Source organism: Paenibacillus sp. J45TS6 (assembly GCF_018403285.1).
Lineage (GTDB): Bacteria > Bacillota > Bacilli > Paenibacillales > Paenibacillaceae > Paenibacillus.
Map to the genome: position 1 here is coordinate 230,686 of NZ_BOSJ01000006.1, position 46,386 is coordinate 277,071.

General features: G+C 41.6%; 38 protein-coding genes (1 of these 38 only partly in view). 35 read left to right on the forward strand and 3 right to left on the reverse strand.

The window, feature by feature from the left end; genetic code table 11:
* Positions 1-609: the 3' portion of an NAD(P)/FAD-dependent oxidoreductase gene (locus KJS58_RS11735; protein WP_213532685.1), read on the forward strand. It extends 291 nt beyond the left edge of the window; 609 of the gene's 900 nt are visible here — the last part of the coding sequence; its start codon lies off the left edge, out of view; the stop codon is at positions 607-609.
* A gap of 58 nt (positions 610-667) precedes the next feature.
* Here KJS58_RS11735 and KJS58_RS11740 read toward each other — a convergent pair whose 3' ends face one another.
* Entirely contained in the window at positions 668-811 is a 144-nt protein-coding gene (locus KJS58_RS11740; RefSeq protein ID WP_213532686.1) for a sporulation protein YjcZ, read from the reverse strand.
* A gap of 308 nt (positions 812-1,119) precedes the next feature.
* Here KJS58_RS11740 and KJS58_RS11745 point away from each other — a divergent pair, with 308 nt between their 5' ends.
* Positions 1,120-2,385 (forward strand): MFS transporter, encoded by a 1,266-nt coding sequence (locus KJS58_RS11745; protein WP_213532687.1) that lies wholly within the window; start codon positions 1,120-1,122, stop codon positions 2,383-2,385.
* Here KJS58_RS11745 and KJS58_RS11750 read toward each other — a convergent pair.
* Complete coding sequence (locus KJS58_RS11750; protein WP_213532688.1) at positions 2,362-3,258, reverse strand: LysR family transcriptional regulator; 897 nt, start codon at positions 3,256-3,258, stop codon at positions 2,362-2,364. The genes KJS58_RS11745 and KJS58_RS11750 overlap by 24 nt on opposite strands.
* Positions 3,259-3,419: 161 nt before the next feature.
* Between KJS58_RS11750 and KJS58_RS11755 the strand changes: the two genes are divergently transcribed.
* The 18 genes from KJS58_RS11755 (at position 3,420) to KJS58_RS11840 (ending at position 28,207) form a co-directional block, all read left to right on the forward strand.
* A complete protein-coding gene (locus KJS58_RS11755) occupies positions 3,420-4,349 on the forward strand; it encodes a DMT family transporter (RefSeq protein WP_249717205.1) in 930 nt (309 codons plus the stop codon).
* Positions 4,350-4,461: 112 nt separating this feature from the next.
* A complete protein-coding gene (locus KJS58_RS11760) occupies positions 4,462-5,562 on the forward strand; it encodes an amidohydrolase/deacetylase family metallohydrolase (protein WP_213532690.1) in 1,101 nt (366 codons plus the stop codon).
* A 40-nt stretch (positions 5,563-5,602) separates the two neighbouring features.
* Positions 5,603-6,646: a DgaE family pyridoxal phosphate-dependent ammonia lyase gene (locus KJS58_RS11765; protein WP_249717223.1), complete on the forward strand. Its 1,044-nt coding sequence runs from the start codon at positions 5,603-5,605 to the stop codon at positions 6,644-6,646.
* A gap of 6 nt (positions 6,647-6,652) precedes the next feature.
* A complete protein-coding gene (gene dagF, locus KJS58_RS11770; RefSeq protein ID WP_213532692.1) occupies positions 6,653-7,414 on the forward strand; it encodes a 2-dehydro-3-deoxy-phosphogluconate aldolase in 762 nt (253 codons plus the stop codon).
* Entirely contained in the window at positions 7,401-8,429 is a 1,029-nt protein-coding gene (locus KJS58_RS11775) for a sugar kinase (RefSeq protein ID WP_213532693.1), read from the forward strand. The genes dagF and KJS58_RS11775 overlap by 14 nt, the downstream gene beginning before the upstream one ends.
* 7 nt (positions 8,430-8,436) lie before the next feature.
* A complete protein-coding gene (locus KJS58_RS11780) occupies positions 8,437-9,153 on the forward strand; it encodes a GntR family transcriptional regulator (RefSeq protein ID WP_213532694.1) in 717 nt (238 codons plus the stop codon).
* Positions 9,154-9,230: 77 nt separating this feature from the next.
* Positions 9,231-10,280, forward strand: a complete 1,050-nt coding sequence (locus KJS58_RS11785; protein ID WP_213532695.1) for a substrate-binding domain-containing protein — start codon at positions 9,231-9,233, stop codon at positions 10,278-10,280.
* Positions 10,281-10,775: 495 nt separating this feature from the next.
* Complete coding sequence (locus KJS58_RS11790; RefSeq protein WP_249717225.1) at positions 10,776-12,140, forward strand: ABC transporter substrate-binding protein; 1,365 nt, start codon at positions 10,776-10,778, stop codon at positions 12,138-12,140.
* A 134-nt stretch (positions 12,141-12,274) separates the two neighbouring features.
* Complete coding sequence (locus KJS58_RS11795; RefSeq protein ID WP_213532697.1) at positions 12,275-15,202, forward strand: extracellular solute-binding protein; 2,928 nt, start codon at positions 12,275-12,277, stop codon at positions 15,200-15,202.
* Positions 15,203-15,218: 16 nt separating this feature from the next.
* Positions 15,219-16,187, forward strand: a complete 969-nt coding sequence (locus tag KJS58_RS11800) for a carbohydrate ABC transporter permease (RefSeq protein WP_213532698.1) — start codon at positions 15,219-15,221, stop codon at positions 16,185-16,187.
* A gap of 4 nt (positions 16,188-16,191) precedes the next feature.
* Entirely contained in the window at positions 16,192-17,061 is an 870-nt protein-coding gene (locus KJS58_RS11805; protein ID WP_213532735.1) for a carbohydrate ABC transporter permease, read from the forward strand.
* Positions 17,062-17,077: 16 nt separating this feature from the next.
* On the forward strand, positions 17,078-18,565 hold the full coding sequence (locus tag KJS58_RS11810; protein ID WP_249717207.1) for an NHL repeat-containing protein: 1,488 nt from the start codon (positions 17,078-17,080) through the stop codon (positions 18,563-18,565).
* Positions 18,546-19,166, forward strand: a complete 621-nt coding sequence (locus KJS58_RS11815) for a Yip1 family protein (RefSeq protein ID WP_213532699.1) — start codon at positions 18,546-18,548, stop codon at positions 19,164-19,166. The genes KJS58_RS11810 and KJS58_RS11815 overlap by 20 nt, the downstream gene beginning before the upstream one ends.
* A gap of 16 nt (positions 19,167-19,182) precedes the next feature.
* Positions 19,183-21,756, forward strand: coding sequence for a DUF5696 domain-containing protein (locus KJS58_RS11820; RefSeq protein ID WP_213532700.1), 2,574 nt, complete (start codon positions 19,183-19,185; stop codon positions 21,754-21,756).
* A complete protein-coding gene (locus tag KJS58_RS11825; protein WP_191798562.1) occupies positions 21,753-22,652 on the forward strand; it encodes a carbohydrate ABC transporter permease in 900 nt (299 codons plus the stop codon). Before KJS58_RS11820 ends, KJS58_RS11825 begins: the two co-directional genes overlap by 4 nt.
* 36 nt (positions 22,653-22,688) lie before the next feature.
* Positions 22,689-23,690 (forward strand): carbohydrate ABC transporter permease, encoded by a 1,002-nt coding sequence (locus tag KJS58_RS11830; protein ID WP_249717208.1) that lies wholly within the window; start codon positions 22,689-22,691, stop codon positions 23,688-23,690.
* Positions 23,691-23,929: 239 nt separating this feature from the next.
* Positions 23,930-26,500 (forward strand): beta-mannosidase, encoded by a 2,571-nt coding sequence (locus tag KJS58_RS11835; RefSeq protein WP_213532701.1) that lies wholly within the window; start codon positions 23,930-23,932, stop codon positions 26,498-26,500.
* A gap of 81 nt (positions 26,501-26,581) precedes the next feature.
* Positions 26,582-28,207 (forward strand): glycoside hydrolase family 9 protein, encoded by a 1,626-nt coding sequence (locus KJS58_RS11840; RefSeq protein WP_249717210.1) that lies wholly within the window; start codon positions 26,582-26,584, stop codon positions 28,205-28,207.
* A gap of 77 nt (positions 28,208-28,284) precedes the next feature.
* Here KJS58_RS11840 and KJS58_RS11845 read toward each other — a convergent pair whose 3' ends face one another.
* Positions 28,285-29,322 (reverse strand): LacI family DNA-binding transcriptional regulator, encoded by a 1,038-nt coding sequence (locus KJS58_RS11845; RefSeq protein WP_213532702.1) that lies wholly within the window; start codon positions 29,320-29,322, stop codon positions 28,285-28,287.
* Between the two features lie 506 nt (positions 29,323-29,828).
* Between KJS58_RS11845 and KJS58_RS11850 the strand changes: the two genes are divergently transcribed.
* The 15 genes from KJS58_RS11850 to KJS58_RS11920 all read left to right on the forward strand — a co-directional run bounded on the left by KJS58_RS11850 (position 29,829) and on the right by KJS58_RS11920 (position 45,786).
* The gene (locus KJS58_RS11850; protein ID WP_213532739.1) at positions 29,829-30,746 is read left to right on the forward strand and encodes an ABC transporter permease; all 918 of its coding nucleotides are present in this window, start codon (positions 29,829-29,831) and stop codon (positions 30,744-30,746) included.
* A 17-nt stretch (positions 30,747-30,763) separates the two neighbouring features.
* Positions 30,764-31,645, forward strand: a complete 882-nt coding sequence (locus tag KJS58_RS11855) for a carbohydrate ABC transporter permease (protein WP_213532703.1) — start codon at positions 30,764-30,766, stop codon at positions 31,643-31,645.
* Positions 31,646-31,709: 64 nt separating this feature from the next.
* Complete coding sequence (locus KJS58_RS11860; protein WP_213532704.1) at positions 31,710-33,317, forward strand: ABC transporter substrate-binding protein; 1,608 nt, start codon at positions 31,710-31,712, stop codon at positions 33,315-33,317.
* A 129-nt stretch (positions 33,318-33,446) separates the two neighbouring features.
* The gene (locus KJS58_RS11865; protein WP_213532740.1) at positions 33,447-34,949 is read left to right on the forward strand and encodes a glycoside hydrolase family 32 protein; all 1,503 of its coding nucleotides are present in this window, start codon (positions 33,447-33,449) and stop codon (positions 34,947-34,949) included.
* Entirely contained in the window at positions 34,950-35,840 is an 891-nt protein-coding gene (locus tag KJS58_RS11870) for an ROK family protein (protein ID WP_213532705.1), read from the forward strand. It begins immediately after the preceding gene.
* Positions 35,841-36,081: 241 nt separating this feature from the next.
* Positions 36,082-36,561, forward strand: a complete 480-nt coding sequence (locus tag KJS58_RS11875; protein WP_213532706.1) for a hypothetical protein — start codon at positions 36,082-36,084, stop codon at positions 36,559-36,561.
* Between the two features lie 443 nt (positions 36,562-37,004).
* Positions 37,005-38,435, forward strand: a complete 1,431-nt coding sequence (locus tag KJS58_RS11880) for a glycosyl hydrolase (protein WP_213532707.1) — start codon at positions 37,005-37,007, stop codon at positions 38,433-38,435.
* Positions 38,436-38,588: 153 nt separating this feature from the next.
* Positions 38,589-40,739: an alpha-galactosidase gene (locus KJS58_RS11885; RefSeq protein ID WP_213532708.1), complete on the forward strand. Its 2,151-nt coding sequence runs from the start codon at positions 38,589-38,591 to the stop codon at positions 40,737-40,739.
* A gap of 4 nt (positions 40,740-40,743) precedes the next feature.
* Positions 40,744-41,883, forward strand: coding sequence for a glycoside hydrolase family 26 protein (locus KJS58_RS11890; protein WP_213532709.1), 1,140 nt, complete (start codon positions 40,744-40,746; stop codon positions 41,881-41,883).
* 143 nt (positions 41,884-42,026) lie between these two features.
* Positions 42,027-42,545 carry a DEAD/DEAH box helicase family protein gene (locus KJS58_RS11895; RefSeq protein ID WP_213532710.1) on the forward strand — a complete coding sequence of 173 codons (519 nt, stop codon included), beginning with the start codon at positions 42,027-42,029 and terminating at the stop codon, positions 42,543-42,545.
* A 211-nt stretch (positions 42,546-42,756) separates the two neighbouring features.
* The gene (locus KJS58_RS11900; protein ID WP_213532711.1) at positions 42,757-43,284 is read left to right on the forward strand and encodes a GNAT family N-acetyltransferase; all 528 of its coding nucleotides are present in this window, start codon (positions 42,757-42,759) and stop codon (positions 43,282-43,284) included.
* Positions 43,285-43,399: 115 nt separating this feature from the next.
* Positions 43,400-43,894 carry a GNAT family N-acetyltransferase gene (locus KJS58_RS11905; protein WP_213532741.1) on the forward strand — a complete coding sequence of 165 codons (495 nt, stop codon included), beginning with the start codon at positions 43,400-43,402 and terminating at the stop codon, positions 43,892-43,894.
* Between the two features lie 114 nt (positions 43,895-44,008).
* Positions 44,009-44,764, forward strand: a complete 756-nt coding sequence (locus KJS58_RS11910; protein WP_213532712.1) for a class I SAM-dependent methyltransferase — start codon at positions 44,009-44,011, stop codon at positions 44,762-44,764.
* Between the two features lie 97 nt (positions 44,765-44,861).
* A complete protein-coding gene (locus KJS58_RS11915) occupies positions 44,862-45,254 on the forward strand; it encodes a hypothetical protein (protein WP_213532713.1) in 393 nt (130 codons plus the stop codon).
* A gap of 148 nt (positions 45,255-45,402) precedes the next feature.
* Entirely contained in the window at positions 45,403-45,786 is a 384-nt protein-coding gene (locus KJS58_RS11920) for a GNAT family N-acetyltransferase (protein ID WP_306433084.1), read from the forward strand.
* The last annotated feature ends 600 nt before the right edge of the window (positions 45,787-46,386 follow it).

The following is a 46,386-nucleotide window of genomic DNA, read 5'->3' on the forward strand; positions in this document are numbered from 1 at the left end:
CGCGAAACAGCCAGAACATTACTTTTAAGTAACGGGATTCAGGAAAAATTACCTCAAATCAGAGGCTTAGACTCTTTTTATGGTCAGAGTTTGTTCAGTTGTCCTTACTGTGATGGTTATGAAATAAGAGGGAAGAAGCTTGTTCTCATTACGGAATCTAAGAATGCTTTTGCAACAGCACAGATCATTCAACATTGGAGTAAAGCATTAGTGTTATGTACGAATGGACATTCCATAGTAACACCAGATCAATACCGGATGCTGCAAGTCCGAGGAATCCAGGTAACAGATCAGCCCATTCATGAGCTATTTGGTAAAGATGGCCAATTAGCAGGCATTGCATTTACCAATGGAGATAAGCTTTCCTGCGAAGCTGGATTTGTTACTCCACAGCTGTCACATTCAGGTCATCTTAGCTACAATCTACGTTGCCAATTGAATGACAAAGGAGCCATTCAGACGGATGGTTACGGTCGTACTTCGATTCGGGGAATCTATGCTGCTGGAGATAATTCTGTTATCACACCGACCCAGCTAGTCATTGCCGCAGGAGAAGGAAGTAGGGCGGCAATTGGGATCAACATGGATCTGATTCGTGCTGATTTTTGAGCAAAAGAAAAGAAGACTCCCGTATATTTAAGGGGTCTTCTTTACGATTCTCATCTGCTTAGTAACTACAAAATGCACTGGCGATAATAACAAGAAGGATAAAGAGTACTAGAATTGCACCAATCGACGACTTAGATCCTCCGCCATATCCAAAATTATTACAACCACAATCGAATCCACCACTACGTTGATCATTGCTCATATGAACTGACCTCCTCTCAACAACCTCCTGCATCTTATGTATGGAGAGCGGCAGAAGATTGGGCTACTTGATAATCTGCCCGAAATTTGGGCGCGGCTTATCTTTAGGTTGTCATATGAACCAGAATACGTTATGCTAATGGATAAAATTTCAAGGGGAGATAATAATGAACATTACATGTCTTATGAACAGTAACAAACGACAGAGAATAATGAGAAAAGGAGGAGATCATGATGAACAAAGTTAATGCAGGGCATCCGGTGTAACGTATATAGCCAAATGCCCTCTACATAGAGAGGGATGTAACCATGAATTTGTATGCATTTAAAAAGAGACATGCTCACTTTTTGCTCACAAGTATAGGAATTTCTCATATTGGCGATTGGATCTATCTGATTGCTATTAATTTAATGATTCTTCATATGACAGAATCCCCAGCAGCGGTCGGGCTATTATATATTCTTAGGCCCATTGCTACGATGATTACTGCAGGATTTGCCGGAAGTTTGGTAGACCGGTGGAATACACGGAATATGATGATTTGGCTTGATCTATTTCGGGCTGTTTTGATCCTCGCAGTTCCCTTTTTACCTTCTTTACCTCTTATTTATATCTTCGTATTTCTCATCAGTATGGCTAGTTCTTTGTTCGAACCGGCTTCACTCGCCTTCACCGTTTCTTTAATTCCTACTGCTTTACGTAAAAAATATAATGCATGGGTTTCTTTGACTCAGTCAGGTGCTTATGTTATTGGTCCTGCGGCAGCAGGTGGTTTGTTTGCCATATCGAGCAGTAAAACTGCGATCATGGTAAATGGGATCTCATTTCTATTGTCAGCACTTCTTCTTACTGGTTTACCTAGTATGGGATCTGCCTCTACGCTTGCTCAGGAAGAAGCAGAGCAAAGTCGTGGTCCTATAAGTAAAAAGTGGAGGATGCTAAAAAAAGACTGGTGGGTCGTATGGCACTTTAGTAAAACACATGTAAAAGTAATCATGATCTATGGACTATTTCATGGGATTATGATTATGGCTGCTGCTTTGGATTCACTGGAAGTTTCTTTTATAACACAAGTCATTCACAGCAGTGATTCACAGTACAGCATGCTCTTAAGCATCACCGGAATTAGTTTTTTGCTAGGTTCATTTATTCAGACTCGTATGGTAGATAGACTGCATACCATGTTATTGCTGGGCTATGGTGCGTTACTATTTTCAACAGGTTATGTTGTTTACAGTTTTTCACATCATTTGGTTGTTGCAGGTATGGGGTTTGTTATCTTGTCATTCTTCCAAGCCTTTATGAATACAGGTTATTATACATACATCCAGAATGAAATTCCTGTCTCTATGATTGGTAGAGTTACGAGTGTGTACAGCTTAATTCAGTCCTTTCTTGAGATGATTATGATCTGGCTGATTAGCAGGTTTGCTGAATTTCAAGATGTGAAATCAGCAGTAGTGTCCGCTTCATTGCTCCAGTGGATGGTCGCCATAGTACTGCTGGTTTATTGTATATACTTTATGTTGCTTGAACGACGAAAAGTAGATTCAACTTCGAGAGTCATCCAGTAAATGTTGTAGACGTAACCAGTCTTGAATCGCTTGGAGAAACCTGCTGGCAGCTGGGGAAAGTTCTGATAATGAAGGGGCCGCAATCCCGATTAGACGGTATGGTTCTTCTTCAATGGGGATAACACGGACGGTATCAGGGAGTCTGGAAAGTACCATTTCAGGCAAAATGCTGATACCAAGTCCATGTTGAACCATCCCAATGATCGCCTGTTCTTCGGCAATTTCATATTTTATATTCAGCTTTGTTTTATGTTCTTTGATCATCGTCTCAATCTCATCATCACCTCCCCATTTTGGCATAATAAAGGGTTCATTACTCAGCGCAGTAAGAGAAACAGAAGGGGCTTCGGCAAGCGGATGTTCACTTGAAACGATACATACCATACGATCTTTCTTCAAAGGAATGTTGTCTAGCTGGGATTGTCCTTGCAGTGTAATAAAGCCAAAATCAACGACACCAGAAGTAATCCAGTTTTTAATTTCCGCATAGTCACCTTCTCTCAGTTTAATTTGTATCGCAGGAAATTCTTGGTGAAAAGATTTTATGACACCAGGAAGCCACTGAGAAGAGACGCTGGTAAAGGTACCTACGCGTACTGTGCCTGTCTGAATTCCATGAAGTAAATCAATTTCTTGCTGCAGCATTTCCTGCCACTTTAGAATTTCTCTCATGTATTGGTAGATTCTTTCCCCATTTGTGGTGAGCTGAATTCCAGACTTCGCCCGGATAAGAAGGGGGAATCCGCAGTCTTTTTCTAGGCTTAAAATGGCGTGACTAACAGCAGATTGCGTTAAGTTAAGGATGGTGGCCGCTTTCGTCAAGCTGCCGACTTCAACGACAGTACATAAAATCACATATTTAGTTATACTCACAACGATTTCTCCTTACATGAAAATGTTTCATGTTATGTATTATAAACATTCATTTTTCTAATGGAAAGACTTGTTATATACTTTGTCTTGCTCTTATGAGAGCGGCTAGCTGACATATATAACAGGGAATAAGGGAGAAGAAGAAAGACATGTTTAGGGGAATGGATACAAAAAAACAAGCGGATTTGCAAATGCTGTTAGTCACTCTTTTATGGGGGTCTTCCTATTTGTTTATGAAAGAAGGTCTAGGCAGTATTCAAGAAATCAACCTAATTGCCTTACGGTTTGGTTTTGCATTTCTGCTGCTTGGTATATTGTTTTATAAAAAATGGTCTTATGTGACTGTAAGGCTTGTAGGACAAGGATTTATATTAGGTGCAGTTCTGTTTATGGCCTTTGTATTTATAACTTATGGCGTCAAACGGACAAGTACTTCTCAGGCAGGTTTTCTAATCAGTTTATCTGTCGTCTTTGTACCACTGTTTACCTCATTATGGGGACGAAAGCTTCCAAGCAGAAAAATGGCAGGGTGCATTATGCTGGCTGTAATCGGAATATCTTTATTAACACTAGATCAAAGCTTGAGTATTGGATCAGGAGATCTATTATGTATTCTAGGGGCGATGATGTATGCGGTATATATTATTGTCTCTGGAGTAATGGTGCGAAAAGGTGATGCTATCGTACTCAGTATTTTACAGCTTGGTTTCGCCGGCGGGATTGCTTTCATCTTTTCATTCCTATTTGAACAGCCAAAACTTCCGAATTCAAGCGGAGCATGGATAGCAGTTATGGGGCTGACTATACTGTGCAGTGCAGCAGCTTATACACTTCAAATTTTAGCACAGCGGCATATGACTTCAACGCGTGCAGGACTGATATTCTCACTTGAGCCTGTATTTGCAGCCGGATTTGCTTTTGTTTTCTACGGAGAACGCTTGCCTTGGAATGGGTTCGTTGGTGCGTGTTTAATCTTATCAGGGGTGCTGCTTACAGAGATTACCCCGCGTTTGCCTCAGCGGTTTAGAAAACAAAAACACACAGAACAAATAGGTGTTGAAATAAATCTTAGTGAAGGATCGTCGACATAGACGATCTTTTTATTTTTTTATAAACATTATAACGTTATATTTACCTAACAGGAAAACTGTGTTACCCTAATCTCATAAATAATTAGAAAATATAGGAATAAGGAGGAGTGGTATGGGTATAACGATTCTTCGCTCCGTACGAACGGCAGATCATCCAGAACGCTTTGATTTAATAATTAAAGATGGCATAATCGCGGAAAAATCAGCAACGGGTACAGCATGTGGAGACGAAATCTTGGATTGCAGTGATTTGTTCGTCTCCAGCGGCTGGATTGATATGCATGTCCATGCAATGGAAAGTTATCGACCTTATGGAGATGAAATCGATGAGATTGGAGTACGGCAAGGTGTCACTACGATCGTTGACGCTGGCAGCTGTGGAGCTAATGATATCGGGAAACTGGCTGAACTGAGTAAAATAACGGCTACGAGGGTACTCGCCTTTCTTAACATTTCCCGCATAGGGCTGGGTGAACGGCAGGATGAGCTAAGTTCTGCGGGATGGATCGATGAGAGAGCGATAGAGGCTTCAATTCGTGAGTTAGGTTCCTTTATCGTTGGACTTAAAGCCCGGATCAGCAGAAGTGTGGTTATGGATGAAGGTATTCGCCCGCTTCATATGGCAAGATCTATGTCTGACAAAACAGGATTGCCTCTTATGGTGCATATCGGTTCAGGACCGCCTGAAATCGAAGAAGTGCTGAACTTGCTTCAGAGTAAAGATATCATTACTCATTATTTGAATGGCAAGGAAAATAACGTTCTAGATGGTAAAGGGGAAGTGTTACCTGCTTTGCTTGCTGCTATAAAACGGGGAGTGCATTTAGATGTGGGTCACGGTACCGCAAGCTTCTCTTATCAGGTAGCGGAAAGGGTGAAAAAATCGGGCATTCATCCGGGTACTATCAGCTCCGATATATACCGGGGAAATCGAAGAAATGGCCCTGTACATAGCTTAGCTGAGGTCATGAGCAAATTTTTACTACTTGGCTATTCTCTAACAGATATCGTGAATGCGGTTACAGTGCAAGCTGCGACTTGGCTGAAGCGGCCTGAACTCGGACGAATTCAAGTAGGGGATAAAGCGAACCTCACTTTATTTAGACTTGTTCAAGGACAATATTTATTGGCCGATTCCATGGGCGAGATTCGTAACACACAGACAATAATTGAAACGAAGGGAGCAATCATCGGTGACAAGTTCTATTCTTGAGCAATACGGATTAAAACGTGTAATTAATGCAAGTGGGAGAATGAGTATTCTTGGCGTATCGGCACCAACAGACACTGTTATGGAGGCAATGAAACAGGGCGGGCAGCAGTATGTAGAAATTGCGGATCTGACGAACAAAGCAGGAGATCACATTGCACGTGTACTAGGCTCGGAGTCAGCAGTTGTAGTGAATTCGGCATCAAGCGGGATCGCCCTTTCGGTCGCTGCAATGGTTACCCAAGGAAACAAGAGAAAAAGCGAAAAATTACATCAGGAACCCATTCAAAAGAATGAAATCGTTATGCTGAAAGGTCATAATGTGCAGTATGGGGCCCCGGTTGAAACGATGGTTTATCTTGGCGGGGGCAAACTTCTGGAAGTTGGTTACGCGAACGAAGGGAAAAAGGAACATATCGAAGAAGCAATTAATGAGCGAACAGCCGCTATTTTATATGTCAAATCCCATCATTGTGTCCAGAAAAATATGATATCCGCAGAGGAAGCCTATGAAGTAGCACAAATGTACCAAATTCCTCTCATTATTGATGCAGCAGCAGAAGAAGATTTAACGAGCTATATCCGGATATCGGACCTGGTCATATTTAGTGGATCCAAAGCGATTGAAGGTCCTACTTCGGGCATTGTAGCAGGCAAAAAGCAGTATATAGATTGGTTGAAAGTACAGCTGTCCGGTATTGGGCGGAGTATGAAAGTGGGGAAAGAAACGACGTTTGGACTGCTGAAAGCATTAGACGAATACCAGATGAAAACAGACAAAAGTGATCAGGAGAAACAAGAACTGCAGCAGCTTGCTCCTCTTTCCAAACTTAATGGAGTAGAGATGTCGATCGTACAAGATGAAGCAGGCAGACTTATATATCGCGGTCGTATTCGGATTCAGGAACAAGTAACAGGGATTAGCGCTGCTGAGGTTGCAGAACAGCTTCGTACTGGAGATATAGCAATTTATACCCGTGATTACGGGGTAAGACAGGGCTATTTTGATATCGATCCAAGATCGCTAAAAGAAGATGATATGAACATCATTTACTCACGTATTCATCAAATTATATCGGGGGAATAGAGCTATATGACGACTATGGAGAAACGTTTATATAAAGGCAGGGCGGCCCTGAATGTACTGGCTGGTAGTGTGCAAAATGCCAAAGAAATCTTTGAAGCAGCGGATGGATATGTAGTCATCGGTGTTTTATCTAAAAATTATCCAGATGCAAATTCTGCAGTGGAAGCAATGAAACAATATGGCGAAGTATGTGAAGATGCAGTGTCCATTGGGCTTGGTGCAGGGGATCCAAGACAGTCTGAAGTTGTAGCTGAAATTGCAAGAGAATATGCGGGAACGCATATCAACCAAGTATTTACTGGAGTAGGTGCAACTCGTGCGAGTCTGAACGGAAAAGCAAGCTGGATTAACAGCCTTGTTTCTCCTTGTGGAAAACCGGGATATGTGAATCTCTCGACAGGTCCACTAAGTTCTTCTGCCGCGGAGAAGGCCCTTGTACCTGTGGAAGCAGCCATAGCTCTTGTCTCTGATATGGGAGGGAATGCATTAAAATATTTTCCGATGAATGGACTGGATACAAAAGAAGAATATATGGCTGTAGCGAGTGCTTGTGCTAAAGCAGGATTTGCACTAGAGCCAACCGGAGGAATAGATAAAGAGAACTTCCGTGAAATTCTAAAGATTGCACTTAAAGCCGGAGTCCCTGCAGTGATCCCTCACGTATATTCATCCATTATTGACAAAACGACAGGTCAGACCATCATTCAGGATGTTCAAGAGTTAACGAATATTCTAAAGTTCGAGGTGGATGCTTATGACAACGGGTAACCGTAAGCAGATTACATCATTTGGAGAAGTTATGATGCGGCTGGAGGTTCCCTCCCATCTGACTTTGAGTCAAAGCCGCTCGCTGAACTATTCCTTCTCGGGAACGGGAGTCAATGTGGTTGCAGCTCTTATAAAGCTTGGGCATAAAGGCGCTATCGTAACCACACTGCCTGCCAATTCATTAGGAGATGCTGCAGAGGCAGCTCTTCGAGGACTCGGTTTTGATATGAAGTACGTACGAAGGGAAGGGCAGCTGCTCGGATCTTATTTTCTTGAAACAGGATATGGGTCCAGAAAAAGTAAAGTAACCTATGCTAGTCGTGTCAATAGTGCGTTTAACACAACTTCACATCATGCTTACACAGACTTATCTTTTGCTGAAGACAGTCATTATTTTCATCTATGCGGGATTGGACTCGCGATGAATGAAGAGATGAGATACATAATGAAAACACTGGCAAACGTGGTAAAATCAAAAGGCGGATCCGTCATCTTTGATTGCAACTTTCGGGCATCCCTATGGTCAGAAGATGATAAGAAGCAGGCGAGGACTCATTACGAAGATATGCTGCATCTTGCCGATATTGTGATGATGAACGAACGTGATGCAATCTCTTTGCTAGGATATAAGTCATCTTCTGCGGACCGAATAGAGCAAATCAAGGAACTTATTCCACAGATTGCGAAAGATTATGATATTCGTGTCATTTCGGGAACACAGAGAACGATTGAAGCTGACAGTCATTTTATCCAAGGTTTTTTATATCACAAAGATAAAGGGCTTACGTTTGGAAAACCGATGAAGGTACAAGTCCTTGACCGAATTGGTGCAGGGGATGCCTATACTGCTGGCGTGATTCATGGGGAGATTTGTGGATACGATCCAGGGTACACGGTTCAGTATGCAACCGCTGCTTCCGTCCTTGCCCATACCATCGTCGGAGATACAGCTCCGTCTTCAGAAGAGGATATTCTTCAGGTTATGAATAAGCAAGTGTTAGATATTGAAAGGTAGTGATTCTGTGTCCCTGTCAAGAAAAAAAGGGCCGCTTTATTTACAGCTAAAAAAAACGATTCGTGATCGCATTGTTCACGGCATATATCCAGTGGGTTCACTTATTCCCTCAGAACCGCAATTGGAAGAAGAATTTAAAGTGAGTAAAATGACGGTGCGCAATGCGATTCAGGAGTTAAAACAAGAGGGGTATGTACAGAAACAGAGCGGAGTCGGTACGACGGTGCTTCGAAATGCGGCTTCACCTCCACTATCCAAAGGTAAGAGATTTACAGAAATCCTGGTGGAGCAAGGGGATCGAATTGATAAGAAATTAATTGATAAAAAAGTGGAGCAAAACCGTCCAGACAGCGAGGCATACCATTTATTCGGCCCCTCATGTCTCTGCATAAAGCGACTTTACTATTTGAATGAAGAACCTTATATCTTTTATGAACACCGAATTTCACCTGATGCAGCAGGCAGATTAGACTGGATTCAGGGTGCTGATTTCTCTTTGTATGAATGGCTGGAAGAACAAAATGTTGTAGCTGAACGTTATCAGGATCAATTCACAATCGGTCCGCTGCCTGCAGAGGTTGCCAGGGAACTTGCGATGCAAGAAGGAGAAATCGTACTCCAAAGACATCGGTATACGTATGATGAGAGGAATCATGCCATAGAGTGGAGTATTGGCTACTATAATACAAATCTCAAGCCGTACATTGTAGATTATCAGACATAGAGTAGGCTTCTTACTCTGGAATATGATAAGATGTCGCTATATTGTGAACATTTTGACCATAGAAAACAGGTGAGAAGATGCGAAAAAAAGTGACAATGCAGCAAATTGCGGATACGGTCGGTGTGTCTAAATTCGCTGTATCTAGAGCACTCACAGGCAAATCTGGAGTTAGCGAACAAACAAGAGATAAGATCATTCGTACTGCGGGACAGCTGGGTTATTTTAAGAATGGATTTGGCGGTGCTTCAAGAGTTGCTGCGTTAGAGCAGGAAAAAGAAAAAGAGCTAACCCCCGATTGGCGAAAACAGACGGGTACAGTTTTGGTTCTATTTCCGAATATAAGGTATCAAAATAAGGATTCTTTATATTGGGGACCTATGTTCGAAGGCATATCTGCAAGGCTCAATGAGAAGGGATTCGATATTCTGACTTTAACTGAACCATCTTCGGATAAAGTGTTCTCGCTACTAAATCCCGATGCGATTCAAGGAGTGATTACGGTGGGTGCTGTATCTTCTGCGCTGTTGCTTGAATTTCAGCGTATGCAGATCCCTGTAGTGATGTTGGATCATTCCGATTCGGCATTTCACTGTGACACCGTTTTTAGTGACAATATTAGTCTCATGAGAGAGATGATGAATCAACTAATTGCAACCGGATATCGCAAGTTTCAGTTTGTAGGGAATATTTATGATGCACCCAGCTTTTTAGAACGATGGACGGCGTTTCGAATGACTCTCGATGAGCATAACATTCCTTTAGAGCAGAACATGAAATTGTTCCACGAAGAAACGGAGGGACTCATGGGAGCGGTAAGTGAGATTCCCAAAAGTCAGCTTCCCGAAGTATTTGTGTGTGTAAATGATTCAACCGCACGGTTTGTCCTGGAGCAATTATCCAACCAAGATGTGTCCGTACCGGAAGATTGCGCTGTGACGGGTTTTGATAATGTGGAAACAGATCTTCCGCTGCTGGCTACAGTTGATGTGAATAAGTCATTACTTGGAAGAAGGGCAGTGGATCAATTGTTATGGAGAGTAGATCATCCGTCTTTGCCGGTGGAACGTCTTTTGATCCATGCAGATCTCATATTCAGGGATACATATATGACAGCAAAAAGAGGTTAAGCTAACCATACGAGAACCATTAGTGATGGAATATATTTTCCATGATTAATGGTTTTTTTGCTTTTTGTTTTCTTTAAAGTTGATAACAAAAAAGATAATGAATCAATTTTGTTATGTATCATAAATGACCCGATCGGGATATGAAATCTGTAATTAGAATTCATAAATTAGTTAAATGTATAAATATCACCGGGAACTTGAAGGATCTAACCTGTCATAATATAGACAAAATTAAAAAATAGAGACCTACAAGATGGTTGTATGCTCGCCACAAGAAAAAACCAAAAACATGATAAAAAATACAGATACATACTATTTGGATAACAAAATACCACCTGTGTAAAATATTGTTTGACTAACATTAGATAGTGGTGTTATTGTTGTTTTGTAAAATGATTCCACTGATTTTTAAGGGTGCGATCATTTTTAGATAACAGTTAGCTATACTGTAATAAGGTGTCATCATTACGAAGGGGGCTATGTACTTTGAGAAACATGAAAGCGCTTTTAATTCTATTGTTGGTGTCGTGTTTTGTGATTGTAGCCGGATGCAGCGGAGGAAAAACAGCAGAAAATCCAGCTCCGCAAAAAGAAGTGGAAGAAAAAACTCCAGAAAAGACGGAAGAACCACAAGCACCTGCTGTTGATCTTGGTGGTAGAACAATCAAGCTGTCAGCATGGTGGGACCTTGCACCTACCGATGCAGATGCTACAGGGCAAGCATTGGTTGAGCAACAGAAGAAAGTAGAAGAAAAGTATAATGTGAAAATCGAATACGTTAACGTACCCTACGAAGAGTATATGGATAAGTTTACTACATCCGTTCTTGCAGGGGAACCATTCTCCGACATAGCCTACCTTGAATACAAGAGTGCTGTACCTACGATCCAAAAAGGCCAGCTTCTCAAAATTTCCGAATTTACTACACCCAATTCTAGTATTAACACAGATCAGCGCTTAGCGAATGCAGGACCACCGCTTCTTGGAGAACAATACGCTTTCTATGGCGGAGTCAAAGGAAATGGCGGACTTGGAATTCACTATAACCGAGATCTTTTTGAAAAACTTGGACTTCCTGACCTTCAACAATTGTATGACAATGGTGAATGGACTTGGAGCAAATTCCTTGAAATCGCAAAACAAGCAACAAAAGATACGAATAATGACGGCAAAATGGATACTTACGGATTCTCCGGCTGGGCAGCTGTAGTCGGTCGTAACTTTATTGCAGCGAATGGTGGTAATACCGTTCTTGACCCACAAGAAGGTGAGTCCAATGCAAAAGAAGGTCTTACGGATCCAAAAGCAATTGAAGCCATTGAACTCTTAGCATCTTTATACAGCAACAATGTAGTAAAAGTGAAGACAGGAGACAAAGTGAACTGGGAAGAAGGCGACACTTTTAAAGACGGAGACGTAGCGATGTTCCATGGAACACAGTGGATGATCGGAGATCTGAACTTTGAAGTCGGGGTTGTCCCTTACCCAATCGGACCAAAAGGAAGCCCAGAAGTTACTTATGCAGACACAGCTGTAAATGCTTACTTCATTCCTAAAGGTGTAGAAGATCCAGAAGCGGTATATCAAGTGTTTGAAGAACTATTTGACGTTCCTCAATTAGAAGAGTATCCAACGCAAAACTATTTGGAGAGCTTATACTCCACAGAAGATGACACACGTATTATTCGTGAACATATTACAGGCACAGGACTTGTAGCATTGGATGAAGCTTACCCAGAGTATCCATACAATGATTTTATTGCTGATGTGATTGTGAATAATGCTTCCGTTGCATCTGCAGCGGAGAAATTTAAACAACAGGCGCAAGCTTCGATCGACAAGCTGGGAGCAGCCAAATAAGTATGAAGTTTAGCAATCTACGAGAACAGGGGAGCGTTATTAAAACTAGCTCCCTTTTCCGTAGATTCATCTGCCTAAGATAGCAGAGGGGGGAGTTACTATTGAAGGGCCAGAGAAGAGTCCGCTTATGGATCATGAAAAGTATCATTGTTGCGGGTTGTGTATCGCTTGTACTTGCCGGAGGTAACAGTCAATTGGCCTTTGCTACTTCAGTAAACACGGATCATGTTGAGTTGGAAAAGGCTGATTTGTCATCATCGCCAGCTTCAACGATAGAAGATAATAGCTTTCAACTTTCCAGTACCGAATTCTACAGTGAATATATGGAGAAGCATAAAGATGAACCTTTCCCTACAAGCGAAATCGTATTAGGTGCGGATAAGGTAAGTGAACTGACTGGGGAAGACAGCGAAATCATCACTGATTTTGAAGGGAAAACCGGAAAGTCCGTGAAAACCGGAGAAAAAAGCAGTGTCACGTGGACTTTTGAAGTAGCAGATCCAGGTTTGTATCAGCTGGAAACGAGCTATTATCCAATCGAAGGGAAAAGTTCTGCCATAGAACGAAGTGTTCTGATTGATGGGAAACTTCCTTTTCAAGAAGCAGCTTTCATTCAGATGGACAGAGTATGGGGCAATGTAAAAGATGAGCCGCAGCAAGATAATCGAGGAAATGATCTGAGGCCTCAACAGCAGGAAAAACCAGTATGGCAAACGACTTTGTTTAAAGATTCCAATGGTTATTATGAAGAGCCATTTACTTTTTATTTTAGCAAAGGAAAACACACATTAACACTTACATCCCAGCGTGAGCCAGTAGTGATCAGTGAAATCAGACTGTTACATGAGGAGCTTCCGCCCGAATATACTACATATGCTGCAGAGTATAAGGATCAGGTGCAGCGTACGCCTGACGATGTGTCCATAGAACTTCAAGCTGAGAAAGCGTCAGCCAAATCCTCACCTACTCTCTATCCGCTAATGGATCGTTCTTCGCCGGCAGTAGAGCCTTATAGTCCATCTGTATCTAAAATCAATACGATAGGCGGATATAACTGGAGAATTCCTGGACAGTGGATTGAATGGAATGTAGAAGTTCCCGAGGAAGGCATGTACGAGCTCGCTTTTAAAGCAAAGCAAAACTTCTCACGAGGCGTCTATTCTACTCGAAAAATTATGATTAACGGAGAAGTTCCTTTTCAGGAAATGAATAGAGTATCCTTCCGTTACAAGAGCAGCTATGCGATGCAGGTTATGGGGGATGACACACCTTATTTATATCATTTGAAAAAGGGAACAAACGTCATCCGAATGGAAGTTAGCTTAGGCGAATTTGCTTCACTGATTAGAGAGGTACAAGAAAGTTTGACTGAACTGAATGCCATGTACCGAAAGATATTAATGATCACAGGTACAGCTCCAGATGAAGTTCGAGATTATAGACTTAGTGAACGAGTGCCTAATATTCTTGATGTTTTTGCAAGTGAAAGCGAGCGATTAAAAGCAGTAGGAAAACGTTTGCGAGAGTTGTCTGACGAAAAAGGGGATCAAGATGCACTGCTCAAGACGATGGCTTTGCAGCTCGATGAAATGATTGAAGATCCAGATACAATACCTAGAAGGTTATCGGCTTATAAAACCAATACAGGAGGACTTGGAACTTGGTTGCAGCAAACAAGGGAACAGCCACTCGAAATTGATGCGATCTATGTTACTTCTCCTGGAAAGAAAGTTTCGGAAAAAGGGATGGGATGGTTTGCTCGAACTTGGCATGAGATCGTAACCTTCTTCTATTCTTTCTTTATTGATTATGACCAAATTGGTAATGCCGCAACGGACAATACACAAAAGACAATTACGGTTTGGATTGGAAGCGGACGTGATCAGGCCAATACCATTAAGGCGATGATTGATGAAACGTTTACGCCGGAATCTGGAATACAAGTTAACCTTAAGCTTGTTCCGATGAATTCCCTGCTACCTGCTACTCTTTCGGGTGAAGGACCCGATGTAGCAATGCAGATGGGGAATGATGTTCCTGTGAACTATGCGATGAGGAAAGCAGCGGCCGATTTGTCTCAGTTTGATGATTTTAATGAAGTGAAACAGCAGTTCAGAGAGAGTGCTATGGTACCTTACACATTTGAGAACGGAGTATATGCGTTACCTGAAACGCAGACCTTCAATATGTTATTTTACCGAAAAGACGTACTAGAAGAGCTTGGGCTTCAAATACCGCAAACGTGGGAAGAAGTAGGAAGCCTGCTGACCGTACTTGATAAAAATCATATGGACTTCGGCTTACCGCTGGTCACTCAGCCGCAATATCCTGGTGAAAACGTTCCGCCGAATTCCGTGTACTCGATGCTCTTATTCCAAGGCGGCGGTGAGTTCTACAGAGATGGAAGCAAGGAATCTAACCTGGACTCAAAAATCGGAATGGAAGCGTTTAAACAGTGGACTGAATTTTATACGGACTACAAGTTGGAGCGTGAATACGACTTTGCGAACCGATTCAGAACAGGTGAAATGCCGATTGGCATCGCAGATTACACTACTTATAACCAATTGACTGTGTTTGCTCCCGAGATTCGCGGAATGTGGGGATTCACTATGATTCCTGGTACCGTGCAAGCAGATGGATCTACCGACCATACGGTTGCCAGCGGCGGAAGCGGTGTCCTGATGCTCGAAGATGCAGCAGACAAACAAGCGGCATGGGAATATATGAAGTGGTGGACAAGTGAAGAAACGCAGGTCAAATTCGGAAGAGAAATGGAAGGGCTTATGGGTGCAGCAGCCAGATATCCAACGGCGAATATTGCGGCACTAGAGAAACTGCCTTGGCCAGTCGAAGATTATGAAAACCTGCAAAAGCAAATGGAGTGGGTAAGAGGAATACCGGAAGTACCAGGTGGATATTTTACGGGTCGCCATCTCATTAATGCCTTCTATCGTTCCGTTGATGGAAAGATCGAACCAAGAGAAGCACTCATGGACTATGTACAGTATATCCAGGATGAAATTCGAGTTAAACGTAATGAATTCGGTCTGCCGGAGTAAAGGAGGGTGAGACGTCATGTCTGATTTACAACTTAAAAATAAGGTGAGGGGCGTCCCTCCAGAGGAACGTTCGCTTCGGCGCCGTGAACGGCGGAAACAAAAGCTTCATCAGATCAAAATTAATAAACATTTGTATATCTTGATGGCGCCTTACATGATTCTGTTTTTAATGTTTACGGTATTGCCTGTTCTATTATCTATTGTGATTAGCTTTACCTATTTTAATATGCTCGAAATGCCCAAATTTGTAGGGTGGCAGAATTACACAAGATTGTTTCTAGAAGATGATATTTTTCTTATTGCTTTGAAAAATACATTTTTATTCGCTGCCATCACAGGTCCTGTCAGTTACTTGGCTTGTTTTATTTTCGCATGGATTATTAATGAACTCAGCCCGAAATTACGGGCATTTATGACCCTGATTTTTTACGCACCTTCTATTTCAGGAAACGTATTTTTTATCTGGCTCCTGATCTTTTCGGGAGACCGTTACGGAATTATCAATGGTTTGCTTATTAAGCTAGGTATTCTGCTGGAACCGATCCAGTGGCTCAAAACAGAAGCATATATCATGCCTATTATCATACTCGTGCAGCTTTGGCTAAGTCTTGGAACTGGTTTCTTGGCATTTATTGCGGGACTGCAAACGGTAGATAAGACGCTCTATGAAGCAGGTGCAGTGGACGGAATAAAAAACCGCTGGCAAGAGCTTTGGTATATCACGCTGCCTTCGATGAAACCACAGCTGATGTTTGGTGCTGTAATTCAAATTACTTCCTCGTTTGCCGTGGCCGATGTATCCATCCAGCTGGCAGGTTTTCCGAGCGTCAACTATGCTGCAGAAACGGTCGTTACTCACTTAATGGATTTCGGAACCATTCGGTTTGAGATGGGCTTTGCATCCGCCATTGCAACCGTCTTGTTCATGTTAATGGTTGGTTCTAACATGATTATTCAAAAACTGCTCAGGAAAGTGGGTGAGTAAAGCGATGAATTTTACGCTCGGCATGTTCCGTAAGAAAAGAGTGAATCGCTCTTTCTGGGGCAGCTTCTTCCTCTTCCTGCTCCTTGCCGTTATCGGTGCGTTTATGGTCCTGCCTTTGGTCTATGCGATCAATGCCGCCTTTAAACCGCTGGATGAAATCTTTATTTTTCCACCGACATTGTTTGTGAGAAATCCTACCTTAGATAACTTTGCAGACTTAATAAATCTGCTGGGGGCTTCGTGGGTTCCTTTTACAAGGTACATCTTTAATACGATATTTATCACAGGAGTAGGGATCGTTGGGCACGTACTTTTAGCATCAGCAGCTGCTTACCCGCTGGCGAAACATCGTTTTCCAGGGAGTAACGTAACGTTTAAACTCATTGTGCTCTCACTGATGTTTACTCCTGCTGTAACTGCTATTCCTACGTACATGATCATGTCGTTTTTAGGATGGGTTGACACTTACTGGGCTGTCATTATCCCGGCATTCTCTTATCCACTGGGGCTGTATCTTATGAAACAGTTCATGGAACAGATTCCTGATGCACTGATCGAAGCAGCGAAAATCGATGGTGCAACGGAATATCGGATTTTTTGGACCATCGTAATGCCTAACGTAAAGCCTGCATGGCTGACTTTAATTATTTTACTATTTCAAATTTTATGGGGAACGGATGGCAACGGCTTTATTTATAGTGAGCAGCTCAAGACACTAACTTCGGCAACCACCAATATCGTACAAGGCGGGATCGCAAGAGCTGGGGTTGGGGCAGCGGTTGCACTGATGATGATGAGTGTGCCGATTACGATTTTTGTCTTCTCACAAAGCCGGATAATTGAAACAATGGCCACATCCGGAATGAAGGAATGAGGAGGGGTGGATACCAATGAAGCAAGCATATAAACGTCTTCTCAGCCGCACGATTCTGGGTGTTGCTGTTTGTTCCATGGCACTTGCTTCCCATGGCACCGCAGTACTAGCTAAAGCTCCTTATGAGAGTTATACCTACAATTATTATGAGGAAGCAGTACCTGCTCCAGATGCATATTTGCCTGAAAGAAGCATATCAGGGATCGATCTCGGAATCGGCAGCTTTTCTACACCTCAGGATCTCTTCGTGTCTAGCAGGGGAGAGATTTACATTGCAGATACGGGAAATAACCGGGTTGTGATTTTGGCGGATGACTGGAAGGTCAAAAAAGTGATCACCACCTTCCAGCATGATTCGAAGGAAGATACTTTTTTATCCCCAAGCGGGGTTGTCGTAAGTGAAGAAGGGAATTTGTATGTAGCAGATACGGAACATAAACGAGTGGTTGTTCTGTCACCAGAAGGAAAACTAATTCAAATTATTGAAAATCCTCAGTCGGATTTGCTGGGATCTTCCTTTTCCTTTGTACCACTTAAGTTGTCAGTAGACGCCGGAGGTCGGATCTTTGTCATCGCTAGAGGGGCATATGAAGGAATGCTGCAATTTGATAAAAGTGGTGAGTTCATCGGATACTCTGGAACCAACAAAGTTCGGCGTGATTTTGCAGACTACATATGGAGGCTCCTTGCAAGTGATGCGCAAAAGAAACAGATGCAATTATATATACCAACCGAGTTTTCGAATCTAGATATGGGAAATAAAGGTTTTCTGTATGCCACGAACGTGGATCCAGGATCAACGGAACCTGTTAAAAGACTGAATCCTTCCGGAGAAGATGTGCTGAAGCGTTATGGTTACTTTGATGTCAAAGGTGATCTTGTGTATCGCTTAAGAGGTGCATCGGGAGGTCCTTCGAGACTCGTTGATATTAAATTCTGGGGTAACGGGATGTATAGTGTTCTTGATGCACTTCGGGGCCGGGTGTTCACTTATGATGACGAAGGTAATCTATTGTACATCTTTGGAGGAATCGGTACGCAGGTCGGAACTTTCCGTACACCCGTAGCATTAGACCGAATAGGAGATAAGCAGCTGATATTGGATCAGGGAAAAGAAACGATCACCATTTTCCAGCCGACCGAATATGGAGCTGCGATTCAAGAAGCCGTTGCCAACCATCATGCGGGTGATGATCAAAAAGCAGTTGAAAAATGGAGAGAGGTTCTGCGTCTTAACGCAAACTATGATATCGCATATATCGGAATTGGAAAATCACTTTTATATGATAAGCAAAATAAAGCAGCAATGGAGTATTTTAAGCTTGGAATGGACCGTAAAAATTACTCAGTTGCCTTTAAAAGATATCGGAAAGAAGTCCTGCAGGAACACTTTGGCACCTTTTTAACGGTGACTACAGGCGGGGTTGTACTCATTATTGCTTTACGGGCAGTCCGTTCACGGAGCAGAAGGAGGGGGGAGCAAAATGAAGCAGGACTTTTTTAAGTTCCCAATGCATCTAATCGTACATCCATTTGATGGTTTCTGGGATTTGAAATATGAAGGAAAAGGAAAAGTCAAAGTTGCACTCGTTATTGTATTCGTTCTTTTTCTTACATTTGTCCTTCAGCGTCAATATGCAGGTTTTCTAGTCAACTATAATGACCCAAGAACGCTGAACAGTTTAGCTGAACTTCAATATGTCATCCTTCCCTTTTTTCTATGGTGCGTTTCGGGCTGGTCAATTACGACGCTTATGGAGGGAGAGGGGAAATTCCGAGAAATTCTCATGGCTACAGCCTACTCTCTTGTGCCTATCATTTTGATTTATTTACCGATGACTTTGATTAGCCGTTTTTTGACCACAGAGGAAAGCTCCTTTTATTACTTACTCAATACGTTTGCGATTATTTGGTTCTTGTATCTATTGTTTGTGGGTACGATGACGGTCCATCAATATACCCCAGCGAAGACAGTTATTACGATGCTGTTAACGGTTGTAACAATGGGGATCATGGTTTTTCTAGGTACCCTCGTCTTTAGTCTAATTCAGCAAATAATCGAATTTGTCGTTAATATCTACCGAGAACTGGTATTCCGAATATAAAGGAGGCGTAAGTCTAGTGAACATCAAAAAAAGCGCTTATATCATACTGGCTTGCGTCCTTTTGCTTGCGAGTTCTGTATTTTTCTTGCTCGGAAGCGGGCGTATTAGCAGCATTGAACCGCAAAGTTATCTTCAGTCGGTGACGTCAGAACAGGGAGAATATGAACCTTTTCGGGCGATGAGTGATCAGAGTAAGGGGATTCCAGGGATGACGCTTGCTGCAACGAATGATGCGCTGAGTCTCTACATCGATCCGAAGACGACGGTAATCGCGGTGAAAGATGATAAATCAGGAGATATATGGTACTCCAATCCCGAAGAGCGTGCGGAAGATTCAATCGCGACGGCTTTTGAGAAGGATGTCATGTCATCACAGCTATCCATATCTTTCCGTAACACACTTGGCGTGCAAGATACGTATACGAATCATAAACTCAGTATAGAAAAAGAGCAGTTCGAATTGTTTAGCATTCAGGACGGGGTCCGTATTGAGTATACGATCGGTGATACGGAGCTGGGCATTGATGCTCTCCCTAAACTGATTAGCAAACAGCGTCTGCAAGAGAAAGTGCTTGATAAACTAAGTCCAGCAACTGCGAAATATGTAGAGACAAGATACCTGGTGTCGGACGCTAGTCCCGAAATACTGGAGAGGGCTGATGCTCAAGTTGGGCGTCCACTCGTACTTCGGAAAATGATGGCTGCTTTTGAAGAGGCAGGATATACCGCAGAAGATCTTGCTGCGGATAATGAAGAAAATGGAATTGCCGCGTCTGGTGGGCAAGGGAAGGCGAAGTTTAAAATTCCGCTTGAATATCGCCTTGAAGGTGAGACGCTTACGGCAACTGTTCCATTAAGTCAGGTGGAAGAAAGTGAAGGGCAGCGCATTCAAAGTATCGATTTACTTGCTTATTTTGGCGCAGCTAAAGCAGGTGAAGAAGGATATATGCTTGTTCCGGATGGAACGGGCAGCTTGATCTATCTAGATAACGGCAAAACCAAAGAAGAGCAGTACGTACAGCCGCTATATGGTGCCGATACGAATGATAACAGCAGGTCAAGAGGTCAGGTGGCGGAAAAAGCACGTATGCCGGTTTATGGTCTGGTGAGCGGTGATCGCGCATTTTTTGCAGTCATCGAAAAAGGCGATGGGAATGCTAGTGTTGCTGCTGATATCAGTGGAAAACAAAATTCCTACAATCATGTGTACAGCCGTTTTATTGTTAGAGGCGAAGATGAACTCGAACTTTATACAGGCAGCAAAATTCAAGAAATTCAGCTCTTATCTGATGACAAATATACAGGCGATGTGCAGGTGAAGTACGCTTTCTTATCCGGCGATGAGGCGAACTATTCGGGCATGGCAAGAACATATCAGGAGATGCTGGTGAAGGCGGGAAAATTGACTCAAACAACAGAAGAGGGAGATCTTCCTTTCTATGTGGATGTACTAGGTTCTGTCGACATGAGGGAATCTTTCCTCGGCGTACCTTATAAGGCAACGGTACCAATGACTACTTTTGAAGAAGCGAAGCAAATAACGGAAGCGCTTCAGAAGGAAGGCATATCAAGTATACAGATGCGTTATCTTGGTTGGTTTGGGGAAGGAATCGAGCATGAACTTCCTGTCAGGCTTCAATCTTCAGGACTTGGAAGTACAAAAGAGTTAAGAGCGCTTAATGATTTGCTACAAAAGAATGGCGGCGGTCTTTATCCCGATGTTGCTTTCTTACATGTCTATCATAAAGGAAATGGATTCAGTACTTCGAGGGATGCTTCCCGATTTATTACGAAAGAAGAAGCATTATTATCCCCTTACGACAGAGCGCTGAATCGGATGTCAACCAGACTTGATAGTTATTATCTGTTGTCTCCATCAAAAGTACCGGACGTCGTTTCTAAGTTTATGGAGGAATACGAAAGTAAAGAGATCACAGGTCTTTCACTTCGCGATCTGGGAGATTCGCTGCATTCGGATTATCGAAATAAACGCATCATTTTTAAAGAAACAGCAAGACAAATATCAGAAGAACAAACGGCTCTCTTGGCAGCAGAATACCCGAATCTGATGATATCTGGAGGCAATATATATGCACTTGGCTCAGCCAAACATATTATTAATACTCCTGCGGGATCAAGTGGTTTTCAGCTAACCGATGAATCCGTCCCTTTTTATCAAATGGTGATCCATGGTTACAAAGATTACACAGGTGAACCTATGAATTTGGCGGCAGATACGGATGTTAAATCACAGCTGCTCCAAAGTTTGGAACAAGGAAAAGCACCTCATTTTCTATGGAGTTCAGAACCCGCTTCAGAACTAAAATTTACTCGTCACGACAAAATGTATTCTACCGATTATGAGGCATGGATTGATGAAGCGACGAAGATGTATCAGGAAGTAAGTGAAATTCTAGCTCCTCTTCGTACCGTTCATATCGATGAACGCGTAGTTCATCAGCCGGGAGTGATTGAAATGCAGTACAGTAATGGAACTCATATATGGATTAATTATAACGATAAGCCGGTTGTTATAGGCAAGGTTTCTATCCCAGCACAGCATTACTTCGTAGGCGGTGATGAATCATGAAAGGGATGGGACTGACTCTGACCAGAAAAAGATCCCTCCTCGGGTTACTTTTCATATCGCCTTGGCTGGTGGGATTTATCTTCCTGTTCCTCATGCCAATGATTCAATCGATTCGGTTCAGCATGAGTGATCTAAGTGTTGTTCCAGGAGGATATGAGCTGAAATTCACAGCTTGGAATAATTTCCGGGAAGCGCTGTTTATCGATGCGAATTATAATCGGATCTTAACGGAATCCGTGTTACAGATGATTGTAAATGTACCGCTGATTTTATTCTTCAGCCTATTTTCCGCTGTGCTGCTGAATCAGAAGTTCAGAGGACGTTCACTTGCAAGGGCGATTTTCTTTCTGCCCGTTATCCTTGCCTCTGGAGCAGTTGCTTCGGCGGAAGCAGCCGGCCTGATTAATCTGATTGGTAACGCTACGGCTGCTGAGGAAGCTGGGCTGTCTTCTTCGCAGTTTAATACCATGGCAATGGTGAATTTGCTTGCAGAAGCAGGTATGCCGCTGGTCATGACCGATTATATCGTTGATGCTGTCATGCGTATCTACGATATTATCCGCAGCTCAGGCGTACAGATCCTTATTTTTCTTGCCGCACTTCAATCTGTACCTACTACGATGTATGAAGTAGCCAAAATGGAGGGCGCTACAGGTTATGAGTCTTTCTGGAAAATTACATTTCCAATGGTAAGCCCATTAATTCTGACGAATGTCATCTATACGGTAATTGATTCTTTTACAACAAGTCCGATTACCCAAACAATCTATACGACGGCATTCCAAACACAAAATTTTGGGCTGAGTGCTTCTATGTCCTGGCTCTATACGATTGTCGTCGGCATACTGCTCCTCATCATTGGATTCCTGATTTCGAAAAAAGTTCATTATAACTGAGTTCACATTAGATCACGAATGGGGAGGTGGAGGCTCATGGAAACGGCAACAAAACAGGGCAGAAGTGAGGCCATTGTATTTAAAATGCAGCGAACGAAAAATAAATTGCTCGATGCTCTTTGGTCCATTTTTCGCTATGTGCTCATCATTGGTATATCATTTGTCATTTTGTACCCGATTCTTATGAAAATCTCGACAGCCTTTAAAGATAAGGCAGATATTTATAATCCCACCATCTATATGATTCCTGTCCATTTTACTCTGGATAATATAAAGCTTGCGTCCGAGGTGTTGAACTACTTCCCGCTGCTCGGTAACACGCTGCTCTATGTATTTGTAATGATGGTTCTTACGACGGCTTCCACTGCTCTTGCAGGATACGGGTTTGCTAGATTCGAATTTCCAGGAAGCAAAATCTTATTCGGAATGGTGATCCTCACCATTCTTGTGCCTTCAAGTACGCTCATGGTACCGATGTATTTGCACTTTCGAAGTTTTGATGTGCTTGGTATGATATCGCTTTTCACTGGAAAAGAAGGAGTGAATCTACTTAACACCTACTGGCCATCCATGATTACTGCAGGTACAGCAACAGGACTGAAAGCGGGACTTTTCATCTATATTTTCCGTCAGTTTTTCAAAGGAATGCCGAAAGAAATCGAAGAAGCTGCTCTGATTGATGGTGCAGGAGGAATTAAGACATTTATACGAATTATGCTTCCTAATGCGGTTCCGCCGATGATCACGGTTATGCTGTTTTCGTTTATATGGACTTACAATGACACCTTTTATCCTTCGCTGTTTATGAGTGAGACGAATTTGATGTCATTAAAAGTAGCATCTCTTCCTTCGCAGATTAATCTGATTATTCCGCAGTTACTCGGACTCGCGGGGACGGATATTAAAGCAGATCCGAACCATGTAGCAATGCTTGTGGATACGGGAATACTGCTCGCGATTGCCCCACTCATTTTACTGTATCTATTCGTACAACGTTATTTCGTCGAAAGTGTGGAGAGAACGGGAGTTGTAGGTTAATTTGCTAGCTAACATAACAATATTATTGTAGTTATTTAAAAACCTAAAATTAGGATAACAAAAAGAATTGAAACGTTTTCGATAACATGAGACAATGAGCAGAGGAAAACATTATCTGTAGGAAAGAAGCTTAGAAAATTGGGTTGATCTTTTGATCGGTCCAATTTTCAGTCTTCTTTGGTTAAAGATTCATATGAAACGCTTCAAGGAAATTTAACATAATTGGAGGATTTCAAACCATGCATGAAACAAAGGTAGTTTTAAACAAAGCTTGGACTTTTAAGGCATGTGACGAGCAGGATTGGGAAAACGCAGTCGTTCCTGGTTTTGTTCATACAGACTTGCTTAAAAATGAACGGATTCAAGATCCTTTCTATGGTACGAATGAAAAACTCGTTCAATGGATTGATAAGAAAGACTGGGAGTATAAAACTACGTTTCAGGTTACAGATGAGATTTTAAGTGAGGAACATGTGGATCTCATTTTTCATGGACTAGATACCTATGCGGATGTCTATCTAAACGGTGTACATATTTTATCTGCTGACAATATGTTTCGTGTATGGGAAGTGAATGTAAAATCCATTTTGAAAGCGGTTGATAACGAACTTCGTATTGTATTTCGTTCCCCTATTCAAGAAGATTTACCTAAGCTAGAAGCGCTCGGATATCAGCTGCCGGCTGCAAATGATCAATCTGAAGTAGGTGGACTTAGCAAGAAGAGAGTAAGTATTTTCGCTAGAAAAGCACCTTATCATTATGGTTGGGACTGGGGCCCAAGATTTGTGACAAGTGGGATTTGGCGTGATATTGAGCTTAGAGCCTGGTCTGAAGATTACATTGCAGATGCCTATATTCATCAGAATAAAGTAAGCGAAAGTACTGCTGCACTTACAGCAGTATTAGAAGTTAACGTTGATCAGGCAGGCCCGAGAGTGATTCGGATCGAAACAGATGGCGGCGAATGGACAAAAGAAGTTGATCTCCCTGCTGGGGAATCGAAATTGAATATCGACTTTGAACTTGAATCGCCGAAGCTGTGGTGGTCTCGAGGTCTTGGTGAACCTCATATGTATACCTTTAAAGTTCAAATATTGGATACTACAGGAAGTCTCACCAAAGCAGAGCGCTGTATCAAAACAGGTATTCGCAGTATTCGTCTTGTACAAGAAGCAGATGAATATGGCACATCGTTCTATTTTGAACTAAATGGAGTTCCTGTCTTTGCTAAAGGGGCCAACCATATTCCGAATGACAGCTTTATCACAGCGGTGACTTACGAAAGATATCGTCATGAGATCGAGTCAGCTGCGCTGGCGAATATGAATATGCTGCGGGTTTGGGGCGGAGGAATATATGAGCAGGACGTTTTTTATGATCTGTGTGATGAATATGGAATTTTAGTATGGCAGGACTTCATGTTTGCTTGCAGTATGTATCCGGGAGATGAAGCGTTCTTAGCCAGTGTGCAACATGAAGCTGTAGATAATATTAAACGTCTACGGAATCATCCGAGTATTGCTCTGTGGTGTGGTAATAACGAGATGGACTCCGCATGGGCACATTATAACGAAAATGGTGGATGGGGCTGGAAGAAAGACTTTACCCAAGAGCAACGTGAAAAAATTTGGGCAGACTATGAAGCTATTTTCCATCACCTGCTTCCCGAAGTAATAGAAGAGCTTATACCGGGTGCGGACTACTGGCCTTCCTCTCCAATCGTATCGATCTCAAATGACATTAACCAACATGCAACAACGAGTTCGGTTACAGGCGATGTGCATTACTGGGGCGTATGGCATAACGCAGAGCCATTTGAGAACTACAACCTGCAGCTTGGAAGATTCATGAGTGAATATGGTTTTCAATCCTTCCCTGAACATAAATCTGTACTAAGGTATGCAGAGCCTTCTGATCTGGAACTGACTTCAGAAGTGATGATGGCTCACCAGAAGAATGGGGATGGGAACCGTCTGATTAAAAAGTATATGGATATGTATATGACAGAGCCGAAGGATTTCCCTTCCTTTTTGTATATGAGCCAAGTCCTGCAGGCAGATGCTATGAAAGTGGCAATTGAAGCTCACCGAAGAAATCGTCCTTTTGTGATGGGAACATTGTATTGGCAGATGAATGACACATGGCCTGTAGCTTCCTGGGCTGGTATGGATTATTACGGCAACTGGAAAGCGCTGCATTACTACGCTAAACGCAGTTTTGCTGATGAGATGATATCTATTGATGATACGAAGCCGGGAAGAGTAGATCTATATCTGCTATCCGATGTACTTCGGCCGCTGGAAGGAGATATCAGTATTCGTGTTGCTGATTTTGACGGTACGCTGCATGAAGTTCAGACACATATGGTAAGTATAGCAGGGAATACAACAGGACTGGTCCTTTCACTAGATAGAGAACAGCTTCTTAGTGGAAAAGACGAGCAGCGTACGGTGATGATTGTGGAGCTTGTCAGTAAGGGAGAAGTGATCGATAGTCAGAAACACTACTTTGTACCTTTCAAGGATATGAAATTAACTAAGGCCCAAATCGATATTACAGAAGTAGAGGGTTCAGAAGGAACCAAATTCCACTTGAAAGCCTCTGTTCTAGCCAAACAAGTATGGCTTGATAGTAACCAAGAAGGAATCTTCAGCGATAATTTCTTTGACCTTATCCCAGGCGAGACAAAAGAAGTATCTTTCTTTGCACGTAAGGGCGGGGAGCATGCATTTGAACTTGCAAATCCAGGAGAACTGAAGGTACGCTCTATGTCTGATTTTATTAAAGAAACACAAGTACAGAATCAGTAATTATATAATAATGGTTGATCAATTCCCGGCTGTTTATTCACAGCCGGGAATTGTTATAACTTATTTTCGGAGGGAAAATATATGATGGACGAGATAAAGTACGAAGCAGCGGTAAACCAAATTGGTTATCCGATAAATGGACAGAAAACAGCTATTTTCAGTCAGAAGACATCAGAATTTCATATTGAAGAGGAAGGGACGAAAAAGATTGTCTATCGAGGAAGAACCTCGCAGCCTAGTTTTGATCGATCCTCAGGGAGTGAAGTGAGAACAGCCGACTTTTCCGAACTGGCTAAGCCAGGGACTTATGTTGTAGTGGATGATGAAGGAAATCGATCTACTCCTTTTGCCTTGGAAGAAAGACCTTACAATGAATTACATAAAGGATTGTTGAAAGCGTTTTATTATTTGCGCTGTGGAGAAACACTAGATGAGAAGTATGCAGGGGAATGGAGACATGAATCTTGTCATACAAAAAGAGGCGCAGTTCATGGGGAAGAAGGGTTATACCTTGACGGAAATGGAGGATGGCACGATGCAGGAGATTATGGAAAGTATGTTGTTGCGGGGGCGAAAGCAGTGGCTGATTTACTGCTAGCATTTGAAATGTACCCGAATGCATTCGGTGAATCTATTCCTCTTCCAGAATCGGATCAAGTTATGCCAGATGTACTGCATGAATGTAAAGTGGAGCTGGATTTTTTGTTCAAAATGCAGGACAAAAGAAGTGGAGGAGTGTATCACAAACTGACAACTAGGCACTTCCCCGGCCTATCTGTAATGCCAGAAGAGGACCTTGCTGAACTGGTCTTTTCACCCATATCTGCTGCCGCGACAGCAAGTTATGCAGCGATCATGGCATTTGCATCCCGCATATACCGCTCGTATGATCCTTCCTATGCGGATCGATGTCTACGTTCAGCTGAGTATGCTTGGGAGTGGCTCGTGAAGCATCCGGAAGCAGGGGGATTTAAGAATCCACCGGATATTACAACGGGGGAGTATGGCGATGATTGTGTATATGACGAGAAGTACTGGGCTGCTGCAGAACTATATCATACAACCAACCAGGAAAAATATCATTCCGCTTTTCAGCAATACGTCAAGGAATCTTTTCCTAAATGTGAGCTAGGTTGGGCAGATGTTGGAGGGTACGGCACAATTAGCTACTTGCGTAAAGGAAAGACAGAAGAGAACCAAGCTCTATACACCTCATTACAGCAAGAACTGATTTTGGAGGCTGAACGTCTTTTACATATTTGCGATAATGATGGATATGGTATCTCTCTTGAAGAGAAAGATTATATTTGGGGCAGTAATATGGTTCTTATGAACCGAGCGATGTTATTGCTAATCGCAATGAAGTGGTCCCCAAAACCGGAATATGGAAAAGCAGCTGCTCAGCATTTGCATTATTTGTTAGGCCAAAATACGCTTCACTTATCGTATGTCACAGGCTTTGGAACTCATTCCGTTATGAACCCGCATCATCGTCCATCGGTAGGAGATGATGTAGATGCTCCGGTTCCCGGGATGGTAGCAGGAGGCCCTAATCGAAATCTGAATGATGAGATTATGGAGCGTACTTTAAAAGGAAAACCGGCTGCAGCAAGTTTTATTGATCATGAAGACAGTTATGCAGGCAACGAGATTACGATCTACTGGAATTCACCTGCTGTATTTGTCGTTTCCTACTTTAATCAATGAAATAAGTAATGTTTTAATGTCAAAACCACCCTATTCTCTTGGAGAGTAGAGTGGTTTTGGCATTTCTTGCGAATAAATCAGCTAATATTTGGTGTGGATTCTCTTATGATCGGTTTTGTATAAATATGGGAGACCTGATAGGGTTGCTTAGGATCTTTAATTCGAGACAGAAGCATTTCTGCTGCCTTTACACCCATTTCATTTCTATAAATATGAACCGTAGTCAGTTGGGGCTCAACAATTCTTGATTCTGGACCATTATCAAAACCACAAATGACGATGTCATCAGGAACAGATAGTGTATTTTTGATTGATTTCATAAAGGTAACGGCGATGTGATCGTTAGCACAGACAAAACCAGAAGGAAACTCACTGATTTGCCTCAGTCTATTATCTGCCCACTCCGGGCTTGAAAAGAATAAACGATCCTCATCAAGAATGCACTGTGAGAGATCAAGCTGAACTCCTGATTCCGTCAGAGCACGATTAAAGCCAACCCATCTCTCATTAAAACTTCTACAATGGTTATAATCCCCGATAAAGCCTAATGTTTTGTAACCGCCATCTATTAACTTTTTGGTGAGTTGATAAGTACTATTTTCATTCTCCATAAGCAGTACATCTGCTTGAAATTCAGGGTAACAGATATGTGCAGAGCAATCGATGAAAATCGTCGGAATATCAAGACTTGTAATCAGCTTGCTATATTCCAAATTGAATAACTCGATACAAATAATACCATCCACATTGGAGACATCAAAGTTATTGGGAAGAGAAAAGGACTCTTGATCAATGTCTCTTATAATGTGAATCGATAAATTATATCCCTCTGTACTAATGCGCTTTTCAAGACCACTGATCAGTGCTGAACCAAAGTGGGAAGTGTTAGGTAAGTTTTCTGTTAATAAAGCGATGTTACCAGAGTTTTTAGATAAAATGTTTTCTATCTCCATAAAAGCAAACTGCTTATATTTTAACTCAATCGCTTTTTTTATCACTTTGTTTCTGGTTTCATCAGGTATACTGCTTGTTCCATTCAAGGCTTTGGAAGCAGTGTTTCTGGAGATTCCCAAAGCATCTGCGATGTCTTGTATGGTCACTTTCTCCCTAGCCATGTATGTAAATTCACCTCTTTATTCTGAACATTATATTTACCACAAATAGTGCACTATTTGTCATTATTTTAATCCTTTTAAATGTATAATAGTTTGCTTTAAATAGCAATATTATTTTTACAAATGCACAATCAAGTTTACAAAAATCATATAAATGACATGAGATATATGTCATTTTAATTGCTGATAACTGCAAATATGTAAAGTTTAATCTCTAGGTTAAATCATTTATTTATACGTAGTTATAATGAAATTCATGTTAAATCTGTTTATTTTGTTTAAATGTAAAATAAAAAAGGGTTTTGCATACATGTATTATGTTCAAATACACAAATATTTTTTTACAAATGTGTTGACGAACGATGGTGTATTTGGTAAGTTGTTATGCAACAGGATAGAAGTGGAAATGAAAGCCCTTCAATACTGTGCGAAATGTAAACTATGAATTTATATGAACGGAGGTAAAGGCATTGCATAATTCATTAGAAGCCAAACATAGTCCTGTGATGTCGAGACATAAGAGCTCGTTGCTTGACTACATAAAGAAGCATTACTTTCTTTATATCTTGCTCGCACCGGCTGTGATTCTGACCCTTATTTTTAAATATGGTCCTATGTACGGTGCAATCATCGCCTTTAAAGATTTTAGCCCAATCAAAGGAATTATGGGGAGTGAGTGGGTAGGGTTTTACAACTTTGAGAAATTTCTTTCTTCTCCGAATTTTGAATTAATCTTTATGAATACGCTTAAATTAAGTTTCTTTGGTTTAATTTTGAGTTTTCCAGTTCCGATCTTGCTTGCTTTGATGTTGAATCAGGTGCGCAGAGCTGGAATCAAAAAGAACATTCAATTGTTCTTATACGCCCCTAACTTTATATCCGTCGTCGTCGTGGTTGGGATGTTATTTATTTTCTTGTCTCCAACAGGTCCGATTAATCAACTCTTTAGCTGGATTACTGGTGAACCTATTATGTTCATGTCTCGTCCTGAGTACTTCCGCTGGATCTACATACTATCGGATATTTGGACTGGAGCGGGTTGGGCTTCCATTATATATGTTGCAGCTCTAGCTAATGTCGATCCTGAGTTACATAATGCAGCCAATCTAGATGGTGCTAATCTACTTCAAAGAATACGTCATATCGATCTGCCAACGATTCGCCCAATAATGGCTATTGTGTTCATCCTTGCAGCCGGTGGTATCATGTCTATCGGATTCGAGAAAGCCTATTTGATGCAGACAGCAATGAATTTACCAACATCTGAAATCATTCCGACTTATGTTTACAAAATTGGTCTGCAATCTGGTGACTATGCTTACTCTACAGCTGTAGGATTATTTAACTCTCTCATTAATGTCATCTTGCTCGTTACGGTTAACTTCATCGTGAAGAAACTCAATGACGGCGATGGTCTCTACTAAGAAAGGAGCAACAAGTCATGCCCATTAAACATTCCGGACTCGATCGCTTTATTCTTGTACTGAATGCTATCTTTCTAACATTTTCCGTACTTATTGTTGTTCTTCCTTTGGTCTATGTTGTAGTCGCTTCCTTTATGGATCCGTCGGTACTGCTTAGTCAAGGTTTATCCTTCAAATTCTCAGACTGGTCTATAGAAGGGTATCAAAAGATTCTCTCTAATCCGGCTATGATTCGTGGTTTTGGAAACGCTGTTTTATACTCCGTTTCATTTGCTATCATTACGGTCCTTGTCTCGATCTGTGCTGGTTATGCCTTGTCTGATGACAGGTTGAAAGGAAAAGGTTTTTTTATGACACTGTTCATCATTACCTTGTTTTTTGGTGGAGGACTGATACCAACTTACCTTCTCGTTAAGAACCTTGGTTTACTTGATACGGTTTGGGCGGTCATCATACCGGGGGCAGTGAGTGTCTGGAACATTATTCTCTCTAGAACATTCTTCAAAGGTGTACCAAATGAACTGAAGGAAGCTGCTAATGTGGATGGAGCGTCAGAGATGCGAATATTCTTCAGTATTGTATTACCGCTATCAAAACCAATTATTTTCGTACTCGCTCTCTATGCATTCGTTGGTCAGTGGAATTCGTACTTTGACGCAATGATCTATTTGGATAATCCCAATCTTCATCCACTGCAACTCGTATTGCGTTCTATCTTGATTCAAAATCAGGTAGATCCGGGCATGATCAGTGATCAACTAGCTATGGCAGAAATGAAACGATTGTCTGAAATTATTAAGTATGCTGCTATTGTTGTTTCCAGTTTGCCGCTTATCATTATGTACCCCTTCTTTCAGAAGTACTTTGAAAAAGGTGTCATGGTCGGTTCCCTTAAATAGGAAACAGGCTTGCACATAGATAAGGACAAGTCATTCATACCCAAATTTGTGGAGGTCATATCCGATGAAAAGAATAAAAAAATCAAGAGTTTCAACAAAAGTAGCTTCCGCCTCTGTTCTTGCTTCTCTGATGTTCCTGACTGCCTGTGGCGGTGGAGGAGGAAACGCAGCGAGTGAAGAGCAGGACCCAAACGGTAAAGTAACCCTTAACTTTATTACGCAAAGCTCTGCACTCGCACCAGCTGATCCGAACGAGAAACTGATTAATAAACGTCTCGAAGAAAAGACGAATGTTCATATTAATTGGAAGAATTTTACGAGTGATGTATTTGTTGAAAAAAGAAACTTAGCTGTAGCCAGCGGTGATCTGCCCGATGCTATTTTCAATGCAGATTACAGTGACTATGAGTTGCTTAAACTTGCAAAAGACGGTGCTATTATTCCGTTGAATGAACTCATTGAGAACAATATGCCAAACTTAAAAAAAGTACTAGAAGAGGCACCTGAATACAAGAGCATGATTACGGCTCCAGACGGCAACATTTATGCATTCCCTTGGATTGAAGAGCTTGGTAACGGTAAAGAAAGAATTCAGGCTGTAGACAGTATGCCTTGGATCAATATGGAGTGGCTTAATAAGCTAGATCTAGAAATGCCTAAGACTACTGAAGAATTAAAAGAAGTGTTGATTGCATTTAAAACAAAAGATCCGAATGGTAATGGTAAGGCAGATGAAATTCCTTTGTCCTTTATTAACAAGCCAGGACCGGAAGATCTAGTATTCCTCTTTGGCTCGTTTGGACTCGGAGAGAATCCTGACCATGCGGTTGTAAGCGATGATGGAAAAGTGATATTTACAGCGGCACAAGAAGACTATAAAGAAGCGGTTTCATTTATTAATGAATTATATAAAGAAGGACTTATCGATATCGAAGCCTACACTCAAGACTGGAGTACTTACCTTGCAAAAGGGAAGGATCAGAGATATGGACTATATTTCTCTTGGGATAAGGCTAACATTACGGGAGCAAATGATACTTACGATGTGATGCCTCCTCTTGCGGGTCCGGACGGGGAAGTTAACGTAACAAGAACGAACGCTCTTGGACTCGGCAGAGGTAAAATGGTTATTACTAGTGCCAATAAAAACCTGGAGACGACAGCGAAATGGGTTGATCAGCTATACGATCCGGTACAATCCGTACAGAATAACTGGGGAACTTTTGGGGACGACACACAGCAGAACATCTTCGAATTTGATGAAGCAAAGGGTATGCTGAAACACTTGCCACTAGATGGTGCAGCTCCTGTTGAACTGCGTGAGAAAACAAGTATTGGTGGACCGCTTGCCATACTTGATTCTTATTATGGTAAATACACAACCATGCCAGATGATGCAAAAGGCAGAATGGATATTATCAAGAACGTCATGGCACCAAATATGAAAGCGGAGAATGTAATGCCAAGCGTATTTAATTCCATTGAAGAGCTTGATCGTCTTTCGACAATTGAAGCAGACCTTTTCGCCTATGTGCTTAGGTTGCGTTCTGAGTGGTACCAAAACGGTAAAATTGACGCGCAGTGGGATGAATACCTGAAAGAACTGGATCGTCTTGGTTTGCAAGAATGGTTACAAATCAAGCAAAACGGCTATGACAGAGCGACAGAATAAATAATTCTAACTTATAACGGTGAAGGACGTGTTCAAGCAGTCACACTACTGTACACGACCTTCTTCTATTAATAGAGAGATGGTCCTTGAACCAGGACCTAATTATAGGAGAAAAGGAGATAAACGATGATGTCTACGATTGCGAAACAAAATTACCGAGGTATCTATCATTTTTCGCCAAAGGAAAACTGGATGAACGATCCAAACGGTATGGTTTATTTTGAAGGAGAGTATCATTTGTTCTTCCAGCACCATCCAGACGGGATGACTTGGGGTCCCATGCATTGGGGTCATGCAGTAAGTAAGGATCTTGTTACCTGGGAAGAACTTCCTATTGCGCTCGCGCCAGATGAACTGGGAATGATTTTTTCAGGAAGTGCTGTTGTGGATTGGAACAATACAACTGGATTTTTTGGAGATAAGCCAGGGCTCGTTGCCATCTTTACACATCATTTGGAAATGCCGGAGGGTAAACCAGCCATTCAGCGTCAAAGTTTAGCTTATAGCAAAGATAACGGAAGAAGCTGGACGAAGTATGAAGGGAACCCGGTATTAGAAGATGCTAGATTCATTGATTTCCGTGATCCGAAAGTGTTCTGGAACAAGGAGACGAGTAATTGGATGATGATCATTGCTTGTGGGCAAACAGTATGTCTATACCATTCCCCAGATTTAATCCATTGGACGTTTGCCAGCGAGTTTGGCGAAGGAATCGGTTCGCACGATGGAGTATGGGAATGCCCGGATTTGTTCCCGCTTGCAATTGATGGCGACAAATCGAACTCAAAATGGGTGATGCTGGTAAGTATTGGTGCTGATCCTGCTTTTATAGAAGGTTCAAGAACGCAGTATTTTACGGGTGAATTTGATGGAGAAGTTTTCACGCCGGATGAAGATTCTCATTCAACCCGTTGGATTGATTATGGGAGAGATAATTATGCTGGTGTAAGCTGGTCAGATGTTCCTGCTGAAGATGGCAGACGACTTTTTATCGGCTGGATGAGTAACTGGATGTATGCGAACCAAACGCCAACAGGAATTTTCCGCGGTGCGATGACCATTGCAAGAGAACTTTACTTGGAATCGAGAGCTGGGAGAACCCTTCTTGTTCAGAAACCGGCAAAAGAACTGGAAGCGGCCCGGGTTCCTATTCTCTCGTTACAGGATACAACTGTAAGAGAACTCAATACATCTCTTGCTGAGCTTCACTTGGAATCATATGAGATCAAAGCCGTGTTTACTCGAGGTAAGTCTGTTGGTTTCAAAGTTAGAGTAGGGGCAGATGAACAAACCGTTATCGGTATTAATGCGAAGACGGAAGAACTATATGTAGATCGGATGGTTTCAGGCCAGCATGATTTCCACGAGCATTTCCTTGGTCACCATCCTGCAAAATTAGAAGCACTTGGTGAGTCAAATGATCTTCACATTTTTGTGGATTGCTCTTCAGTGGAAGTGTTCAGTAATGGAGGTCAAGCGGTTATTACAGATCTCATTTTCCCTAGGCGTGAATCTACGGGTCTTGCAGTATTTTCTGATCATGAGGATGACTTGATCATTTCAGTCGATGTCTATAAGTTAACTCCATCTTCTGAGAAAACAGAAACTCGCCAGCGGCAGGGGTTAATTTAGATGCGTATAGGAGCGATTGAAGCGGGTGGAACGAAGTTCGTGTGTGGCATCGGGGATGAAAACGGGAAAGTTGATGATCAGATTAGTTTTCCAACGGAACATCCGGATCTAACGATGCCGAAAGTAATTCAGTATTTTCAGGACAAACAAGTAGATGCGATCGGAATTGGATCGTTCGGTCCGATTGATATCTGTCCAGACAGCCCTACATATGGTTATGTTACAACGACGCCTAAGCCTGGTTGGGGAAATTACGATATGCTCGGAACTTTGAAAAGAGTTTTCTCCGTCCCCTTTGGCTGGGACACAGACGTTAATGGGGCGGCATTTGGTGAGGCTAAGTGGGGTGCTGCGAAGGGATTGTCCAGTTGCTTGTATTATACCGTCGGCACAGGCATAGGTGTTGGCGTGTATTCAGAAGGTAAACTCGTTCACGGGCTTGTTCATCCAGAAGGTGGACATATCCTTACAAGGCGTCATCCTGACGACCATTTCGCTGGTACATGTCCTTATCATGGTGATTGTCTAGAAGGAATGGCCGCAGGTCCTGCTATTGAAGCAAGATGGGGGCAGAAAGGTCATGAACTTCCGGTGGATCACAAGGCATGGGAAATAGAAGCTTTTTATATAGCTCAGTCGATAACGGGTGCCATTTTGTTAAACTCGCCTCAGAAAATCATTCTGGGTGGTGGTGTAATGCAACAGTCGCAGTTGTTCCCGCTTATAAGGCAGGCTGTACTCCAAAACCTGAATGGTTATGTGAGCTCAAGTGAAATTTTGGAGCGCATCGATGATTATATTGTTTCACCAGGACTAGGACAACAGGCCGGATTATGTGGTGCGCTGGCCCTTGGACTATCGGCACAAGAAAATCAAATTGCATTCAAATGATAAAAATGTAGAGGAGGCCAGTAAAGTTAATGAACTGGCCTTCTTCTTCTTTTCTAATTGATAGATCAGCAGAGGATTGGAATAGATAATGGAATGGTCCTTCTGTTCATCATCAAACAGTTTTCCAAGTATCGGAGACGGGGCGAAGCACTATTATAAATGATTAAATCAAATTTCCTAACTATTAATAGAAGGGATTTTCGTTATATTACCGAAATAACTTGGTAGTAAAACGAAAGGAATGAAAGAAAATATGTATGAACAGCTGCTCCTTTCACTTGATTTACCACAAAGAACCATTATTTTAAGTCTTCAGCCCGGACCTTACGAGGAAATACGAAAGGGTCAAAAGAAGATAGAATTTCGCCGAAGATTCATAAATGAACCTGTAGGAGCTTTTATTTATGTCTCGTCGCCTATCAAACAAATTAAAGCTTATATCGAGTTTGGTAAGCCGGAGCACGAGGAAATATCTACTTTGGTATCTATATCAGAAAAAATGAATCCAGGGACCGGAGAGAGCTTGCAGGAGTACTTTAAGGGACTAAATTCAGGGTATGCCATTCCGATTCTTTCCTTTACCGAATTCGCGCCTCTATCATTAGAGTTACTAAAGGGAGGTTATCAATTCACGCCGCCTCAATCGTATATGAATTTGTCTGCCAATCCGCTTTTAGAAAAGGCTTTGTTCCAAAAGATAAAGGAACAGAAATTGAAATAGAAGGACTGAAGATGAAAAGTCTTCGGTCCTTCTTATTTTTTTTGTTATTGTTTTGTTATTCTGTTATTATCCATATTTGCAATTATACTGTTCGAGATCAGAAATGTTAATTTGTTGAATTATTTTCGAAAAAAGGTATGAAATCGGTAAGCAATGCTTTATAATCAGTATCAATAAGGTATTTTATATATGTAGCTTTAAAGAAATGTAGAATAACAATATACAATGAATATATTAAATGTTATTTTATATAAATAACAAAATATTAATGGGTTTGGTATAGTTGTTTGATTTATTTGTTGGACTACCAACTGTGACTGTGAGTGTTGAAATCAGATCTATACATAGAAAGTTGTGAGAGGAGGTGCTGCCTAATTTGAAAGCGCTTCACGGTTGTGCTTGAAGATAATCTGATTCATCCAATCGTACTCAGGAGGGAATGTATGAAACGAAAACCTTTAGTGATCTTTCTAGTGTTGTCCATGATGGCTGTATTGATGCCGGCTAACGAATCTAAACTTACAGCAGCCCCTATTGTTTATGAGGCAGAAGAAGCGGTTCTATCTGGTGTTGAAGTTTTAACTGAAGTGGAGGGATATTCCGGCACTGGATATGTGGGTGGTTTCGATCTAGCGGAAGATATACTAACATTTGAAGTTTCTGTTCCAGAAACAGCTCTATATAACCTTGAGATCGGATATTCTTCACCTTATGGCGATAAGTACACTTCACTCATGATTAATAATAAATCTCAAGGCGAAGTGGCACTAAGACAAAACTCAGAATTCACACAAACCCAGGCTGGTAAAATCCTTCTGCAAGAAGGTACGAACCAAATTAGCTTTCTAACGAATTGGGGATGGTATTTTATCGATTACATTCGGTTAGAACAAGCTTCTAGTCCACCGCCACATAACATTAATAAAGAGCTTGTTAATTCGAAAGCTTCCAAAGAAGCGAAGGCACTTTATAACTACTTGAAATCTGAATATGGCAATCATATCTTATCTGGGCAGCAGACTCTGGCAGATGCGAATTGGATTGAAGAGAATATCGGTAAGAAACCGGCGGTATTGGGACTTGACCTAATGGATTATTCACCTTCACGTGTAGAAAGAGGGACGACTTCATCTGATGTTGAGCATGCCATTCAGTGGGATCAGGAAGGCGGAATTGTTACTTTTGCCTGGCACTGGAACGCACCTAAAGATCTGATTGATGAACCGGGAAAAGAATGGTGGAGAGGTTTCTATACAGATGCCACTACTTTTGATCTCGAAAATGCTTTAGCTAACAAAAACTCAGAAGATTATAAGCTTTTGATTCGGGATATGGATGTCATTGCAGAGGAACTCAAACGACTGGAGAAAGCGAAAGTACCTGTCCTTTGGAGACCTCTGCATGAAGCAGAAGGCGGCTGGTTCTGGTGGGGAGCTAAAGGTCCTGAGCCTGCTAAAGAACTGTACCGTATCATGTATGACCGTTTTACCAATGTACACAAATTGAACAATCTCATCTGGGTGTGGAACTCAGAAAATCCAGAATGGTATCCTGGCGATGAATATGTCGATATTGTAAGTGTGGATAGTTACCCGGCTGCAGGCGATTATGGTCCGGTCAGCAACCGGTATGAGAATCTAAAAACCCTTGTTAATGATCGAAAGCTGGTTGCACTGACGGAGAATGGACCTATTCCAGATCCGGATTTACTGCAGATTTACCGGGCAGACTGGAGCTGGTTTGTCACGTGGAACGGGAACTTTATCAATGATGGTTTACAGAATGAACGGGAGCATCTTGTGAAGGTATATGAGAGTCCTTATGTGATTACGATGGATGAGCTTCCGGATTGGAAAAAGAAATTCAAGAAATAACCGAATTTTAAGAAGCAAGCAAGTCGTTGGCTTAAAGACTAGGTGAATTTTTTTTAGGTAAAAGAAGTCTGATGCTAAGGGACATAGCATTCTGCTTTCCCTTAGCAGTATTCATATTCATACTAATATGGGATTTGAGAGGAGCAAGAAAAAATGCCGATTTACATAGAGAAAGAAACATTACGATTCCATCTACAAGGAAAAACAACAAGTTATCTAATGCAAGTAGTCGATGGTTATCTGGTTCATTTATATTGGGGAAAGAAAATAAGACATGAACAGGATTTAAGTCATGTACCAGGCGTGCCGAATCACCAAAATCTTGACCTCATTACACAAGAATATCCGCAGTACGGCAGCGGTGATTTTAGGGAACCTGCTTATCAGGTTCAATTAACAGATGGAACACGCATTACAGAACTTGTCTACTCTTCGTATGAGATTACAGAAGGGAAACCTGCACTTGTTGGTCTTCCTGCTGTATATACCGAATCTAATGAAGAGGCTCAGACACTTACGATTGAACTTAAGGATGTTTACACGGGATTGTCTGTTTTTGTGAGTTACAGCGTTTTTCATCATATGGATTCCATTATTCGATCCGTTCGATATGAACATAAAGGAAAAGACAAACTGCGCCTGCTTCGTGCACTCAGCATGAGTGTGGATATGAATGTATCGGATTATGAGTTTGTCTATTTAAGCGGGGCATGGGCTAGAGAAGCAAACATTGTTAAACGGCCTCTTGGACCAGGGAGTACACGAATTGAGAGCAAACGTGGAATGAGCAGCCATCAGCTCAATCCTTTCATGGCACTTGCGAGCAAAGGAACGAATGAAGCTGCGGGAGAAGTGTATGGTTTTAGTCTGGTTTACAGCGGTAATTTCATCGGATCAGCGGAAGTAGACCCTCATCGAAAAGTAAGAATTCAAATGGGAATTAATCCGTTTGATTTTGATTGGGTACTTTCACCAGGTGAGTCCTTCCAGACCCCGGAAGTAGTCATGGTTTATTCTTCTGAAGGATTTGGCGGAATGTCAAGAACGTACCATAAGCTTTACCGAACTAGACTTGCGAGAGGCGAGTATCGTGATAAAGAACGTCCGATTCTCGTGAATAACTGGGAAGCAACTTATTTTAACTTTACTGCTGACAAGATTGAAGATATTGCGAAGGTGGGGGCGGATCTCGGCATTGAACTCTTTGTTCTAGACGACGGTTGGTTCGGCAAACGAAATGATGATACCACCTCACTAGGAGATTGGACGGTAGACCGAAACAAACTGCCAAATGGTCTAACAGACTTAGCTGAGAAGATCAATCAGAAAGGGCTTCAGTTTGGACTATGGGTGGAGCCGGAGATGGTATCGCCAGACAGTGATTTATATCGAAGCCATCCGGACTGGTGTCTCCATGTAGAAGGTAGAAGGAGAACATTAGCGAGAACACAGCTTGTACTCGATCTGTCCCGAACAGAGGTGAGAGAATATCTTTATCAGGCATTAAGCGATATTTTTGAAAGTGTACCGATCTCGTATATCAAATGGGATATGAACCGTGGTCTATCTGAAATCGCATCAGCAGCAGCATCTCCAGAACATCAGGGTGAAATTGCTCATAGGTATGTACTCGGTTTGTATGATCTGCTAGCAAAACTGACGACGAAGTTTCCGCACATTCTTTTTGAAAGCTGCGCAAGTGGTGGAGGTAGATTTGATCCGGGGATGCTCTACTATATGCCGCAAACATGGACAAGTGATAATACGGATGCGGTAGAAAGATTAAAAATCCAGTATGGGACAAGCCTTGTATACCCTGCAAGTGCGATCGGTGCGCACGTCTCGGCTGTACCGAATCATCAGTTAGGAAGGTCTACATCACTCTCGATGAGAGGCAATGTAGCGATGTCCGGTAATTTTGGGTATGAACTGGATTTGACCAAGTTTTCGGAAGAGGAGAAAGAAGAAGTTCGAGATCAGGTTGCAGAGTACAAAAGGTTCCGCAGTCTAGTTCAGCAGGGTGATCAATTCCGACTGCTTAGCCCATTTGAAGGCAATGAAGCTTCCTGGATGTTTGTCTCCGCTGATCAAAGTGAAGCGATATTGTTTTATTTTAAAGTACTAGCAGAGCCTTATGCGCTTCCTAACATTATCAAACTGCAAGGACTTGACCCCGATGGCTCCTATGATATCGAAGGTGCAGGCACATATGGTGGAGATCTTCTGATGAATGTTGGATTAACGATCCCCGCTCCTTACGGTGATTTTGGAAGTCATGTGTTCTATATGAGGAAGGGGGAGTAATCTAATGCTGAATGATGTACAACCTCACAATAGTATAAAGTATGTGGATGGACAAGTAACAGAAGAAGCGAAATCTTTGTTTACTTTTTTAAGGAATATATCGGGAGAGTATATGCTCTTTGGTCACCAAAACGATACAACAGAAAGAGTAGTGCCGAGTGCGATCGGAGATTCAGATACGTTTAACTCAGTAGGTGCTTATCCAGCGGTATTTGGAGTTAGTATGACAAGTGATACCAAGGGGCTTACAAGTTTAATTCAAGATCTGCATAAAAAAGGCGGGATGATAACTCTCGAGGATCATATGCCGAACTTTACTACCGGGAACAGTTTTTATGATGTCACCCCTTGTGTACCTTATATACTCCCAGGCGGAAAAGATCATGCTGCTTTTTTGCAGCGGCTCGATCAGACGGCACTGGCAGTGAAGGAGGCAGTTGATACAGACGGGACACCTATTCCTATCATTTATCGACCTTTTCATGAAAATTCAGGTTCTTGGTTTTGGTGGGGTGCTTCCTCAGCGACAAAGGAACAGTTTATTCAGTTATGGCATTTCACCGTTCATTATTTAAGAGATATCTGCGGGGTGCATCAATTTTTATATGCTTATTCTCCTAATGGTCACTTTGCGAGTACAGAGGAGTATCTCGATCGTTATCCTGGAGATGATTATGTAGATATCTTGGGGTTTGACGTATACGATGACAAACCTACTTATGATAGTGATTGGATGAAGAAAACAGTGAAAGATGCTGAGATCGTCGTTAGCCTTGCGGCAGCGAAATCCAAAGTAGCGGCCATTACCGAAGTAGGTATGCGCTGGAATGCGGAAGATGGGCTCAAATTAGACGGCAATACAGTGCCTGACTGGTTCACTTTGCTCCATGATCATCTTATCGCAAGTGAGAAAGCAAAATACGTTGCGTATCTGATGACTTGGAGGAATGATAACCCGGGGATCGGAAATCCGCCTGCACATTTTTGGGTTCCGTATCGTAACCATCCTGAATATGGTGATCATGAGATGTTAACGAATTTTATTCGATTTTATGAGCGAGAAAACGTTATATTTGCGGACCGATTAAATCGTCTGAAAGATAAAGCAATGCACAAAAGTAGGATAAATATCACAAAATCATAGAAAAAAAGAGGGGGAATTTGTCATTTTTGTGATCTTCTTATTTAAATCCTTTGCATGATATGGTAATCTTTTAAAAAGGCGGCTTCTATGCCTTAGAACTCTTACGAAAGCGATATCATTTCTAAAGTAGAGGAGATGTAACGATGCCGAAAACTCCGTTATTTATCGTGACAGGTGCAAGTTGTGTTGGTAAAACGTCTGTTATCCCTTATGTGCGTAGTCAGCTTTCAGAATTTGATGTGTTTGATATGGATTTAGAGGGATCACTAACCCCTGAGCATGCGATCGACCACTGGTTGAAAGTTGCTCATCAGATCTCATTAAGTGATCGGGGAACCGTTCTATTTGGAACCATCACCCCCGAAGCCGTGCAAAAAAGTGAGATCAAAAATCGATTCAGCCATATCTACTATATAAATCTGCATTGTGATGATGAAGTACGTGCAAAACGTTTACGAGAGAAAGGGGCAGAAGAGGGACATATCCAAAAGCATGCTATTCTTGCGAACTGGTTTATCCAAAATGCCGATTCTGCTTTTACTCCGCCTATTTCAACAATCGATACTTCACAGCACTCTCCAGAACAGTGTGCGAAATACATCCGAAAATGGATGCTTAAATATTGGAGTTCTCGCTATCCTTTGGAAATACGTGCTAACTAGTCAAGAAGATCAATCTCAAACGATAGCTTATAGCTATCGTTTGTTTCATTCCGCGAATGTAAAGGCAATTATTACATCTTCTATAGCCTCGCAGGAGAAAAAGGAATATAATGAATTATTATTAACAATTTATGAATCGTGAATCTTTTACTATCATCTTCCTTGTTCTCAACCATGTTAGTGCTTAAATTCCATAAATGTGAGGTTGATTATGTCCATGATCATTGAAAGACTGGATTCAGAAGAAACGGCTCTAAGTTGGAAGAAAGCGTTTGAACAACATAAAATTGTGCGTCCAGACTCTTTTTATGAACAGTGTTTGCATGAAAATAGAATTGGACTTCGGGTTACTTTGCTCGTCTATTTGGACGGAGGGAAGCTTGCGGGGTGTGCGCATTTGAAATTTGAATCCGATTACCTCTATTTTAAGTCACAAGGAATTCCTGAAATTAATGATGTTAATATTTTCCCGGAATTTCGCCGAAGAGGGATTGGAAACCAGTTGATTGAAGAATTTGAAAGCATTGCCGCTTACAATGCATATGATAGTATCGGAATCGGAATGGGATTACATAAGGAATTTGGTGCGGCACAGCGTATTTACTGTAAAAGAGGATATGTTCCTGACGGAAATGGAGTCATGTATGAACACCGGGAAGTTTCCGAAGGGGAAACGGTCCAAGTGAACGACGATTTGCTTCTGTATTTTGTGAAAGAGCTTGGTGTTCCGGGAACATAACTATTCGGTCAGATGCCATGCCGATGTACATAGTGATAAAGTAAGGAGCGGACCGTAGGTTAATAGAATCACGGTCTTTTTTTGGATTGAGAAAGAAAAGGAGGAGATCCCCATGCTGATTCGAATGATTACTCCACTGGATGCAGAACCATTCTTACGTTTGAACAAACAATTAGATGAAGAAACCAAGTTTATGTTGTATGAACCCGGGGAGAGAAAAGCGACAGTTGAATCGCAGAAAAAAGCAATTTGTTCATTACTGGATAGTGGTCACTCTACGATCTTTGTTGCTGAACAGGATGGAACACTCGCTGGGCAGATCATGGTCATTGGTTCATCACTAGCAAGAAAGAAGCATACGGCTTATATAGTAATTGGAATTAAACAGGAATTTACGGGTCAGGGACTCGGCAGTAAACTTTTCTCTGCTATGGAGGGATGGTGTAGGGAGAAAGGTGTGCATCGTTTAGAGCTTACCGTGATGAAACATAACATAGCTGCATTACGTTTGTATGAGAAGACTGGATTTAGAATAGAAGGTTCAAAGATGCACTCGCTCGTTATGGACGGCGAATACATAGATGAATATTGTATGGCAAAATATCTGTAACAAGGCGGTACCGGAATGAGTTCCTGTACCGTCTTTTTTAATTCAAAAATTTGCCAATAACAACGGGTTGAAGCTATGATATGTGTATTAAACAGAGGGAGCGTGAACTATTAGATGGATTCGAAAGAAAGATTCTCAGAACGTGTAGATACCTATGTGAAGTATCGTCCTAGTTATCCGGTAGAGGCGGTGGATTACCTATATGATACAGTCGGGATAAGTCAGAAAAGTATCGTAGCTGATATTGGCGCTGGTACCGGAATTATGTCCGAATTATTGCTTGCTAGAGGCAGCAAGGTTATTGCTGTAGAACCTAACGCAGACATGCGTCAAAAGGCTGAAAAACGTCTTTCTAATAATCCAAACTTTCGGATCCAGCCTTGTCCAGCTGAAGAAACCGGACTCGATGATCAATCCGTTGATACTATCATTTGTGCACAATCATTCCATTGGTTTGATAAACAGGCCGCAAAACTTGAATTTCAGCGCATTTTAAAGCCAAAAGGCAGAGCAGTACTCATATGGAATTCTAGGCTAACGGAAGGAAGCGAATTTCTAACTGGTTATGAACAGCTCTTGCATGAATACGGTACAGACTACAAAGAGGTAAAACATACGAATATAACAACCGATCAGTTTGATTCATTTTTTAAGGAAGGAACACTGCAGCTGAAAGAATTTGCTAATAGACAAATTTTTGATTTTGACGGGCTAAAAGGCAGACTCCTCTCCTCTTCATATAGTCCAGTCCCGGGACATCCCAAACATGAACCAATGCTCCAAGAACTGCAGTCTTTATTTGATCGAACTCAGAAGAATAACCAAGTTTATTTTGATTATAAGACTCAGGTGTTTTGGGGAGAGGTATAAGTCATTATTTTTCTTTATAATAGATTAATTTTAATGAAGACAAGGGGAAAATGCCCTATTTGAAATAGAAAGGAATAAGAAGAGATTGTACAGGACAATGAAGTCAAACCTTTTTTATGTAGCTGCGGGAATATACATTGGTATCGCAATTGTATCTTTTATTCCTTGGGTGCAGATCGGTACAAAGATCACTGCATATAGCAGTATCCTCGCCTTATTTATTACAATCTATGACTCTTCTAAGGTAGGTTACCAAATAGCTAGAACAGAAGGAAACCCGAAAAATCAAAAGTATCATTATATTTTTATGTTATCGATGAAGATATTGATGATCATCTCACCATTTGCCCTGCTGTATTGGATTAACTATGAAGACGATGAAGCAGTGATATCGAAAATAAGTAATTATGTAACTTTTGCTGCTATTGGCGTTGTGTTTTTTACGAGAGGTATGGAATTAAAAAAACAACCAAAACACGAGCTCAAGTAAATCTAGTTGCCAATACTTGAAGGGGGAAGTGAAAAAAATAGAGTGGGAGGAATGCCTGCAGTTCATTGCTTTTATCCTGCTGCAGGTTCCCAATTTCTAAGATTTGCGGTCTTTATAATTTTTTAAAATAAAGGAGGCGTTAGATGATATGAATTCAGCTAGTGAAGATTCATCTGTCGTCATTCGTAAATTAAGGCCAGAAGATGCAGTACTTCTCGAAAAGTGGTTATCAGATCAAGAAGTACTTCAATATTATGAAGGCCGAGACCGTCCTCATGATGCTGAACTTGTTCAGCGTCATTTTTATGAGAATAAGGATGAGGTTTACGCTTATATTATTCAGTATGAGAAAGTAGATATTGGATATATCCAGTATTATGAAATAAAATCCGAAGAAGCAGAAGAGGTTGGATTATCGATACATCCGGTGGAACTTGTCTATGGAATGGATCAATTCATTGGTGAAGTATCATTCTGGAATCGGGGAATAGGTACGAAATTACTGCAATTCATGATTCGTTTATCTGACTAGCGAATGTGGAGTTGACCGCATAATAATGGACCCGCAAGCGTGGAATCAAAGGGCAATACATGTGTATGAAAAAGCAGGCTTTCGGAAAGTGAAATTGTTACGGAATCATGAATGGCATGAAGGAACATACAGAGATTGTTGGCTTATGGAGTTTTCTGTGCAGAAGCAGCTCAATATATAACATTGAAGTTATGGATCGATATTGAGTTTCGAATCTTTATTATACAGAATTATATTACCGGATGGATCGCACTCAACTTAGTAGAGCACCTGGTTTGGGACCAGGGAGTCGCATGTCACATCATACATAAACCGAGCCGATCACATTTCAAGTCAATGCTGAAGATATCCTGAGTGTTAGCATTTCTGGAGACGGTCATGATAAAGTGTCCGGTGAAATTCAAGAGAAAGAATATGACGGATTGTAATATGAAGTGCGACACCTCACTCAAAAAATAAAAATGGCCCATGGCCTGATTCGTGTAGAATTAAGTTACCACACCAAATTCACACAGGAGAATCAGTCCATGAGCTATTCACATCTTAGCATAATTGAACGCAGTAAACTAGAAGCACTCTCTCAGATAGGATTGTCTGCTC

Excerpts from the sequence above, each read along its gene's own strand:
- KJS58_RS11740 (WP_213532686.1), bottom strand. The coding sequence starts at position 811 with ATGAGCAATGATCAACGTAGTGGTGGATTCGATTGTGGTTGTAATAAT.
- KJS58_RS11745 (WP_213532687.1), top strand. The coding sequence starts at position 1,120 with ATGAATTTGTATGCATTTAAAAAGAGACATGCTCACTTTTTGCTCACA.
- KJS58_RS11755 (WP_249717205.1), top strand. The coding sequence starts at position 3,420 with ATGGATACAAAAAAACAAGCGGATTTGCAAATGCTGTTAGTCACTCTT.
- KJS58_RS11760 (WP_213532690.1), top strand. The coding sequence starts at position 4,462 with ATGGGTATAACGATTCTTCGCTCCGTACGAACGGCAGATCATCCAGAA.
- KJS58_RS11765 (WP_249717223.1), top strand. The coding sequence starts at position 5,603 with ATGAGTATTCTTGGCGTATCGGCACCAACAGACACTGTTATGGAGGCA.
- dagF (WP_213532692.1), top strand. The coding sequence starts at position 6,653 with ATGACGACTATGGAGAAACGTTTATATAAAGGCAGGGCGGCCCTGAAT.
- KJS58_RS11775 (WP_213532693.1), top strand. The coding sequence starts at position 7,401 with ATGACAACGGGTAACCGTAAGCAGATTACATCATTTGGAGAAGTTATG.
- KJS58_RS11785 (WP_213532695.1), top strand. The coding sequence starts at position 9,231 with ATGCGAAAAAAAGTGACAATGCAGCAAATTGCGGATACGGTCGGTGTG.
- KJS58_RS11790 (WP_249717225.1), top strand. The coding sequence starts at position 10,776 with ATGAAAGCGCTTTTAATTCTATTGTTGGTGTCGTGTTTTGTGATTGTA.
- KJS58_RS11795 (WP_213532697.1), top strand. The coding sequence starts at position 12,275 with ATGAAAAGTATCATTGTTGCGGGTTGTGTATCGCTTGTACTTGCCGGA.
- KJS58_RS11800 (WP_213532698.1), top strand. The coding sequence starts at position 15,219 with ATGTCTGATTTACAACTTAAAAATAAGGTGAGGGGCGTCCCTCCAGAG.
- KJS58_RS11805 (WP_213532735.1), top strand. The coding sequence starts at position 16,192 with ATGAATTTTACGCTCGGCATGTTCCGTAAGAAAAGAGTGAATCGCTCT.
- KJS58_RS11810 (WP_249717207.1), top strand. The coding sequence starts at position 17,078 with ATGAAGCAAGCATATAAACGTCTTCTCAGCCGCACGATTCTGGGTGTT.
- KJS58_RS11815 (WP_213532699.1), top strand. The coding sequence starts at position 18,546 with ATGAAGCAGGACTTTTTTAAGTTCCCAATGCATCTAATCGTACATCCA.
- KJS58_RS11825 (WP_191798562.1), top strand. The coding sequence starts at position 21,753 with ATGAAAGGGATGGGACTGACTCTGACCAGAAAAAGATCCCTCCTCGGG.
- KJS58_RS11830 (WP_249717208.1), top strand. The coding sequence starts at position 22,689 with ATGGAAACGGCAACAAAACAGGGCAGAAGTGAGGCCATTGTATTTAAA.
- KJS58_RS11835 (WP_213532701.1), top strand. The coding sequence starts at position 23,930 with ATGCATGAAACAAAGGTAGTTTTAAACAAAGCTTGGACTTTTAAGGCA.
- KJS58_RS11840 (WP_249717210.1), top strand. The coding sequence starts at position 26,582 with ATGATGGACGAGATAAAGTACGAAGCAGCGGTAAACCAAATTGGTTAT.
- KJS58_RS11845 (WP_213532702.1), bottom strand. The coding sequence starts at position 29,322 with ATGGCTAGGGAGAAAGTGACCATACAAGACATCGCAGATGCTTTGGGA.
- KJS58_RS11850 (WP_213532739.1), top strand. The coding sequence starts at position 29,829 with ATGTCGAGACATAAGAGCTCGTTGCTTGACTACATAAAGAAGCATTAC.
- KJS58_RS11855 (WP_213532703.1), top strand. The coding sequence starts at position 30,764 with ATGCCCATTAAACATTCCGGACTCGATCGCTTTATTCTTGTACTGAAT.
- KJS58_RS11860 (WP_213532704.1), top strand. The coding sequence starts at position 31,710 with ATGAAAAGAATAAAAAAATCAAGAGTTTCAACAAAAGTAGCTTCCGCC.
- KJS58_RS11865 (WP_213532740.1), top strand. The coding sequence starts at position 33,447 with ATGTCTACGATTGCGAAACAAAATTACCGAGGTATCTATCATTTTTCG.
- KJS58_RS11870 (WP_213532705.1), top strand. The coding sequence starts at position 34,950 with ATGCGTATAGGAGCGATTGAAGCGGGTGGAACGAAGTTCGTGTGTGGC.
- KJS58_RS11875 (WP_213532706.1), top strand. The coding sequence starts at position 36,082 with ATGAAAGAAAATATGTATGAACAGCTGCTCCTTTCACTTGATTTACCA.
- KJS58_RS11880 (WP_213532707.1), top strand. The coding sequence starts at position 37,005 with ATGAAACGAAAACCTTTAGTGATCTTTCTAGTGTTGTCCATGATGGCT.
- KJS58_RS11885 (WP_213532708.1), top strand. The coding sequence starts at position 38,589 with ATGCCGATTTACATAGAGAAAGAAACATTACGATTCCATCTACAAGGA.
- KJS58_RS11890 (WP_213532709.1), top strand. The coding sequence starts at position 40,744 with ATGCTGAATGATGTACAACCTCACAATAGTATAAAGTATGTGGATGGA.
- KJS58_RS11895 (WP_213532710.1), top strand. The coding sequence starts at position 42,027 with ATGCCGAAAACTCCGTTATTTATCGTGACAGGTGCAAGTTGTGTTGGT.
- KJS58_RS11900 (WP_213532711.1), top strand. The coding sequence starts at position 42,757 with ATGTCCATGATCATTGAAAGACTGGATTCAGAAGAAACGGCTCTAAGT.
- KJS58_RS11910 (WP_213532712.1), top strand. The coding sequence starts at position 44,009 with ATGGATTCGAAAGAAAGATTCTCAGAACGTGTAGATACCTATGTGAAG.
- KJS58_RS11915 (WP_213532713.1), top strand. The coding sequence starts at position 44,862 with ATGAAGTCAAACCTTTTTTATGTAGCTGCGGGAATATACATTGGTATC.
- KJS58_RS11920 (WP_306433084.1), top strand. The coding sequence starts at position 45,403 with ATGAATTCAGCTAGTGAAGATTCATCTGTCGTCATTCGTAAATTAAGG.